At 33.8% G+C, this 42,082-nt stretch carries 40 protein-coding genes and 2 pseudogenes; 28 read left to right on the forward strand and 14 right to left on the reverse strand.

Annotated elements, in window-relative coordinates; genetic code table 11:
* The 3 genes and pseudogenes from Q0992_RS09195 to Q0992_RS09205 form a co-directional block, all read left to right on the forward strand.
* Positions 1-799: pseudogene (locus Q0992_RS09195) on the forward strand (hypothetical protein); the annotation flags it as partial.
* Positions 800-983: 184 nt separating this feature from the next.
* On the forward strand, positions 984-1,619 hold the full coding sequence (locus tag Q0992_RS09200; RefSeq protein WP_299522839.1) for a peroxiredoxin-like family protein: 636 nt from the start codon (positions 984-986) through the stop codon (positions 1,617-1,619).
* A gap of 35 nt (positions 1,620-1,654) precedes the next feature.
* Positions 1,655-2,341 carry a peptidoglycan DD-metalloendopeptidase family protein gene (locus Q0992_RS09205; RefSeq protein ID WP_299522842.1) on the forward strand — a complete coding sequence of 229 codons (687 nt, stop codon included), beginning with the start codon at positions 1,655-1,657 and terminating at the stop codon, positions 2,339-2,341.
* An 86-nt stretch (positions 2,342-2,427) separates the two neighbouring features.
* Here the strand turns inward: Q0992_RS09205 and Q0992_RS09210 are convergent, their stop codons facing one another.
* From Q0992_RS09210 to Q0992_RS09220, 3 genes are all read right to left on the reverse strand, one after another.
* Positions 2,428-2,712 carry a hypothetical protein gene (locus Q0992_RS09210; protein ID WP_367277954.1) on the reverse strand — a complete coding sequence of 95 codons (285 nt, stop codon included), beginning with the start codon at positions 2,710-2,712 and terminating at the stop codon, positions 2,428-2,430.
* Positions 2,713-2,935: 223 nt separating this feature from the next.
* Positions 2,936-3,544: a porin family protein gene (locus tag Q0992_RS09215; protein ID WP_299522845.1), complete on the reverse strand. Its 609-nt coding sequence runs from the start codon at positions 3,542-3,544 to the stop codon at positions 2,936-2,938.
* A gap of 65 nt (positions 3,545-3,609) precedes the next feature.
* Positions 3,610-4,158, reverse strand: coding sequence for a hypothetical protein (locus Q0992_RS09220; protein WP_299522848.1), 549 nt, complete (start codon positions 4,156-4,158; stop codon positions 3,610-3,612).
* A 215-nt stretch (positions 4,159-4,373) separates the two neighbouring features.
* On the opposite strand from Q0992_RS09220, the gene Q0992_RS09225 reads away from it, so the two are divergent.
* A complete protein-coding gene (locus tag Q0992_RS09225) occupies positions 4,374-4,796 on the forward strand; it encodes a DoxX family protein (protein WP_299522851.1) in 423 nt (140 codons plus the stop codon).
* Positions 4,797-4,831: 35 nt separating this feature from the next.
* On the opposite strand, the gene Q0992_RS09230 is transcribed toward Q0992_RS09225, so the two are convergent.
* The 11 genes from Q0992_RS09230 to Q0992_RS09280 form a co-directional block, all read right to left on the reverse strand.
* Positions 4,832-7,576: a T9SS type A sorting domain-containing protein gene (locus tag Q0992_RS09230; RefSeq protein WP_299522854.1), complete on the reverse strand. Its 2,745-nt coding sequence runs from the start codon at positions 7,574-7,576 to the stop codon at positions 4,832-4,834.
* Positions 7,577-7,724: 148 nt separating this feature from the next.
* On the reverse strand, positions 7,725-8,321 hold the full coding sequence (locus Q0992_RS09235; RefSeq protein WP_299522856.1) for a hypothetical protein: 597 nt from the start codon (positions 8,319-8,321) through the stop codon (positions 7,725-7,727).
* 46 nt (positions 8,322-8,367) lie between these two features.
* On the reverse strand, positions 8,368-8,946 hold the full coding sequence (locus Q0992_RS09240) for a hypothetical protein (RefSeq protein ID WP_299522859.1): 579 nt from the start codon (positions 8,944-8,946) through the stop codon (positions 8,368-8,370).
* Between the two features lie 66 nt (positions 8,947-9,012).
* Positions 9,013-9,555, reverse strand: a complete 543-nt coding sequence (locus Q0992_RS09245; protein ID WP_299522862.1) for a hypothetical protein — start codon at positions 9,553-9,555, stop codon at positions 9,013-9,015.
* A gap of 27 nt (positions 9,556-9,582) precedes the next feature.
* Entirely contained in the window at positions 9,583-10,233 is a 651-nt protein-coding gene (locus Q0992_RS09250; protein WP_299522865.1) for a hypothetical protein, read from the reverse strand.
* A gap of 206 nt (positions 10,234-10,439) precedes the next feature.
* Complete coding sequence (gene secA / locus Q0992_RS09255) at positions 10,440-13,796, reverse strand: preprotein translocase subunit SecA (protein WP_299522867.1); 3,357 nt, start codon at positions 13,794-13,796, stop codon at positions 10,440-10,442.
* Positions 13,797-13,988: 192 nt separating this feature from the next.
* Positions 13,989-14,210 (reverse strand): DUF2795 domain-containing protein, encoded by a 222-nt coding sequence (locus Q0992_RS09260; RefSeq protein WP_008272287.1) that lies wholly within the window; start codon positions 14,208-14,210, stop codon positions 13,989-13,991.
* Positions 14,211-14,463: 253 nt separating this feature from the next.
* Entirely contained in the window at positions 14,464-15,039 is a 576-nt protein-coding gene (locus Q0992_RS09265; protein WP_299522870.1) for a cob(I)yrinic acid a,c-diamide adenosyltransferase, read from the reverse strand.
* 104 nt (positions 15,040-15,143) lie between these two features.
* Positions 15,144-15,833, reverse strand: coding sequence for an ABC transporter ATP-binding protein (locus Q0992_RS09270; RefSeq protein WP_299522873.1), 690 nt, complete (start codon positions 15,831-15,833; stop codon positions 15,144-15,146).
* A 90-nt stretch (positions 15,834-15,923) separates the two neighbouring features.
* On the reverse strand, positions 15,924-16,694 hold the full coding sequence (locus tag Q0992_RS09275; RefSeq protein ID WP_299522876.1) for an O-methyltransferase: 771 nt from the start codon (positions 16,692-16,694) through the stop codon (positions 15,924-15,926).
* 3 nt (positions 16,695-16,697) lie between these two features.
* A complete protein-coding gene (locus Q0992_RS09280; protein ID WP_299522879.1) occupies positions 16,698-18,560 on the reverse strand; it encodes an ABC-F family ATP-binding cassette domain-containing protein in 1,863 nt (620 codons plus the stop codon).
* A 101-nt stretch (positions 18,561-18,661) separates the two neighbouring features.
* Between Q0992_RS09280 and Q0992_RS09285 the strand changes: the two genes are divergently transcribed.
* The 24 genes and pseudogenes from Q0992_RS09285 to Q0992_RS09400 form a co-directional block, all read left to right on the forward strand.
* Positions 18,662-19,465, forward strand: coding sequence for a polysaccharide biosynthesis/export family protein (locus tag Q0992_RS09285; RefSeq protein ID WP_299522882.1), 804 nt, complete (start codon positions 18,662-18,664; stop codon positions 19,463-19,465).
* Between the two features lie 3 nt (positions 19,466-19,468).
* Positions 19,469-21,952 (forward strand): polysaccharide biosynthesis tyrosine autokinase, encoded by a 2,484-nt coding sequence (locus Q0992_RS09290; RefSeq protein ID WP_299522885.1) that lies wholly within the window; start codon positions 19,469-19,471, stop codon positions 21,950-21,952.
* A gap of 20 nt (positions 21,953-21,972) precedes the next feature.
* Complete coding sequence (locus tag Q0992_RS09295) at positions 21,973-22,563, forward strand: sugar transferase (protein WP_299522888.1); 591 nt, start codon at positions 21,973-21,975, stop codon at positions 22,561-22,563.
* The gene (locus Q0992_RS09300; RefSeq protein ID WP_299522891.1) at positions 22,560-23,855 is read left to right on the forward strand and encodes a nucleotide sugar dehydrogenase; all 1,296 of its coding nucleotides are present in this window, start codon (positions 22,560-22,562) and stop codon (positions 23,853-23,855) included. The genes Q0992_RS09295 and Q0992_RS09300 overlap by 4 nt, the downstream gene beginning before the upstream one ends.
* Before the next feature lie 20 nt (positions 23,856-23,875).
* Positions 23,876-24,853, forward strand: a complete 978-nt coding sequence (locus tag Q0992_RS09305; RefSeq protein ID WP_299522943.1) for an SDR family oxidoreductase — start codon at positions 23,876-23,878, stop codon at positions 24,851-24,853.
* A 147-nt stretch (positions 24,854-25,000) separates the two neighbouring features.
* Entirely contained in the window at positions 25,001-25,870 is an 870-nt protein-coding gene (locus Q0992_RS09310; protein WP_299522946.1) for an ABC transporter permease, read from the forward strand.
* Positions 25,867-27,141 (forward strand): ABC transporter ATP-binding protein, encoded by a 1,275-nt coding sequence (locus Q0992_RS09315; protein ID WP_299522894.1) that lies wholly within the window; start codon positions 25,867-25,869, stop codon positions 27,139-27,141. The genes Q0992_RS09310 and Q0992_RS09315 overlap by 4 nt, the downstream gene beginning before the upstream one ends.
* Positions 27,142-27,147: 6 nt before the next feature.
* Positions 27,148-28,113 carry a sulfotransferase gene (locus Q0992_RS09320; protein ID WP_299522897.1) on the forward strand — a complete coding sequence of 322 codons (966 nt, stop codon included), beginning with the start codon at positions 27,148-27,150 and terminating at the stop codon, positions 28,111-28,113.
* Positions 28,113-28,541, forward strand: a complete 429-nt coding sequence (locus tag Q0992_RS09325) for a hypothetical protein (RefSeq protein ID WP_299522900.1) — start codon at positions 28,113-28,115, stop codon at positions 28,539-28,541. Before Q0992_RS09320 ends, Q0992_RS09325 begins: the two co-directional genes overlap by 1 nt.
* Positions 28,538-29,647, forward strand: a complete 1,110-nt coding sequence (locus Q0992_RS09330; RefSeq protein WP_299522903.1) for a DegT/DnrJ/EryC1/StrS aminotransferase family protein — start codon at positions 28,538-28,540, stop codon at positions 29,645-29,647. The genes Q0992_RS09325 and Q0992_RS09330 overlap by 4 nt, the downstream gene beginning before the upstream one ends.
* Positions 29,640-30,404: a class I SAM-dependent methyltransferase gene (locus Q0992_RS09335; protein WP_299522906.1), complete on the forward strand. Its 765-nt coding sequence runs from the start codon at positions 29,640-29,642 to the stop codon at positions 30,402-30,404. Before Q0992_RS09330 ends, Q0992_RS09335 begins: the two co-directional genes overlap by 8 nt.
* 1 nt (position 30,405) lies before the next feature.
* On the forward strand, positions 30,406-31,620 hold the full coding sequence (locus tag Q0992_RS09340) for a glycosyltransferase family 1 protein (RefSeq protein ID WP_299522909.1): 1,215 nt from the start codon (positions 30,406-30,408) through the stop codon (positions 31,618-31,620).
* A gap of 30 nt (positions 31,621-31,650) precedes the next feature.
* Positions 31,651-32,478 (forward strand): glycosyltransferase family 2 protein, encoded by an 828-nt coding sequence (locus tag Q0992_RS09345; protein WP_299522912.1) that lies wholly within the window; start codon positions 31,651-31,653, stop codon positions 32,476-32,478.
* Positions 32,478-33,230 (forward strand): glycosyltransferase family 32 protein, encoded by a 753-nt coding sequence (locus tag Q0992_RS09350; RefSeq protein WP_299522915.1) that lies wholly within the window; start codon positions 32,478-32,480, stop codon positions 33,228-33,230. Before Q0992_RS09345 ends, Q0992_RS09350 begins: the two co-directional genes overlap by 1 nt.
* Positions 33,227-34,456 (forward strand): glycosyltransferase, encoded by a 1,230-nt coding sequence (locus Q0992_RS09355; protein ID WP_299522918.1) that lies wholly within the window; start codon positions 33,227-33,229, stop codon positions 34,454-34,456. Before Q0992_RS09350 ends, Q0992_RS09355 begins: the two co-directional genes overlap by 4 nt.
* Positions 34,457-34,460: 4 nt before the next feature.
* On the forward strand, positions 34,461-35,243 hold the full coding sequence (locus tag Q0992_RS09360) for a glycosyltransferase family 2 protein (RefSeq protein ID WP_299522921.1): 783 nt from the start codon (positions 34,461-34,463) through the stop codon (positions 35,241-35,243).
* The gene (locus Q0992_RS09365; RefSeq protein ID WP_299522924.1) at positions 35,240-36,124 is read left to right on the forward strand and encodes a glycosyltransferase family 2 protein; all 885 of its coding nucleotides are present in this window, start codon (positions 35,240-35,242) and stop codon (positions 36,122-36,124) included. Before Q0992_RS09360 ends, Q0992_RS09365 begins: the two co-directional genes overlap by 4 nt.
* Positions 36,121-37,050, forward strand: coding sequence for an NAD-dependent epimerase/dehydratase family protein (locus tag Q0992_RS09370; protein WP_299522927.1), 930 nt, complete (start codon positions 36,121-36,123; stop codon positions 37,048-37,050). Before Q0992_RS09365 ends, Q0992_RS09370 begins: the two co-directional genes overlap by 4 nt.
* Before the next feature lie 10 nt (positions 37,051-37,060).
* Positions 37,061-37,783 carry a class I SAM-dependent methyltransferase gene (locus Q0992_RS09375; RefSeq protein WP_299522929.1) on the forward strand — a complete coding sequence of 241 codons (723 nt, stop codon included), beginning with the start codon at positions 37,061-37,063 and terminating at the stop codon, positions 37,781-37,783.
* Between the two features lie 12 nt (positions 37,784-37,795).
* On the forward strand, positions 37,796-38,812 hold the full coding sequence (locus Q0992_RS09380) for a glycosyltransferase family A protein (protein ID WP_299522932.1): 1,017 nt from the start codon (positions 37,796-37,798) through the stop codon (positions 38,810-38,812).
* A 2-nt stretch (positions 38,813-38,814) separates the two neighbouring features.
* Positions 38,815-39,933, forward strand: a complete 1,119-nt coding sequence (locus Q0992_RS09385) for a glycosyltransferase family 4 protein (protein ID WP_299522934.1) — start codon at positions 38,815-38,817, stop codon at positions 39,931-39,933.
* 5 nt (positions 39,934-39,938) lie between these two features.
* Complete coding sequence (locus Q0992_RS09390) at positions 39,939-40,883, forward strand: sulfotransferase (RefSeq protein ID WP_299522937.1); 945 nt, start codon at positions 39,939-39,941, stop codon at positions 40,881-40,883.
* A complete protein-coding gene (locus Q0992_RS09395; RefSeq protein WP_299522940.1) occupies positions 40,876-41,790 on the forward strand; it encodes a PIG-L deacetylase family protein in 915 nt (304 codons plus the stop codon). The genes Q0992_RS09390 and Q0992_RS09395 overlap by 8 nt, the downstream gene beginning before the upstream one ends.
* A pseudogene (locus Q0992_RS09400) lies at positions 41,787-42,082 on the forward strand (acylneuraminate cytidylyltransferase family protein); the annotation flags it as partial. The gene Q0992_RS09395 and the pseudogene Q0992_RS09400, both read left to right, overlap by 4 nt.

Raw genomic sequence — 42,082 nt, forward strand, 5'->3', positions numbered from 1 at the left:
AGAAGCAGGTAAACTAGAAAGAGATGCCAGACGCTTAGAAATAATGGCAAAACGAGAAGCAAAAATGGCAGAGCGAGAAGCGAGAATGGTACAGCGTAATGCACGACGTGAAAGCGAAATTGAACAGCGCAGAGCCGAAATGGAACTTAGAAGAAAAGCAATGTCCGAGCGTCGTTGGTCTGACGAATTTGCCAGAGGCTATGAAGCTGGTAAAAATACTAAGGCTAAAAAAGTAATTAAGATTAAAATCCCTAAGAAAGCGAAACTTAAAACCAACATAAGACATGGTGAACTAAAATTATCTTCAGTGATCTATAACTTAAGCGGAGATATATCACATGCCTTTTTAGTAGCAGATAACATTGATGGAAGTGATACTTCCATCAATGTATCTTATTCGCCTGTGGTGATTAATACCTGGAATTTAGGAACACTTAATCTCAACTACGTAGATAAAGCACAGATTAAGAATGCCAACAATTTGGTGTTAAACGCTAAGTCGTCTAATATTAATATCGAGAAGTTGGAGGATACGGGAATCATAGATGGCAGTTTTGGTGATCTTACGATTTCTAATCTTTCAGAGTCCTTTAAGAATCTAAATTTGATTCTTGAAAATAGCGATGCACTAATTAATTTACCTCAAAATGTAAATTACAATATGTACTTTAAAGGTGAGCGTTCTAAGTTCAACAATAAGTCAACATCCCAAAAAACCATTAGAAATTATCCTGAAGGACAAAGTTCTAACAAGAATATTATTGTAAATGCTAAATATAGCAGCGTTGTTATGAATTAATCCCTTTAAATATGTTTTTTATTTAAAGGGTACTTTCTTTATTTTTCTTTCCGTTTTCCATCAAAATAGATTCTTATTTTAATGGAAATTTTATTTTTAAGCTAATTTTAACTCTAAGCATTTGTTAATCCTGTAAGGTTTAAAGGTCACGCTAGACCTACAAACTTTAACTTAATTAACAATTATGAATCTTACAGAACAATTGCAGGCTTATGCTAACCAAAGCAAATCCAAATTACCGCAAACATCATTAGAGACCATGCAGTCCGCTATAGATGATTTAGTAGCATCATCAATTTTGGACTCCGCTTTAAGAACTGGAAATAAGGTGCCAGAAATTAGTTTGCCAAACGCAACAGGTAGTACCATAAATTTAAATGACATATTAGAAAATAACAGGGTGGTACTTACGTTTTATAGAGGAGGATGGTGTCCTTATTGTAATTTAGAATTAAGAGCTTTTCAAGAGGTATTGCCACAAATAGAAGCTAAAGGAGCTAAACTAATTGCAATTAGCCCAGAAACACCAGATAACTCATTAACCACTTCGGAGAAGAACAACTTGTCTTTCGAAGTACTTTCTGACCGTAATAATTTAGTAGCTAAATCTTTAGGTTTGGTATTTCAGTTGCCAAGATCCCTTCAAGAATTGTATAAAACGTTCGGAATTGACCTCGATCAAAATCAAGATAATACAGAGCAAGAATTACCAATTGCGGCAACTTATATTATTGAACAGGATGGTACGATTTCTTACGACTATTTAGAAGAAGATTATAAATTAAGAGCTGATCCTTCCGAAGTTTTGACTGCGCTTTAAGCAGATTTTATATTTTTATTACAAAATTGTGATATATGTCACTCTCAAATTTTGAACAGCTTTTGCAATCTTATAAGGGACACCCATTAATTGCATCTTCAATACCTTATAATGATTATGTGTCGCTAGATTTATCAGTTGATAATCCAGAATTAAACAGCGTTGATGTGTCCAGCTCTAAAGACTTAGAAATTTTTATTTGGAATCATATCTCCAAATACGATGCTAAGGTAGCCTTTGGTGGCTATTTAGAACAACGAGGTATTTACAATCGTAGTGATTATTTTAATCAAGAAAATCCTGAAGAAGAACGGAATATACATCTAGGTTTAGATATATGGATTGATGCCGAAACACCTATTTATATACCTATGGATGGTGTAATACATAGCTTTAAGAACAACACCAATTTTGGAGATTATGGGCCAACCATTATTTTAAAACATAACATACAAGATTTCGGATTTTATACACTTTATGGCCACTTAAGTCTAAAATCTATTGATGGTTTAGAAGTTGGTATAGAAGTAGAGAAGGGACAGCAAATAGCGACTTTAGGAACAGCAGAAGTCAATGGTGATTATCCACCACACTTACATTTTCAGATTATAAAGGATATTCAAGGTTATGAAGGTGATTATCCAGGTGTAAGCAATCAACTTGATTTAGAATTTTATAAAACGAATTGTCCAGATCCTAAACTACTCATAGATTTAGTTTAAAAGCTTTTTAAAATCATCAATAGCAAACGCTTTGTTGTAATCGGCTTCGCCAATGGTACCACCGTTCGGGGAGTCGTAGTCCATGGTTATTTTCCATGCACTTTCAATCTTCTTAAACAATACATGAAATTGCCCGTAATAGGCCTGTTCTTTATCCGTGCCTTTATTGCGACGAGTTTATAAATACCGCGTTCGCTAGCCATAGTAGCACTGTATACGCGTTCGAAAAAGCGTAGTGAAATATCACTGGTTTGGCCTGTAGCTTTATTGCGCTCAAAACCCACTTTGTAATTATCGATGTATGTATCGTAGTCTAAAATACGTCTACCACCAGAAACACGAACTAGGTCTTTAGAATGAATTTCTGCCATTAATGTATAATCAAGAGTTTTAAAAGCCTTATAAAATTTAGCTCAAGTCGTATTAATGTCTTGAAAATCCTCTTTAGTTTGCGAATAGGTGATACTCAAAGAGGAGAGAGTTAAAAAGGTGATGATAAGAATATTTTTTATTATGCCATGATTAAATAAGCCTTTTAAGGTAAAAAAATCCTGATGAGAACCATCAGGATTTTTCAGATTAATAGCAAGTAGGTTATTTGGGTATGGTATAAAGGATATTTACTTGAAATGCATTTTGTCTTAAATTACCGGCATCTACGTCCTCATCATTAATATTAGTAAGATCGAACACAAATCTTAAACCAGCGGCAAGCCCTGGTACCAATGTATCTAGTTGGTATATTGCGCCTATAGCCGCACCAAGAGTTCCGGATTTATAAAACTCGCTAATATCTTCAAATCCATCACCACTGCCATCGATTTTTTGTTCTACGGACAAAAGAAAATTGTATTGTAGTCCACCTTCAACAACAAAATTGTCAACGACATCGTATTGCAATAGCACAGGAATACTAAGGTTACTTATTTTTATTTCTCCTGTGGTATCACCATTTCCAAAATCCCATTCGTTACCACCAGTGCTAAAGTTAATTTCGGGTTGAATAGCAAATTTTTCATCAAATCTGTAATTGACAAAACCACCAACATGGAATCCTATACGAGAAGAGGTAGAATAACTGTCGCTCTCAAAACTAATACCAGCAATATTTAGACCTGCTTTAGCTCCATAGTTTAAGTCTTGAGCGTTGATTGAGAAAGTAATACATAAGATAAAAGCTAAGCTTAATGTGAATTTTTTCATGATTATAGGTATTGGTTATACCTTATAATCGAAAAGTGCTTAAAATGTCATCAAAAAATAAAACATCAATCGTTAATATCAGGTAAAATATAATTACCATCATAACTTCCAGAGATAATCTGACCGTCGTTTCTTGTAAAGGTAAAGGTGAATTGTATATTAAACTGTGTGAAATTAGTAATGGTTACAGAACCCAATTGTGCATAAACATCAGATTCTGAGTCACTGTCGGAAAGCAATACATTACCATGGTTAAATTCACTATCTATGACAGAGCTGTTAATTGAAACATCATAATCATCGATTTGGTTATATGTCGTATTCTGAATACTTACATCATCAAAATCGAAATACACAAAGTTAATGTCTGTTAAGTCAGAGTTTCCTGCTAGTTCGGCTGCAGATTTATTAAATATGCTAATGCCTATTTCGCTCGACTCATTCGTTGATGTATTCTCATCATTGATTATGGCCATTGTTAAATTATAGGTCTCTCCATTAAAAGTGAATTGATTGTTGTTTTCATTTGGAATGGAACTGGTGTCATCAGAAGAACAAGCTATAACAATTATGGCTAGGAAAAGTCCTAAAGCTTGGGGCAGTTTGAGTGTCATAACAAATTAAATATAAGTAGGTTAAAGTGTAAATATAGTAAATATTTTGCCTAGTGAAGCATCTTGAGTATAGAAATTTTGGTGATGACCTCAGTCAGAAAAATAACACAAATAAATGATTTTCAAGTATTTAAACAGAAGGTAAAGTTGAAAATCCTGTCATTTCTCGTTAAAATTAAGTATCTTATAAAGGTTAAATCAATCTCTTACGTATTATGGGTTATATCAAATCACTCAATAAGTGGGCCAATGCGCACACTTATTATCCGCTCGATATGCTACGCATTGCCCTTGGTATATTTTTGTTTTATAAGGGTGTCTATTTTATGTCTAACCTCAATTTGTTAATCGATCTCATAGAGCCTGTTAAATCCGTTGCAGGTGATGTGTTGTTGGTACATTATATCGCACCTGCGCATTTTGTAGGTGGGTTTTTAATTGTTTTTGGACTGTTAACGCGTTGGGCCATCATAGCACAATTACCCATTTTAATTGGTGCAGTCATCATCAATTTTGTGGGCGAGATGAACACAGGGAATCTTATACTATCCTTATCGGTTTTGGTCATCTGTATTTTCTTTTTGTTCTATGGTTCTGGGAAGCATTCGGTAGATAAGTATCTGAAGATGCAGCAATAATAAAAAGCGATATAATGTAGCTTTATTAAATCTAATTAGTTCTTTACGATTTTTGTATTAAAGACTTCATTTGATGTAGTCAAAATACTTAGCAAATATATACCAGGTTGAAAGTTTTTAATATTGATTTTATCTTTATTAAAAACCTCTAATTTTTTGCCTGATAAATCATAAAGGCTGGTATTAGCGATAGACTTTCCGATAATCTCAACATTTAAAAAGTCAGATGTTGGGTTAGGATATATGTTAACTACAGAAGTTAAATCGTTAGGCCCAAAACCTTCTATTCCTAATATTTCATTGAAATTTCCATAATTATGAATAGTTCCTATAGACCAACTATACTCGTTAAACGTAGATATTCTATTGCCAGTTGCACCAACTAAAATGAAATTATTTTGATTATCAAATTTTGAGTACCAACGGTGCAGGGCACCATTCTGTAAAAAATAATGCTTGATTATACTACCATTTTCGTCTATTACCCTAATATTCCCATTGTTGGAACCTAGCAATATGTAATCATCGTATGTCATTAAATAGATGTTGTTTGCATTAATAGTATCACCATCGGAAACTAAGTTTAGATTATTGTCTAAAACAAGACTTTCATTATTATCCAAGAACAGGAAAATATTACTATTATTAAATTCTTTCAATCCACGTATATCATCAACGGTGTTATAATACGAGTAGTTATTTGCTAAACTTAACTTATTAATTCTTCTTTCAGGGGGATTTCTCGTGGCAAAATATAATGTACCTGAGCTATCAATAAAATAAGGAAAAATACCATAATTATTTGATAGATTTCTTGTCCATTGTTTTATGCCATTTTTGTATAAATAAATGAAATCAGGTGTGTTATTGCTGATACTTCGAAAGGTATAGAAATAGTAATCATTACCAATCGTAAAAAAGTCTAAAAATTCCTCATGACCAATTTCAATTTCATTGATTAAATTTCCAGTGGTTCTATCAAGTAAATAAAATGTACTAGCATCCTCGTATAAAAAGTAGTTCCAGCCAATTAAGATATAGTCTTCATTAGCATGAAATTTGCTTCCAACAAAAGTATCATTAATATACTCTAATATCCCGTTTGGTGAAACTTTATATAAACTATAACCAAGACCATAATGATTACCTGGTCGAGGAAGATTTAAGTATAAATTATTGTTATTATCTATGAAGAAGTCGATATCTTTACCACCATGGTTTACTAAGTTAAATATTGGGTCGGGTATGGTCAGTTCCCATAATTTTGTCAGATTAGAATCATACTTAATGATTCTTTTGTTCAAAGGTGGATCGGCACCACCTATACCTAAAAATTCAGGGCCCATTTTTTCTGTGACCAAAACAAGATAATTATTTTCATTATCTATTATGACACGTTGCTGAAACGCTTTAGAAGTTCCAATTCCAGAATAGGTGTAAGACTGAGTCACTTGTGAGGAATTAAGCTTATTTACTTTTATATCTAACTGCGTGAAGTAGTCCGAATTTGGAAACATCCTGTCATATGATGTACCTATTACAGATATGTTTTGGTCGTCTATTTTTGAAAAATCGATGAGTTCGAAATCATTAGAAGTATTAAATGAGGCAAGTTGGTTAAAATCTTCAGAAAATAATCTAATATTAGAATTGCTTGTAGTTATAAAAAACGATTCATCACTATTTTTCTTAAATCCTGTAGCTATAATGTTTTCTGAATGTGGTTGCAGTTGTAATGTGTTATTTTCATCAATTGAAGCAAAATTCAAAACGTTAGTTGAGCTGTTATTAACAATGAGAATATTTTTGTTGTTAACACTATCAATAAATGAACCTACGAGGGATAGCTCCTGTGTATTAGAGGAGGTTAGAGAATAAACTAGATTATTATTGATATCAATCTTTGTAAGATTAATTTGACCAGAATAACTATTGTCCGACGTATTATAACAATTTAAGTAGCAGTTACCATTATCGTCCACAAGGATATTTAAATTTTCTGATAAAACAACATTATTATAATAATTTTGAAACTCAGCACTGGGAACTAACAAACTTGTTATACTATTAGAATTACTAACCTTATGATAAAAGAAAGATGAATTATAATTAGAATCATATTCCCTAGTTAAAAAATAAAACTCACCATTTTTAATGGTACCCACTAAACCATCGTTAGGAATTATATGATTAAAAGACTCTATGATATTTCCTTGATTATCAATAGTTAAAAATATAAATTCATTAATATTGGTTGTGTCATATTCTCTCGGATCATATACTAAATCAATATGGCCGTTGTTTTTTAATGCGGCGTCCATGTATGCAAAGTCCCTATAGTCATTGCCATATATCCCACCCAGAGTTATGTTATACAATATGTTACCACTTTCATCAAATTTTATAACAAAAATTAAGCCATTAGAATAGGATTGATTAAAAGAACTCCTACCAATTATATACAATTGATTGCTCGAGTTAAGGAATGATTTAATCGGTACATCATAAGACAAATTAGTCGGTTGAGAAACTACTTTTTGCCATAGCACATTATAGTTTTCGTCTAATTTGGTTGTTATGATATCTGTAAAAGTAGTGTCCTTTTCAGTTGTACCAACAATCAAAGTATTATTATTTGAGTCAATATGAGAAAAATAGGAAATATCTCTGTTCGTATGGTGGTTTAAACCAAATGACTTTCCATTAATTGGTGCTAAAGCTTCCTGTGATAAAACTTGTAATGAATAGATTAGAATAGTTGACAGGAGTATCTTCTTCATAATGTAAGATTTTACACATAAATATAAAATATTCTTTGCTGAAATACAAAAGTTAACTATTTATCCACATTCAACCTAAATAACTTTATGTTTCCACTAAATCCAAATATTCTTGTAGATTTTCTTTGGTGGTTTGGTTTTGCAAGGTCTATCTTCTTAAAAATTCAGTTTCACTCCTTGATTTCAATCTATTTACTAAGGCTAGGCAAACTATCCCGACTATAATAATATATCCTAGGACAACTTTGATAACACCCAAATTAGCGATTGCAATAATTAAAGTTAGAATTCCTCTGCCCATAATCTCATACTCAGTTCCATTTTCAATTTTAACCGCAAAGTATAAAGACGCAATAAATAACAAGGTGGTAAACAAAAGTGCAAAAAACTGTGCTTTTGCATATTTAAGAGCACTAGGCAACCCAGAACTGTATTTAAATTTTGACATATCCTGTCTTAAGAAATCAAAGACTTCTTTTTTTATATTACTGTCTTTTATGACTAACTCATCTTCAGAGCCGCTTCCATAAAAAATCTTTATATAATCTTTGCCTTTTTGATTTTCAATTTGCTTGATGTAAGCATAAGGTATGCTAAATAAATTTTTTAAAAAGTCGAGATTGGTAGTATGCTCATTTAACTTTTGAAGTTCTTCTTGCTTTGGATTTCCCTTATATATACATTGATCTTTTATAAAAATCAGCTTGTTAGATTTAGATTGGCTTAGCTTCCAGAATTTTTGCATATCATTTATAGTCGAACTATTTGTAATCTAATTTTGAAGATTAGATTTAGTTCTTTTTTGCCTCCCTGTATTTTGCATATTTTTCGTAAATCACTTTTTTCTTTTCTTTACCAGGTGCAGGAAAGGCGTGAATGCAATTGGAGTTTTCATACGCCTTGTCAAAAAATTCACCACCTTTCTCTAAATCATCCATATTAAAATAAAATATTCCTGTTTGCCAGAGAATTTGGCAATGAGCCATAGTAAGATATAGTTTTTGTTCTTCAGTATTGTCTTTGTTTTCGATCCGACCTTCAATTTCTGTCTTGCCCGAGGTGAGCAGTTTTATGGCGAAATCTAGATCAATACTGTCATTATAATAGTCACTCATAAAATAAAGTGCAAACCAAAAATAATTATTTACATGTTCGTAGTCCGTTCTTTTTAAATAATCCAAAAGTATTTTCTGAAAAAGGTCACTATTATTATGTTTAAGATATAACTCTTCTAGCGCTCTAGCTTTTTTCTTACCAGAACTTTCACCAACTTCTGCTTTTAAGTTCTCTATAGATTTAAAATCATCTACTGTTAGTTCTTGGGCGTTAACCATCGTACTAAAGCAGAATAAAAGTATTATGATTTTCATTCTCATTGTTTATTTTAATTCAGATAATAAAGGTCTAATTTACAAAAGAAAAGCAGTATTTGTGATTTATTCGCATTCCTTTTGAACCATTTTATGTTTCCACTGAATCCAGTACTCTTGTAAACCTTCTTTGGTGGTTTTTAGGCTGCTAATGTTGAGTTGATGCCCTTTCATTAAAGCACCTTTAAGTTGCTTTTTCCGTTCTGCTAGGGCAGGAGCGTGGTTCCAACCACCAACATGGTCAAAGGCGGTATAACCCTCACATTTTTCACTGACCTTTTTAAACGGAATTTTTAAATAATAAACCACAGTGCCAGAACCCATACCTTCAGTAGTCATTTCTATATTGTTAAAATCGACTTTGTTGTATTTGCCTGTTCTATAAAGGTCTTTAAGTTGGTGACCAACTTTTACCGACATGGTATTAGAAAACTGATGGGCTATATCACTACCATTCACAAATTCAGGCCCTTGGTAAGTACCTTTGCAGTTATTGTCTGTGCAAATGATTTCGTTATTTTGAATGAGATTAGTGGCTACATCTTTTTTTGTGTTGGATAAAGAGACTACCAATAGACTCATTGTAAATAACAAATAGTAGTTTTTCATGAAATAGAATAGATATTCTAAGCAGCATTAATTATTCTCATTTATAGGCGAAATCATAATATGCGCCCTATGTGTCCCTGGGTTCATAATCCAAGGGTGATTAGCAGCTATAGGAACTTCGGGTAAACCTGTAGATTCTGCGGTTGCCCAGGGCATGTACACGACGTAGCGGAGTATAGCATCAGCGACTTCGGACGTTTCAGGATTATAAATGGTTTTGTCACCATAGTAAATATGTAAAGTCGCTCCAGTAGGAATTTGAAGTTCACCAGACTTCATCTCTGCTTCCCTAATAGCAAAAACCTCTCTTGCAGACTTGCCTTCTTTCCGAAGTGCTCGTCCTCGAGCCATAAAAGGTTCCAAATCTTTATGGTAACAGGCCGCATTAAACCCATCCTTTTTTGGGTCATCAGCGAGTACAATAAACTGATTGTCACCTTCACGGAGGGTGACAAAATCACCAGCCATGTTAAAACCGATAACTTTACAATTGGCCCTGCTTTCTTTGGGCACAGCCATTAATGCGGTAGCAATTAAAGCCTCATCTGAAGCTATATCTTTATACGAATCATAAGTTTTTTCGGCTACAGATTCTACTAAAGTCTCGTTTGAAGATTCTGCGTCTTCAATTTTTGTTTTGTCCGATGTATTACAGGATGCTAAAATTCCTGCAAGCATACATATTTTGATAAGTCGGTGCATAAATAAATGGAAATGTTATAGTAATGTGTACCCATTAAAAATACAAAAAATCCTAATGGTTATATCAGGATTTTCTTGTTTATATTGCCCGCTTCTCGATACATCGCAGCGCTTAGTCTGGAGCACTCGAAGTGACCACTGGTTTTCTGTTTACAGATTCCTGCCTGTGCAGGAATGACAAATTAATCATTCACCAAGACCCATTCGCCTTTATCAATCAACGGAATGGCTTGCTTGTATTTTACTTCTTTGCTTTCGCCGCTCATCACATGCTTAATCGTCACACGTTCGTTACGTCCAATTTTCGGCTGCTCTCTTACAATGGTTTCTACCACTTGAGGTTTGCGTGAAGCGCTTTGTCCTGCTGCGCGACTTTGTGCTGCACGCTCATCCATATTTGGAATTTCTTCTTTTTGGGTTTCAAGCTTTTCTTGCTTACGACGCTTCGCTTCTTGAATAGTATTAGCAGTTTCCTGAGGAATTTCCCCTTTAAATAAGAAGGAAATCACGTCTTTATTCACTTGGTCAATCATACTTTTAAAGAGTTCAAACGATTCAAACTTATAAATCAATAATGGATCTTTTTGCTCATGCACCGCTAACTGAACCGACTGCTTCAATTCGTCCATTTTACGCAAGTGCGTTTTCCACGCATCATCAACAATGGCTAAGGTGATATTCTTTTCAAAATCATTAATCAATTGCGTACCCTTCGTTTCATAAGCTTTTTCTAAATCGGTAACTACTTGTAGGTTCTTTACGCCATCCGTAAATGGCACTACAATACGCTTAAAACGATCGCGTTGCGTGTTATACACATTTTCAATCACTGGATATGCCAAGTCTGCTGCACGTTGCATCTTTTCGCGATAGTGCTTAAAGGCTTCCTTATAAATCAATCCAGCAATCTCTTGTTCTCCCATTTTAGCAAATTCTTCTTCAGAAATTGGCGAGGCCATAGAGAAGTAACGGATCAGCTCGAACTCAAAATTCTTATAATCGTTAGCTGCTTTGTTATTCATGGCGACACCTTCTGAGGTATCAAAAATCATATTGGCCAAATCCACACGAAGACGTTCACCATGAAGCGCGTTGCGACGACGTTTGTAAACCACCTCACGCTGGGCGTTCATCACATCATCATACTCTAACAGACGCTTACGCACTCCGAAGTTGTTTTCTTCCACTTTTTTCTGTGCACGTTCAATAGACTTTGATATCATAGAATGCTGAATCACTTCGCCTTCCTTAAGCCCCATACGGTCCATCATCTTAGCGATACGCTCAGAACCAAATAAACGCATTAGGTTATCTTCTAAGGACACATAGAACTGTGAACTTCCTGGATCTCCTTGACGACCAGCTCTACCTCGCAACTGTCGATCCACACGACGCGAATCGTGACGTTCGGTACCAACAATAGCTAAACCACCAGCTTCCTTAACTTCGTCACTAAGTTTAATATCAGTACCACGACCAGCCATGTTGGTTGCAATAGTCACCTGACCTGAATTACCTGCTTGTGCTACAATATCTGCTTCTTTTTTGTGCTGTTTTGCATTTAGGACATTATGTGGAATCTTACGAATGCTCAACATCTTTCCTAACAACTCGGAAATTTCAACATTGGTAGTGCCGATCAATACTGGTCGCCCAGCATTGGATAGGTCAACAACTTCGTCAATCACAGCATTGTATTTTTCGCGCTTGGTTTTGTATACTAAATCATCCCTGTCATCTCTAGCAATCGGTCGGTTGGTAGGAATTTCTACCACATCCAACTTATAGATTTCCCAGAATTCTCCTGCTTCGGTGACTGCGGTACCTGTCATACCAGACAATTTGCGGTACATTCTAAAGTAATTCTGCAACGTTACCGTCGCAAAGGTTTGTGTAGCAGCTTCGATTTTTACATTTTCCTTGGCTTCAATCGCTTGGTGTAATCCATCCGAGTAACGACGACCATCCATAATACGACCGGTTTGCTCATCAACGATCATTACCTTGTTATCCATCACCACATACTGTACATCCTTTTCAAAAAGGGCATAAGCTTTCAATAATTGATTGAGTGTATGGATACGTTCGGACTTAATGCCGAAGTCCCTAAATAGTTCTTCCTTTAGAACAGCTTCTTCTTCGGGTTCTAAACCTTTTTCTTCAATTTTCGCAATTTCAGTACCCATTTCTGGCATCACGAAGAAATTAGGGTCGTCTTTACCAGACAGATAATCAACACCTTTATCTGTCAATTCTATTTGATTATTTTTTTCATCGATAACATAATAAAGTTCTGCATCTACTTTTGGCATTTCTCTGTTGTTATCTTGCATGTAGAAGTTTTCGGTTTTTTGAAGTAATTGTTTTACACCTTCTTCACTCAAAAACTTAATTAAGGCTTTATTCTTTGGAATTCCTCTATAAACTCTTAATAATTGGAAACCACCTTCTTTGGTGTCTCCTGCTGCGATTAACTTCTTGGCTTCTGCTAAAACACCAACTAAATGCTTACGTTGAACGGCTTCAATTTGCTCAATCTTTGGTTTTAGCATATCAAATTCATGTTCATCGCCTTTTGGAATAGGACCAGAGATAATCAATGGTGTACGTGCATCGTCAATTAAAACGGAATCCACCTCATCCACAATGGCAAAGTGGTGAGGACGCTGTACTAAATCTTCTGGCGAATGCGCCATATTATCACGTAGATAATCGAAACCAAATTCATTATTGGTTCCGTAAGTGATATCCGCATTGTAAGCTTTACGACGTGCATCTGAATTTGGTGTGTGGTGATCTATACAATCCACACTTAAACCGTGAAATTCAAATATTGGAGCCATCCATGCACTATCACGTTTAGCTAGATAATCGTTAACTGTTACTAAGTGAACACCTTTTCCTGCTAAGGCGTTCAAATAAACGGGTAATGTTGCTACAAGGGTTTTACCTTCACCAGTTTGCATCTCTGCAATTTTTCCTTGGTGCATGGCAATACCACCAATTAATTGTACATCATAGTGGATCATGTCCCAAGTAATGGGCTTACCTGCCGCATCCCAAGAGTTAGACCAAATGGCCTGGTCACCGTCTAAGGTAACGTACTCTTTTGCCCCAGAGACTTCCCTGTCAAAGGTATTGGCCACTACTGAAATCTCAGTATTATGCACAAAGCGTTTTGCTGTTTCTTTAACGACAGCAAAAGCTTCTGGAAGAATATCATTTAGGACGTCTTCCGTTAGCTCGTATATTTCATCTTCAATTTTATCGGCTTGAACGTAAATCTCTTCGCGTTCGTCAATATCTTCGGTAACTTCAGCTTTGGCCAATAACTCGTTTTGCCTTTCGAGCAATGGTTTTCTAGCCTCGGCAATCTTGTCTTTAAATTCAACTGTTTTTGCTCTAAGTTCATCATGTGACAAGGCTTCAAGTGCCTCTTCAAAGCTTTTGATTTGGTTGACAACTGGTTGTATAGCACTGACGTCTTGTTTGGATTTATCTCCAACAAACACTTTTAGTACTTTATCTAATATACCCATTTTATGTTTTATATTTTATGCTGTCATTTCGAGCGTAGTCGAGAAATCTCAACTTATTTGTAAATCAGACATCTCGACTGCGCTCGATGTGACAGTGATTGTAAATTTTGTCTTTCGGATAAGTTGTCCGAAAATAAAAAAAGTCTCTCAGTTAAGATAACGCAAGAGACTTTTTTGTGATAATATTATATGTTAATATTCGTCCTCATTCCAGAGGTAATCTTCGTCAGTTGGATAGTCTGGCCAAATCTCTTCGATAGAGTCATACGAATCTCCTTCATCTTCTATGGCCTGTAAGTTTTCTACCACTTCTAGAGGCGCTCCTGTTCTAATTGCATAATCTATGAGTTCGTCTTTTGTTGCTGGCCAAGGTGCATCACTTAAATACGATGCCAATTCTAATGTCCAATACATTTGCGTGTGTTTTTAATTTTTTGCAAAAATAATTTTTTAGCTGAATAATTCAAGAAAAAACTAAATTATTTAGTTCGTAAGCTAAAATTATTAATTTATCGTCTCACTGAACATTTAATTTATGCATTTTTGATTCATTCAAAAAAGGCATTCATAAATGTTTAATCATTAATAAAAAGAACGTGCATTATTCAACTTTTTAAGCCAAAATATTTATTGCTTGATTAGGGCCTAAATACTGAATCAACAAAGACTACGATTGTTTTTGAGGAATCCACTTTATTTCTTCAGCTCGCAAATCATGTGACAACTTCCGTGCCAATACGAACAGGTAGTCTGAAAGGCGATTGATATACATTAAGGTTTCGGGCTGAAAAGGCTCTAATTCATTAAGGTGAGACGCCAAACGTTCAGCTCTACGACATACGGTACGTGCTATGTGACAGAATGACACAGTTTGATGCCCTCCTGGTAACACAAAATGGGTCATAGGCGGTAAGCTGGCCTCCATGTTATCCATTTCCTTTTCTAAACGTTCAATATCTTTACTGGATATTTTTGGAATATTTAATCGGGCTTTACCACTTTTTAGAATCGCTTTTTCTGGGTCGGTTGCTAGAATCGCTCCAACGGTAAACAACCGATCTTGAATATGCATTAAGGTATTCTTGTAAAGTGGGTCAATATTCTGGTCGCGTATAAGTCCAATATGCGAGTTAAGCTCGTCAATGGTACCGTAACTTTCTATTCTTATGTGGTGTTTGGGTACGCGTGTACCACCAAATAAAGCGGTAGTGCCTTTATCGCCTGTTTTTGTATATACTTTCATGTGACAAAGTTAAGGAATAAGGCTTGAAGTTGGAAGCTAGAATTTTGAAGTTGACCTAATAATTCCTAACCACTAATTCCTATCTGCTAAATACTATTTACTAGCTACTTATTATAAGTGTCACTCTCAATCATACCATCCATTAAGCGTATGACACGATGTGCATGTGCTGCAATATCTTCTTCGTGTGTTACCATAATGACGGTATTCCCCTTAGAATGAATTTCATCGAATAACTGCATGATTTCCAGGGAGGTTTTGGAATCTAAGTTTCCTGTAGGTTCATCCGCTAAGATGATTGATGGCTTATTGACCAAGGCACGACCAACAGCTACACGTTGCCTTTGACCACCTGATAACTGATTGGGTTTATGATCCATACGGTCTGCTAAACCAACATCAGTCAGTACTTCAGAAGCACGATTTGCTCTGGCTTTCTTGGATTGCCCTGCATATACCATAGGTAATGCCACATTTTCTAGAGCTGTGGTTCTCGGCAACAAGTTAAAGGTTTGAAAAACGAACCCGATTTCTGTATTCCTTATATCAGCTAATTCGTCATCCGACATTTGGCTTACGTCTTTGCCATTGAGGCGATAGATGCCTGCTGTAGGTGTATCTAAGCAACCTAATAGGTTCATTAATGTTGATTTACCTGAACCGGAAGGTCCCATAATGGCCACATATTCGCCACGTTTAATATCTAAATCGATACCTTTTAGTACATGAACAATTTCTTGTCCTAACTTAAAATCTCTAATGATACCTCTAATCTCAATGACGTTATCGCTCATAAGTGAATAGTGTTGGTTGCTTTTATGCTTCGCAAGATAAAAGAATTTAAAAATCAGTTTCCCCAATAAGACGTTAAAGTTGCAAGCTTGTTACAGTCTAATTTTAAAATGTTGTTTGGCCTGTTCTTTTCTAAAAAACACAAAACCCAAATGGAATGTGTCTACCGTTACGGTCACGGCTTCATGTGCTTTAATTAATTCCCAAGCTTCGGTCATGCCTTTTGACCAATAAATGTCATCAAAAATGAAGACAGAATAGTTATGTGCTTTGGGCAATAGGGCTTCAAAATATTGAAGCGTAGCATTTTTGTTATGGTGGCCGTCAAAGTAAATACAATCAAATTTTTCTTCTTTTAGATTCGGTATGACAGCCGCAAACTCTCCATTTAAAAAGTTGATATTTTCTACTTTAAGTTTGTTAAACTTTGATTTTGTGTATTCTAAAGTATTTAAGCAGCCTTCAATAGTAGTAATTTTAGAAAACTTATTGGCAAGTGCGAAGGCGTAGCTGCCCATACCTAATGAGCTGCCCAATTCTAGTATTGTATTAAAATTAAAATATTGAGTTACTCTGTACAGTAGTTTAGTTTCTTTTAAAGAGCTACTTGAGGCCTTTACCATTTGACGTACTTTTCGTGTTTTTGAATCTAAGGTTTTGGAGCCTTCTCCTAAATCTACAATTTGCAGGGTGTCGTTTGATGATTTCAGTCTATTACGATAAGTTTTAAAATCATTATATGCCGTGTACTTGACTTTATTGTAAAGGCATTTCGTAACAAAGTTATATACAAAAGGGGAGTGCACTCCATGCTGATTGGTTGAATTAAACAGGAATTCTATGTATGCTATGATTTGATACATAAATTACTCTTCCAACTTTTCGGCCAATTCAAACCAACGTAATTCTTTTTCTTCGATGGTATCGATAATACCTTGAAGCTCTTCTGAAAGTTGATTAATTTCGTCTTGTGATAATTCTGGATTATTGAACTTGGCTTCCAAGGCTTTTTTATCGAGCTCTAATGCACGAATCTTAGATTCTAAATTCTTATACTCCTTTTGCTCATTATAAGATAGTTTTTGAGCTTCGTTTTGTTTTATGGCTTTGGTATTGTCAGTTTTTTCAGATGGTTCAATTGATTTAGGTTGGCTGTTATCATAAGCTCTAAAGTCGGAATAATTTCCAGGGAAATCATCTACCACAGCATTGCCTCTAAACACAAATAAATGATCTACAATTTTATCCATAAAATAACGATCGTGAGACACGACCAAAAGTACTCCAGGAAAATCCATCAAGAAGCTTTCGAGTACATTTAAGGTAACTATGTCCAAATCATTTGTGGGCTCATCTAAGATTAAAATATTAGGATTTTGAATTAAAACAGTGCACAAATACAGGCGTTTTTGTTCTCCTCCGCTTAGCTTTTCAACAAAATCATATTGCTTTTTTCTATCGAATAAAAAGCGTTCTAGCAGTTGTTGTGCACTTATTTGTCGTCCCTTAGCTAACGGAATATAATCGCCATAAGCCCTTATAACATCAATAACTTTTTGATTTGGTTTCGCAGAAATTCCACCTTGGGTATAGTACCCTATTTTTACGGTTTCACCTATAACGATTTTACCACCATCGGGTTGAAGACTTCCGGATAATAAATTTAAAAAGGTAGATTTTCCTGTGCCATTTTTACCGATGATGCCAATGCGTTCCCCTTTTTTGAAAGTGTAATCAAAACCATTCAATATTTTTTTGTCTTTAAAAGCCTTTGACACATTATGAAACTCTATAATTTTACTCCCAAGACGTTCCATGTTAATTTCTAGCTGAACCTCATGGTCTTTGCGTCGTTGATGCGCCTTTTTCTTTATTTCAAAAAAATCGTCGATTCTACTTTTGGATTTTGTAGTTCGCGCTTTGGGTTGACGTCGCATCCAATCGAGTTCTTTTTTAAACAATTGCTTGGCTTTTGCAACTTCCGAGGCCTCGTTTTCTATTCGGGCTTCTTTCTTCTCTAGATAATACGAGTAATTGCCTTTGTAGTTGTAAAGTTGGCCGTGATCCAACTCTATGATTTCATTACAAACACGTTCTAAAAAATAGCGATCGTGTGTTACCATAAATAGCGTTTGCTGTGTTTTGGTAAAATAATCCTCTAACCACTCAATCATTTCTAGGTCGAGATGATTGGTAGGCTCATCTAAGATTAAAATATCGGGTTGACTTAGTAGAGCTTGAGCTAGTGCCAATCGCTTTTTTTGCCCACCCGAGAGAGTGCTTACTTTCATGGATAAATCCTCTAGCTTCAATTGCGATAAAGTTTGCTGGTATTGCGTTTCGAATTCCCAAGCATTGTTTCTATCCATCTCATCAAAAGCTAATTGGTATGCTTCTGAGTCTTCAGGGTTTTTTAAAGCTCTTTCATAGGTTTCTATGGTGCCTAAAATTGGAATATCTGAAGCGAGAATGGTTTCCTCAATTGTCAGTTTTTGATTGAGATTTGGTTCTTGGTCTAAAAAGGCAAGTCTAAGTCCTTTTCTAATGACAATTTGGCCTTCATCTGGAGTATCTTTTCCGGATAAAATATTTAGAATAGATGTCTTGCCACTTCCGTTTTTTGCCACAAAAGCAATCTTTTGGTCTTTATGGATGCTAAAGGACAAATTTTGGAAGAGCACTAACTCACCGTAAGACTTCGAAATATTTTCTACGTTTAGGTAATTCACGCTAATTTTTTTACAAAGAACGAAATAAACCAAAAAGAAACCTAATAGTTTTGTTATTGCTGTTGATACATTATATTTGTCTGTAAACATCTATTTCATCTATGCGAAGCATCAGGCTTTTGATTATTGTTCTGGGTTGTATTTTTATTTCATCATGTATTCCTCATAAAGACACCGTTTATTTGCAAAACAAGGACAATGCGACTACAGATACCATTCCGTATAATCTAACTGAGGTCCAGAAACCCTATCGTGTTCAAATCGATGATATATTGAATATTAGAATCAAGGTTTTGGACCAGGATAATGTTCAAATTTTTAATCCGATTAGTCAAGAAGGAACGCTTAATGCCAGTAGTGCGGAGCGTGCTTATTTTGATGGTTTTACGATAGATATGCACGGCAATATAAGAATACCGACTTTAGGTCGTTTTAATGTATTAGGATATACGGCAGAGGAAATTGAAAAGATGATAGAACGGAAATTATTAGAGGAACAGTTTAAGGAAACTGCTAACATTTTTGTTACCGTAAAACTCGCAGGATTGCGATATACAGCCAATGGCGAAATAGGAAATCCAGGAACGGTAACGTTGTTTAAAGAACGCGTTAATATTTTTGAAGCTATTGCAAATGCTGGCGAAATACCAATCACAGGTGATAAAAAAGATGTTTTGATTATACGGCAATACCCACAGGGTCAAAAAATTCATCATTTGGATTTGACGGATGTTAATGTAATGAGATCCCCATATTATTATATACAGCCTAACGATATGATATATGTAAAGCCTCTTAAGCAAAAATCAATTGGTACAGGGGAGACAGCAGTATCTAGTTTAACCACAATAGCCACTATTGTATCTATTGCTGCGACAACCATTTTGCTTTTTACTAGATTGTAGAATATGGATTACAAAGACTTTGAAGATTACGATTATCAGGAATCTGATAACGTTGGTTTTGATTTTAAAGGGTTTCTGTTTAAGGCGCTTAGCCTATGGAGGTTAGTATTGTTATGCATTGGTGTTGCTTTGATTGTTGCTTATTTCATTAATGTTAGAAAAGAAAATATTTATAGGCTAGATTCTCTAATTACCGTAAATAATGACCAAAATCCTTTTTTCACTGCCAATACAAGTATTTCTTTTAATTGGGGAGGAGTTTCAGGAAAAGTTGGGAGTATTTTAACTGAGATAAAGACTAGAACTCATAACGAGATTGTAATTGATTCTTTAGAATACTATAAGCAATATTTAGAAGAAGGTAAATACCATTTAATTGATATATACAAGAAAGCACCATTTGAAGTAATAACTAATAAAGCCAAGCCACAAGCTTTAGGAATTCCCATTGGAATAAGAATAATAGATCAATCATCTTTTGAGTTGTTTTATGAATTTGAAACAGATAAAGTTACAGGGCAATTTTACGATTCTAAAGAAAAGTTATCTATTGCAGTTAGTATTGGAAAATTCAGTAAAGTTTACAAGTTTGGCGATAGTGTTAATGAACCTTTTTTTAATGGAGTTATTAATTTAAAACCAAGAGCAAATATTCCGGTAGGTAAAATTTTTTATGTGAGGTATTTGAATTTTGATACTGTAGTCGATTCCTATAAAAACAGAATCAAAATTGAGCCTACTTCTAGAGATGCATCATCAGTTCTCAGATTGTCTCTAATCGGCAAGAACAAATCAAAAATTGTGGATTTCCTCAATGCAACTTCTGCAATATTTAGTAAAACGGAGCTGGAGCGAAAAAATCTTTATGCAACTAATACCATTAAGTTTATTGATAGTAGCCTTGGTGCTGTTAATGATGATTTGAAAGCAGTTACAGATGAAATGAATGATTTCAGAAAGGCAAATAAGGTTTTTAATGTAGAAGAAGAGATAAGTCAGAAATCGGAGCAACTCAAAGAGTACGATAAAGAGAAACTAATTGAGCAGTCTAAACTAAATTATCTTAATACTTTAGAAGATTACTTAAGAACAAAAACGGACTACAGTCAAATAGCAGCTCCGTCATCTGTGGGCATTGAAGAAGCTAATATACTATCTAGCGTTAGTAGAATTATTGCTCTATCAGTGGAACGCCGTAATTTGGAATATTCCACTAGAGAAGGGTCTATAATCTTTGATGAACTTGATAGAAGAATTGATACCGAAAAGAGTGTGTTATTAGAAGCTATTGGGGTGACTAAGCAGACCATTGGTATACAATTAAATACAATTAGTAGAAAGGTTGCTAATTTAGAATCTGAACTTATTGGTTTACCCAAAGACCAGCAAGAGTTTTTGAAGATTCAGAGAAAATTGGATTTAAGTCGTGAGGCTTATGATATATACCAAGCAAAACGCGGTGAAGCGGCCATTGTAAAAGCGGCAAATGTATCAGATATTACGGTAATAGATGAAGCAAAGGATATTGGTGATGCACCTATTGGACCTAAAAAATCATTAAATTATATGTTGGCCTTAATGATTGGCTTTTTCTCACCGATGCTTTTAATATTTATCATTTACCTACTAGACAGTACAATTCATGGATCGGATGAAATCACCAAGATGTCTAAGATTCCCATTTTGGGCTTAATCGGAAAATACCGTTATAAAAATAACCTTGTTGCTTATGAAAAACCAAAATCGGCTGTAGCAGAATCCTTTCGGGCAATTAGGTCCAGTCTACAATTTATTTTTAAGAATAGACCTCCCGAGACTAGAGCCAATACCTTGATGGTCACTTCTTCCGTAAGTGGCGAGGGTAAAACATTTACCTCAATTAACATTGCTACTGTTTATAGTATATCTGGTAAGAAAACAATTCTAATAGGGCTAGATTTGCGTAAACCAAAAATTTTCGACGACTTTAATATTACCAATGAAAAAGGCGTAGTGAACTATCTTATAGGTGATAGTACACTAGATGAGATTATTACTCACACTCATATTGATAATTTAGATTTAATCACTTCAGGACCAATACCACCTAATCCATCAGAACTACTGATGGGAGATAAATTAAAAGCATTAATCGCTACTTTAAAGGATCAATATGATATCATAATTCTAGATACTCCACCTTTGGGACTAGTTACAGATGCATTAGAGCTAGTGCAATATGTGGATGCTACGATTTTTATGATACGTTTAGATTACACTAAAAAGGGTATGCTACAGCTCGTAAATGCAAAGTATAAGTCTGGTGAATTAAAGAACATTAGCTTTGTGCTTAATTTCTACAGACATAAGAATAACCACAATTATGGTTACGGTTATGGCTATGGCTACGGTTATGGCTATGGCTATGGTACTTATGGTAGTGCCTATCATGAAAGGGATAAACGTTCATTTTTTGGAAGAGTCAAAAACTTCTTAAAGCGTTTATAATTAGCTTTAAATTTTAAACTTTGATTACCAAAACACAACTTAAAGTAAAACGAATTTTGGATGTAACTTTAGTTTTTGTGTTATTACCATTTTTCGCCATCCCAATTATAGTTTTAGTCATTATTGCAACGCTTGATACTAAGCAATATGGTGTGTTTTCTCAATTACGTGTTGGACAGAACGGCCAATTGTTCAAAATTTATAAGATAAGGACTTTAAAAGAAGAAGAGCACCTATTAGGGCATTTATATAGAAGTGCAACAACATTCGGTAAATACCTTAGGAGAACAAAATTAGATGAACTTCCTCAACTTTATAATGTACTCATAGGTGATATGAGTTTTATTGGCCCTAGACCTGATATTCAAGGTTTTGCAGATGAATTAGAGGGTGAAGATCGTATAATTTTAATCGTAAAGCCAGGGATTACAGGTGAGGCTACTTTAAAGTATAAGGATGAAGAACGTGTATTAGAACGGCAAAAAGATCCTGAACATTACAATAGAACGATTATTTGGGCAGATAAAGTGAAAATCAATAAAAACTATGTTAGGAATTATAGTTTTTATTTAGATTTGAGGCTCATTATAAAATCTACTTTAAATAAATGACACATTCTGAAGACAAAATTGCAATCATAGGATTAGGTTATGTCGGTTTGCCCCTCGCAGTTGAATTTGCTAAACAGTTTTTTGTTATTGGTTTCGATATCAATAAACAGCGAATCAGTGAGTTAAATTCTGGTGTTGACAAAACATTGGAAGTTGATAATAATAATCTTAAATCTGTACTGACTACAGATTTAAACGCAGATAAAGGTTTATTCATAACAGATAATGTTGATGCACTAGCCGTGGCCAATATTTATATTGTTACTGTTCCGACTCCAACGGATGAACTTAAGCGGCCAGTTTTCACACCGCTAATCAAAGCAAGCGAAACTGTGGGTAAAGTTCTTAAAAGTAATGATGTAGTTATATACGAATCAACAGTATATCCTGGTGCCACAGAAGATATATGTATTCCAGTTTTAGAGAGGGTATCTGGCCTTACTTTTAATACGGATTTTTATGCAGGTTATTCACCAGAGCGAATAAATCCAGGAGATAAAAAGCACACCGTTACAAAAATATTAAAGGTTACTTCGGGTTCTACACCAGAGATAGCCGAGAAAATAGATCAACTTTATAAACGAGTAATTACAGCCGGCACCCATTTAGCACCTTCTATTAAGGTAGCCGAAGCAGCTAAAGTCATTGAAAATTCACAACGCGATATTAATATCGCTTTTGTTAATGAATTATCTAAGATTTTTAGACTGTTAGAGATTGACACTAAAGCGGTATTAGAAGCCGCTGGGACAAAATGGAATTTCTTAAAATTTTCACCAGGTTTAGTTGGAGGACACTGTATAGGTGTTGACCCTTATTACCTAGCTCAAAAAGCTATAGAATCCGGTTATAACCCAGAAATTATTTTAGCAGGACGTAAAATGAATGATAGTATGGGTGGCTATGTCGCAACAGAAACCGTAAAAATGATGATTAATAGAGGTGCTACAATCAAAGGCTCTAATGCACTTGTATTAGGAATAACCTTCAAGGAAAACTGTCCAGATATTAGAAATTCCAGGGTCATTGATATTATTGAGGAGTTACAATCTTACCATGTTAGCGTGGATGTATTTGATCCATGGGCTTCTAAAGAAGAAGTGAAACACGAGTATGGACTGGATTTAATATCATCTCCCGATGATTTAAAGTCAAATTATGATGCCATTATCTTAGCTGTATCACATAAAGAATTTTTAGACGTTTCGATTGATAATTTAAAATCTGATAACTGTGTGGTTTTTGATGTTAAGTCATTATTGCCACAAGATGTTGTAGATGCTCGCCTTTAACTTATCCTCAAATTAAAATGATGTACTCAAATCAATACCATAAAGAAGACTTGTCAAAGCTAAGTTTCCTAATTACTGGTGGCGGTGGCTTTATAGGCTCTAATATTGTTGAATATTTGTTAAAGTATGGTGCTAAAAAAGTTAGGGTATTGGACAATTTCTCTAATGGGTATCGCGAAAATTTAACAGAGTTTATGGATAATCCCAATTTTGAATTGGTAGAAGGTGATATAAGGGATTTAGGGACTTGTAAAGACGCAATGGCGGATGTTGACTATGTGTCACATCAGGCGGCTTTAGGTTCTGTGCCAAGGTCGATAAATGATCCAGCAACTTCAAATGAAGTCAATATTTCTGGTTTCTTAAATATGATGATTGCATTAAAGGATAGTCCAACCGTAAAACGGATGGTTTATGCGGCATCAAGCTCTACCTATGGTGATAGTAAAGCATTGCCAAAAGTAGAAGATAACATTGGTAAGCCATTATCTCCTTATGCCGTCACAAAATATGTCAATGAATTGTATGCCGATGTTTTTGGAAAGACGTATGGCACTGATGTTATTGGTTTGCGTTATTTTAATGTATTCGGACCTAAGCAAAGTCCAAATGGTGCTTATGCTGCTGTTATTCCTTTATTTATGCAGGCATTGAAGGATAATAAACCGTCTAAGATAAATGGAGATGGTGAGCAGACAAGGGACTTTACGTTTGTAGATAATGCTGTGCAAGCCAATATAAGAGGTTTTTTTGCACCAAAAGAAGCAAGTAATGAAGTGTTTAATGTAGCTTGTGGTGAGCGTATATCTGTCAACTATTTATGGGATTCTTTAAGAATTGCTGCGAATTCTGATTTAAAAGCGCTTTACGGACCTCCTCGACAAGGTGATGTTAGAGATTCACTAGCAGATATTTCCAAGGCCCAAAACCTTTTGGGTTATAATCCTCAATTTACGGTTAAGGAAGGATTGAAAATTACCTGGGATTACTTTAACTAATAAAGATTCATATAACAATATTCAGAGGCATCTTCAAAAGAGGTGCCTTATTACTTAATACATTGTTAAAATTAATTGAATAAGTCAACTTTTGAAGTTGTATTTCTGTTGTTTCATTTCTTATATTCGTTCGGTTAAACTTAATCAATTGTGAAAACTGCTGACGATAATTGGCTCTATGTAATTTCTCATAAAAGAAAGTTGATAGAATTGAATTTTACTGAGATTTGGCGTTATAAAGATTTACTTTTTCTTTTTGTAAAACGCGATATTATAACAGCTTATAAGCAGACCATACTAGGGCCATTATGGTATATTATTCAGCCCTTATTTACTTCAGTTATTTTTACGCTCATATTCAATAATTTAGGTCAAATAAAAACAGGGGATATTAATCCGTTTTTATTTAATTTAACTGGGATTACACTGTGGAATTATTTTAAGCAATGTCTCACAGGGACTTCAAGTACCTTCACTAAAAATCAAAATATTTTTGGTAAAGTTTATTTTCCAAGAGTGATTATGCCAATGGCAGTGACGATTTCAAATTTGGTTAAGTTTGGTATTCAATTATTAGTTTTAATTGGCTTTTACATCTATTATTTACTAAGAGGAGATACACTTGTGTTAGAACCACAATATTTATTGCTATTTCCAATCTATGTTTTAATGATGGCACTTTTTAGTCTAGGCCTAGGAATGTTATTGTCTGCAATGACCACAAAATATAGAGACTTAACAGTCTTGGTAAGTTTTGGGGTGCAATTACTAATGTATTTATCTGCGGTACCTTATCCGCTCGAAGAAGCCAGAGCAAAATTTCCGCCTATGGTGGCTAACCTAGTCGAGCTAAATCCCTTATCACAAATTATTGAAGGATTTAGATTTATGGTGTTGAACGTTGGACAATTTGAAATGGATAAACTCCTATATTCTTTTATCATTTGTATTCTTTTATTTTTATTTGGTTTGATTGTATTTAACAAGACTGAGCAATCATTTATTGATACGGTATGACAAGATCTAATGTTATATTAAAAGTTGAAAACCTGAGTAAACAATATAGACTTGGGCTTATTGGTACAGGAACAATTAGTCATGATCTTAATCGTTGGTGGTATAAGATGAGAGGTAAAGAAGATCCTTATCTAAAAATTGGAGAGTCTAATGATAGATCATCAGAAGGGAGTTCTGATTATGTTTGGGCTTTGAGAGATATAAATTTTGAAGTTAATAGAGGTGAGGTATTAGGTATTATTGGGAAAAATGGGGCAGGGAAATCAACCTTACTAAAAATATTATCAAGAGTAACAGGGCCAACACTGGGAGTTATTAAATCCAACGGACGTATTGCCTCTTTATTGGAAGTTGGGACTGGTTTTCATCCAGAGATGACAGGTCGAGAAAATATTTATCTCAATGGTGCAATTTTAGGAATGACCAAGTCCGAGATTGTTGGCAAAATTGACGAAATAATTGATTTCTCAGGTTGCCAAAGATATATTGATACTCCAGTTAAACGTTACAGTAGTGGTATGACCGTGAGGTTGGCCTTTGCGGTTGCGGCACATTTAGAACCTGATATTTTGGTTATTGATGAGGTATTAGCCGTTGGTGATGCTGAGTTTCAAAAAAAGGCCATAGGAAAAATGCAAGATATATCAAAAGGGGAAGGAAGGACAGTACTGTTTGTCAGTCATAATATGGCTAGTATAAAAGCACTTTGTACAAAGGCTATTGTGCTAGAGCATGGTGAGGTAGCATTTAATGGTCAAGTAGAAGACGCTTTGGATTATTATTTAAATAATACAATGAAATCTTCGGAGGCAATTTACATAAATCCTCAGCCTAACGAAGATTCCGACATATTAGAAGTAAAAGTTCTCAAAAAGAATGAATTAGCAGACACCTTTGGTTTTAACGAAAGTGTTAGTATTGATTTTAAAATTAAAGTTTCTGAAGAGGATCTTGCAGCAAAATTAGGATTTAAGGCTATAGACCAATTTGAGCGGGTTATATTTACATCCAATACATTAATGTCTGATGTTGGTATAACTAAAGAAGGAACATATACTATCAAGGTAATTATTCCGAGTTCAGTGTTAATGCCTAATAAGTATAGAGTTGTAATTGGGTTTCATATTCACAAGAAAAAACTAATCCGAAAATTAGATCAATCCATACAATTCAAAATTGAAGAAACCGGCTCTGGATTTGAGAATTATCAAAAAGATGATATGGGTTGTGTGCTTTTAGATTGTAACTGGGAATCGCAAAATAACGGTTAGGTATTTATGACAGATGCATCATTAATTTTTATAATCTCACAACCAAGGTCGGGCTCGTCGCTATTGCAACAGTTATTATTAAATAGCAATAACATTGTTTCTTCACCTGAGCCATGGCAAATGCTATCGTTAATCTATACTTATAAAGAAAATACCATTACATCAGCATATAATCCAAATTACGCTGTAATAAATTTCACAAGATATCTAGAAGAAAAAAAGGATGGTCTCGAAAGTTATAAAAAGCGTGTAAAGGCATTAGCCTTAAATTTATATAAAGACAGGATTGAAAATCATCAGTACTTTTTAGATAAAACACCAAGATATTATCATGTGATACAAGAGCTGTATGAACTGTTTCCTAAGGCAAAGTTTATTTTTTTGGTAAGAAATCCTTTGGCTGTATTTGCATCCATATTAGATTATAATTTTAATGGTGATTATAAAGAATTATTAAAATCAGAAGATAGATTAGATGATCTTTTTTTAGCTCCAAAATTAATTGAAGAAGGCATAAAAAGAATAAAAAATAGTATCACAGTCAGCTATGAAGATTTAATACAAAATTCGGATGATACATTAAAAGCCATCAATACGTATTTAGCTCTAGAAACACCTTTACAAACAAACTATCAAGTAGAAGGAAAGTTTTCTAACTCTTGGCACGTAGATACTAAAAGTTTACATAAGCATTCAAAGCCAGTAAATAGTTATTTAGATTCTTGGAAGACGACACTAAATTCAAAACAAAAGAAAAAATTAAGTTTAGAGTATTTGCATAAGCTTAAAGAAGAAGGTTATTCGTATTATAATATAGAAGCTATAGAAAAAGAGCTAAGAGAACACACTCCAAGTAAAAGTAGTTTTATTAAAATACCAATGAATTTGCTCATTGCTAAAGACGAAAAATTAACTACTTTACAATTGATAAAAAAGCGAATGTTAATTAAACTGAATAATATAGGTTTATAATGATAGAAGAAATAAAAAATGGCGAAGCACTATTGGCAATCATAATCTCTTCAAAATTTGAAAAAGATGGCATAACCTTTTTTACACCTAATAGTTTTTCGCAACAGTTGGGTTATATGAAGCGCGAAAAAAACTACGTTATTGAACCTCATGTACATAATCCAGTAAGACGTGAGGTGGTTTGGACACAAGAAGTTTTGTTTATAAAATCAGGTAAAGTTAGGGTCGACTTTTATGATGATGCAAAAGCATACCTTTTGAGTAAAGTAATAGAAAAAGGAGATATTATTCTTCTGGCGTCAGGAGGACATGGTTTTGAAATGCTAGAGGAAAGCGAAATTATAGAAGTTAAGCAAGGTCCATATTCTGGTGATAAGGACAAGACTCTATTTAAACCAATCGACTCAGATCAAATACATATAGAATGATTCCTGTAAATATTCCACGTCTAAGCGGAAATGAGAAAAAATATCTAAACGAATGTATCGAAACAGGATGGATTTCATCTGAAGGATCGTTTGTGTCTAGATTCGAAGCTGAGTTTTCCAGCTATATTGGCCAAGATTATGGTATAGCAGTAAGTAATGGTTCGGCAGCATTAGATGTAGCAATAAAAGCTTTGGATTTAGAAAAAGGAAGCGAAGTTATATGTCCCACATTTACCATAATCTCACCAGTGCAAAGTATTGTAAATCAAGGGTTGGTTCCTGTATTAATTGATTCTAATCTAGATACATGGAATATGGAAGTAAATCAAATTGAAAACAAGATTACGTCCAAAACAAAAGCAATACTTGTAGTACACATTTATGGTTTGCCAGTAGAAATGGATGCCATACTTCAATTGGCAAAAACCTATAATTTAAAAGTGATTGAAGATGCCGCAGAAATGCATGGTCAGACATGTAATACTCAAAAGTGTGGTGCCTTTGGTGATATAAGCATTTTTAGCTTTTACCCTAATAAACATATAACCACAGGCGAAGGCGGAATGATACTTACCAGTGATGAAGCTTTGGCCGAGCGATGTAAAAAGCTCAGAAATCTTTGTTTTGAAAAAGAGAGACGATTTGTACATAATGAAATTGGTTGGAACTATAGGATGACTAATATGCAAGCGGCCCTAGGAGTGGCGCAATTAGAACAAATCGATGATATAATAGAGCGTAAGCGAGCTATTGGAAAACGCTATAACGACTTATTAAAAAACAAAATAAATCTTCAATTACCACTTGCTCAAACTGAATATTCTCAAAATATATATTGGGTCTATGGTCTACTAGCAAGGACTGAAGCGGAATGTAGTAGAATTCAAAAAGAACTGAATCAACTAAAGATTGGGACAAGACCATTTTTTTGGTGTATGCACGAGCAGCCAGTATTTAATAAAATGGGCTTATTTAAATCAGAACACCATCCTGTTGCCGAAAAAATGGCTAGGACCGGTTTTTATATCCCTTCAGGTTTAGGGTTAGCAAATGAAGAAATAGAAATTGTAGCGGATAGTTTGATTAAAATTGTGTCAAATGGATAGTTTTAATCTTTATGCAAAATATTACGACCTGTTATATAAGGATAAAGACTATGATAATGAAGTCTCGTATATAGAGCAATTATTAAAGCCCCATAATCTGCAGGGTAACATAAAAATATTAGAACTAGGTTGCGGCACCGGAAACCATGCACAAATCTTTTCTAAGAAAGGCTATGAAGTAGAAGGAGTTGATCTCTCTTCACAAATGATAGAAATTGCTAAAAATAAAAACAAAGGCGATAAAAACCTTAGTTTTTTTGAAGGAGACATTACTACCTATAAATCAAGCTCTAAAACAAAATTTGATGTTATAATTAGTCTTTTTCATGTTGTAAGTTATCAGGATACAAATCAGAAAATTCAAAATACATTTCAGACAGTACAGCATCATTTGAAGGAAGGAGGACTTTTTATTTTCGATTTTTGGTATGGTCCTGGAGTTTTAACCGATCCGCCAGTTGTTAAAGAAAAAAAGTTAGAGGATAAAACACTTTTAGTTCATAGAACCGCTACTCCGGTATCGGATGTAAATAAAAATACGGTAAATGTCTTATTTGATATTATAATTACGGATAAGGAAAACAATAAAAAAGAGTTGATAGAAGAAACCCATACCATGCGTTATTTTTTTATCCCAGAGCTTAAGTATATGCTAGATGAAAATGGGCTAGATACTGAAGCGTACTATCATTGGATGACGCTCAATAAACCTACCAAATCTTCGTGGAATGTTGTTGTAGTAGCAAAAAAGAGGTAGTATGAAAGTAGCGGTTTGGATTGATAATTCTATGATGCCAACTCTTGGAGGTGGGTTTTCGTATACTTCCAAATTGGTTAAACAAATCGATGAAAAAACATTTGATCCTCAATTAGAGATTTGCTTTATAGGTTCTGAAAAAATTGATTACCGATTAAACAAGTCCTATACGTGTATAAACATAATTGATGAAAAGTTATCGCTTAATCAAAAATTAATAATTGAATTTTCTAGAAAATTTAGAATTTTTAAAAAACTAAAGAATAAAATTCAGGCCAAAAATAGGAGGAGCACTTTACAGAGAATTCATAAGCAAGTAAAACAAGCCAATATAGATATAGTATATTATTTAGCACCAATGCAAAGATACATTCCAAAATTTCCATTTATATCAACTAATTGGGATTTGGGACATCTAACATTGCCACCATTTCCTGAAATTACCGAGAAAAATGAACTGCAGGTGCGTACTAAATGGTATAATAAAATATTACCAGAAGCCGATTACATCTTTACTGAGTCTGAAGCAGGAAAGAACGAATTAATAAACTTATTATCAATTCCTGAAAGGAAAATAAAAGTAGTGCCAATTTTTCCTGGGAATTTGGTTGAGATGAATGTTTTGGGGCCAGAGCAAAAAGAAATACTTAAAAAATTTAAGATAGAACAAAATAGTTATTATATCTATCCCGCTCAGTTTTGGAAACATAAGAATCATGAACGACTAGTATTTGCATTTGCTGAAGTATTTAAAGACAACCCTAATTTAAAACTTATTTTAAGTGGAAGTGATAAAGGTGAATTAGATTATATTCTGAATTGCATAGATACTTTGGGTATATCAGAGAACATTAAATATGTAGGATTTCTTTCTAACGAAGAGTTATATGTTTTGTATAATAATGCCCTAGCTTTAGTGTTCCCCTCGCTCTTAGGACCGACTAATATGCCGCCTTTAGAGGCAAGAGCAATAGGCTGTCCCATTTTATGTTCAGATTTTTTGGGACATAGAGAGCAACTTGGAGAAGGTGCTATTTATTTTAATCCAGAAGATATCAACTCTTTAACAGAAAGTATGAAAATTGTACTTGATGAAAATAAAAGAAATGACTTACTCAAACATGCAGAGGCAGAACTAAAGACTTCAAAGTTTAAAGTACATATTGCTGTTTCAAAAATAGAGGAATACGTACTTTCAATGAAAATGGAAGCATAAGGCGGATTAATTCAACAATAAAAAAATAGATTGAAAGAACTTACAATAATAACAGTTAATTATAACAATGCCTCAGGTTTGAGAGATACCATTATCAGTGTCAAAAATCAAAATATAGATACTATAGAGCATGTTGTGATTGACGGTGCTTCTTCGGATGGCAGTATATCGATTTTAGAAGAATATACTTCGCATGTAAAATATAAAACCGAACCAGATTCGGGTGTTTATGAGGCCATGAATAAAGGGATAAAACTAGCTGAAGGTAAGTTTTTGTTGTTTCTAAATAGTGGTGATGTATTGCATGATGATAATGTATTAACAAACGTGCTTCCAAAACTTAAATCAGAATATGCGATTTGCTATGGTAATCTGGTTTTTAAGTCAGAATCAGATAGGTTTGTACAGAAATATCCTGAGCGCTTAAGTTTTAGTTTTTTCTTAAAAGAGTCTTTGCCACATCCAGCAACATTTATACAGAAATCTTTATTTGATACGTTATTTTTTTATTCTGAGACTTTTAAAATAGTTTCGGACTGGGAGTTTTTTATATGTGCCATTTGCAAGGAAAATGTAGCTTACAAATATTTGGATGAGACAATTTCTATTTTTGGATTAGACGGTATGTCAAACCACCCATCAAACAAGAAAGTTATAGAAGCAGAAAGAAAACAAGTACTACAAAAACATTTTCCTGCATTTATAGAAGATTATAGTGATATTAACTTGTTAGAAACCAATAGATTTAAAGCATTAAGAGCATTAGAAAATACTGCTGTTGGTAGAAAGTTAAATTCTATTTGGCTAAGACTTATGTTGTTGGTTTATAAAGGAAAAACTCCAGAACAGCTTAAATAATGATACCTAAGATTATCCATTATTGCTGGTTTGGCGGTAAAGCAAAAACCGATGTAGCACTCAAGTGTATAGAAAGTTGGAAAACATATGCTCCCGATTTTGAAATAAAAGAATGGAATGAATACAACAGCAAGCCCTTTCAAAATAAATTTTATAAAGATGCCTTTAGAAAAAAAAGATTTGCCTTTGTTGCAGATACTGTAAGGGTTTCGGTATTGTATAAGTATGGAGGCATTTATATGGACTTAGATATGCTGTTGTTAAAGCCAATAGACCACCTTTTGAGCTATCAATTTTTCAGCGCTTATGAGGTGAAAAATAGAATCGCATTTGGTTTTTTTGGTGGTGTATCAGGTCATCGTTTTTTTAAAACTATGCATAAGTTTTATGAGAGCAATCATTTTAATCAGTTTTCATTGCCAGTAATCACTCATACATTTTCAGAAGCTATTCATCAAAATACATTGTATAGTGACGAATGTATTTTAGAGCCCGAGTATTTCTATCCGTTGACTTACGAAAATAGGTTGGAGGATTACAAATCCTTTTTAACATCAAAAAGTATTGCAGTACATTTATGGGATCACTCATGGTCGCAAAAGGTAGGAAAAGAATCCATTTGGATTCTCTTGAAAAATATACATATAGTGATGGTAGATTATTTGTTTTTTGGCTACCCTAAATCTTATTTAAAGCGATATGTAAGAGGATTTTCTAGAAAGATAGTAAATAAAATATTAGGCAGAAGTTGAGTTTAAAAGTGGTACATATTAACACATCACATAAAGGTGGAGCTGGTATAGCCACTTTGAGGTTGCATAATGCTTTACATAAAGCAAATATTAAGTCAGCATTTTTATCTAAAGGTTTGAGTATAGACTTTAAAAACGAAACTGTTGATGATACTTTTTTTGAGTATAAGCAACCAACATTAGTTAGAAGAATAATTAACAAAATAGCACCAGGTAAGACAACCAGTTTCATTAAAAAGTTCAATAAAATTAAATCAGATATCGACTGCGAGATTGTATCCTTGCCAATATCTAATTATAAGTTGCACAATCATCCATTTGTACTAGAGGCAGATATTGTTAACTTGCATTGGGTAGGTGATTTAATAGATTATCCAACGTTTTTTAAAAATGTATCTAAGCCCATAGTTTGGACCATGCACGATATGAACCCATTTAAAGGGATATTTCATTATGAAACCGATGCTTATAAAAATTCTAATTTTGCAGCTACGGAAGAAAAAATGTTTTCACTAAAGCGTAAACATTTACTTTGTATAGATAAGGGCGCATGCTTAAGCCCTTCTAAATGGTTACTAGACGAAGCCGCTAAAACCAATATGTTTTCAAGCTTTAAAATTCAAAACGTTATACCAAATTCAATAGAAATAAATTCACCAGAACATCATATTCAAAAAGAAAAATCTAGAAAGCTCTTGGGTTTAAATAATGATGACCATGTTTTATTATTTATATCTGGTTCATTAGACATTGAACGCAAGGGATTTGTTTTTTTACAGGAAGCCCTTGAGGATATGAAGTCCTCTTTAACTCTATTGACTGTAGGCCATGGGGAAGTGTCCATTAAAAATAATAATATTACATTGAAACCTTTAGGCTTTTTAAGTGATACCAGTAAAATTGCTGAAGCATATAATGCCGCGGATGCCGTTGTATTGCCAAGTATAGAAGACAATCTACCCAATACCATGTTAGAAGCATTGTCGTATGCTAGACCTGTAATTAGTTTTAAAGTTGGTGGTATACAAGAGCATATTAAGGAACCCATGAATGGTGTATTAGCAAAAACGATATCCTCTCAATCACTTAAACAGGCTATCGAAGATTTTATTAACAAAAAAGAAAGATTCGATCCAGAGAAAATAATAACATATGCTAAGCATCACTTTTCTTTTCAGAATCAAGCTTCAAAATACATTGAGCTTTATAAACAACTCCAAAATTAAGTAGATGGCTCATCCTAGGGTTTCAATCATAACAATCAACTTTAATAACCTCGAAGGTTTAAAGCAGACTATAGCTTCGGTGAAAGAGCAGACTTATCAGCACATAGAATATATTGTTATAGATGGTTTATCGGATGATGGAAGTAAAGCATTACTCGAAAAAGAAAGTGAACACTTTAATTATTGGGTGAGTGAAAAAGACAAAGGCGTTTTTAATGCTATGAATAAAGGTATTAAAAGAGCCACAGGAGACTTCTTATTATTTCTAAATTCAGGAGATATTTTTACGTCATCAGATGCGCTGGCAAGTTATATAGCGCACCCAAAATGTAATGGTGACATTGTTTATGGTGATTATAAATTTAAAGATGGTGGTAAGGTATACCCAGATACCTTAACTCCAGAGTTTTTTATGCGATCTTCCTTACCGCATCAAAGCACTTTAATAAAGAAAAGCGTCTTTGAAACTGTAGGATTTTATGATGAGAGTTATGCTATTATCGGCGATCGAGAACATTTCCTCAGAGCATTTTTAAACAATACCTTTAAATTTAGTCATGTACCTATAGCCTTAGCATTATTTGATTTAACCGGGTTGAGTAATAAATCAGATTTTAAAAGTCAAAAACAACAAGAAGATAAACGTATGTTTAAGCAGCATTTTGGCATGTTTTACGAAGACTATTTAGAGTTTTTTAAGCTGAAAAGACAACTTTATATTACAGAAGGAAAAACAGTGAAAGGAATGATAAGACGACTAATTAAAAAGATAAAACGCTTATTTTGAATCCCTTAGTTTCAGTTATAATCCCAACCTATAATCGTGTTGATTATTTAAAATTTACCATCGATAGTGTAATTAACCAAACATATCCCTATGTAGAAATTATAGTCGTTGATGACGGTTCTAGTAATAATCATACCGAAATCTTATGTAAAGACTATAGTCATGTAAATTATATTAAAATTGAAAATAGTGGTGGACCATGCAAACCCAGAAATATAGGTATTGACAAAGCTAATGGAAAATACTTAGCATTTTTGGATGATGACGATATTTGGTTGCCAAATAAATTAGAGCAGCAAGTCCGAGTACTTGAAGAAAACTCAGAATATGCTTTAACACATTGTTATTGCGATGTTATTGATTCTGATGGAGTACTAACTGGAGATACAGTAGGACGTCCTGGCAGTCCAGAAGTAAAACATGGAGACGTAAAATTGAAAATGATAGGTAATTGGACGTTGATGATGCCGACACCATTAGTGACAAAAACATTAGTTGACAGCGTAGGGTATTTTAATACAGATATGCCACAAACAGCAGCAGATGTTGAATTTTGGACGCGCTGTTCATTTAAAACCAAGTTTTACTATCAAGATGCAGCTTTAGTGCAATACAGAAAACATAATAACAATATGTCTAGCGATAAACGACCTTATGTAAACGTACCCCTGTATTTAAAGCAAATTATAGATAAAGAGTATAACACTGGTTCAATTACTAAAATAGAATATAAATTATTAAATACTCAGATCTGTAAATCCCAAGCAAAACATATTAAGATAAATATGTTAAGAACATTCATGAATTTAAGTAGGCTTAATCCGATTTGGATGATTAACTTACCCATTGTAAAAATCGTTATAAAACGTTTGTTAAAATGAGTGGTAACACCATACTAATTACTGGGGGTGCAGGTAATGTTGGAAGTGCCTTAGCAAATGCATTAGCCGACAACAAGGCGAATACCATTGTTATTATCGATAATATATCAACCGGGAGTCTAGGCAAGATTCCTAAAAAGGACAATGTGATTTTTATAAAAGCTGATGTTAATAACTATCAAGATGTCGTCGCCGTTTTTGGCAGATATGATTTTGAATATGTTTTTCATTATGCAGCTGTGGTAGGTGTACAACGTACCTTAGAAAACCCAATGGCCGTTCTTGAAGATATCGAAGGCATTAAAAATATACTTAACTTATCTAAGAATACTGGTGTGAAACGCGTGTTTTATTCTAGTTCATCAGAGGTCTATGGTGAACCATTTGAAATTCCACAGAACGAACATACCACACCTTTAAATTCGAGATTGCCCTATGCCATTGTTAAAAATGTAGGTGAAGCCTTTTTTAGATCTTATTATAATGAATTTGGATTGGAGTATACCATCTTTAGATTTTTTAATACCTATGGCCCTAATCAAAGTGATGATTTTGTAGTACCGAGGTTTTTAAGAGCAGCACTAGCTAATGAAAATCTTTTGATTTACGGTGATGGTAGCCAGACACGCTCATTTTGTTATGTAGAGGATAACATCGAGGCCTGTATAAAGGTAATGTATAATGACGAATATGTAAATGAAGTACTCAATATTGGAAGTGATAAGGAGATGACCATTTTAGATTTGGCACAGCGCATTATTGCCTTTACAAACTCCAAGTCAGAAATTGTGCATGTACCGGCATTGGAAGAAGGGGATATGGCACGCCGTTGCCCAGATATTACCAAAATGCGTAATTTATTGGGTAGAGAGTTATTACCACTAGAAGTAGGGTTGCAGAAGCTAATAGCGTTTTACACAAAATAATTTTGCCAAAATGTTTTTAAAAAAAGTAAAGACATTTATAAACTATAAAAGATACTTAGATAAAATACACAGAAGTAATGATGATGCTTACGCATTACAAATTATTTACAAGCTATTCCCAGAATTCACTTACTTGCCATTTACTCCCTTTGCCTTAAATCCTTACACAATAGTCCATATATTAAATGATATTTTATTAAATGATAGAAAACAAATTATTGAATTTGGTTCTGGGGTTTCAACCATTGTGATCTCTCAATTTATTAAAGTGAATAATCTAAATACTAAAATATTGAGTATTGATAATAATAAAGGCTGGCAAGAAATTATTAAAAAAGAAGTGAAAAAGTATTCGGGAGATGATAATCTTACTCTAATACATGCAGATATAGTGAAAAATTTAAACGCGGATTATATCGTAAGGAAAAACTATTCGTGGTACGATAATACTATAATTGCTGAAAAAGTAAAGACTTTAAAAGACATAGACTTAATTATAGTTGATGGCCCTGGGACAGAAGAATCAGCATATATTAGATATCCAGCGTTGTTAAGTGTAAAAAATAATTTGGCTAAGTCATTTTGTGTTTTTTTAGATGATACAAGGAGGGACGGTGAGAGAGAAATAATCAGTATGTGGAACAATCAATTTAATGGGGATTTAAAGTTTGAGAAAATGTATGCCACAATTTCTGTTGGAAAGAAGTACTCAACAAAACCATTAAGCCATTAGAGCAAAAATCATATGAGGATAGGAACTAATCCCGAAAAAGAAAATAACCAACTTACTTATGAGTCTTACCACAGGGTTGTGATTCCTGTTTATATTCCAAATTTGGAAGAAGACTACTTTAAAGACGGTCTGAAAATATTTGAGCTTTGTATAAAATCATTACTTAAAACGGTCCATTCCAAAACGCGGATATCATTAATTGATAACGGTTGTTGTAATGAGGCTTCAGATTATTTGCAACAGCTTTTCAATACTCACCCTGAAATAGATCAGTTATTAAAATCTAAAATAAACCTTGGTAAGGTAAACGCAATTTATTCAGCAGTTAAAAGCAATCTAGAACCCCTTATTACCATTTCTGATGCAGATGTTATGTTCTTGGATAATTGGCAAACGGAAGTGGAGCAAGTCTTTAGAAGTTTTCCGGAAGCAGGGATGGTATCGCCTGTGCCTAGCAGTATTGCTTATAGAGGAAAACATTTGAATAGTACTATTTATTATGCATTATTTAAAGGGAAATTAGATTTTAAAACGGTTGAAGATCGAAATGGATTAGAAAAATTTCAAGAAAGTGTAGGTAGAACAATGTATAATGAAAACCATTTAAGCAAATATTTGGTTGTCTCAAATCGTAGAGGTGAAGCTGTTATTGGCTGTGGACATTTTGTAGCAACGTTGAGAGCTCAAGTATTTGAAAAGAGCCCAAAAGGGCCGTCAAGGCTTAAAATAGTCGGTGGTAGTGAAAATAAATATATAGATATACCAAATGACCAGTCTGGATTCTTAAGGTTAGCTACAAAAAATAATTTAGCGTATCATTTAGGAAACAGTTATGAAGAATGGATGAACGATACAATGCGTCAGATTACTAGAAATGAGAAGGAAAGCTATTTAAGTACAGAAGAATTGAACAATGTGCAGAGCATCAATGGAATCAAGATAAGAATTGGCGCAATATTGCATAAAATTCTCTTTCGAAAATTCAAAAGACAGTATTTTCAAATTAAAGGAATTAAAGGCGATTACTAGTGTTGAAACATGTTTTAATATCACATAATTCTATACCAACAGCAACTATTGGTAGTTGGAAGCGAATGCTTACTGATTTGGAATCTTTAGACAAAACTATTTTCGATTATATCGTTTGTCCGTTAGAATCACCATCTATGATTACCAAAAAGCATATGCATGTTAATGGATATAGAAAATCCAGAGTTCTTAACAAGCTGTTTTCAAATTATAGATTTAAGAATTACACCAACGCCTTAAAATCTATAATTTCAATAGAAAAGCAATTATTAATTACCATTGTTGATAATGTTGGAATACTTCTTGCCGTCGATGCATTTTTAAAAAAAACAGATTTACGAAATCAGGTTCAAATAGTGTTTTTGCAACGTGGTTTTGATTATCAGCTTTCGATTAATAAAAAGGCATTATTTTATCAATCAATTGATTTATTAGTTGTACTTACTAAAGCATCTTATAAAAAGCAACTATCTGGTGTCCATGCTTTACCATGTAGGGTAGTTCAACTGTATAATGGTGTGTCCTCAGAAATGTTTTTTCCAATACCTAAGGAACAAAAAAAGTTACTCCTAGAAAAATATAAACTCGCTTCAAATACATATTACTTTTTATGGGTATCTCAAGATAGAAAGAAAAAAGGCTTACATATAATTCTGAATGCCTGGAAAACCCTTGTGAAGAAATACAATAACATTGAGCTTTTGGTCATCGGAACAAAAGCATATGATAGTATACCAAATGTGAGATATTTAGGAAAAATCCCTAACGATAAATTACCGGAATATTATCAGTTAACAGATTTTTATTTATTCTCAACACTATGTCATGAAGGTTTTGGTTTAAGTTTAGCCGAGGCACTAAAAAGTGGAGCTTATTGTTTGGTTTCCGATATAGATCCAATGCCTGAAATTCTGAGCGAAGGTAAATATGGCCAATTGGTAGGGATGCCAAATTCTGAAGAAAGTTGGGTTAATGCAATAGAAGGAGCTCTAAAAAAGTATCAAAGTAATAATAATGTAAATCCATATTTAAAAGATATTCCTTCTAAACTATATGATTTTAATAGGTGGTGTAAGGCTATTGCCGCGATTTACAAAAAAGAAAAAGGCATCAAGCTCTAATAAAAATGCAAAAAGATAAGGTCATTCCATACTTTGTAATTTGTGGTGAAAGACGCTCAGGAACAACAACGCTGTACAATGTTCTGGATCAACATCCTGAAGTTTCAATGTATAAGAAAAGGGATTTTAATTTTTTTATTGAGCCTCAATTATTTTCTAGACATGAAATTAAGGATGCCGAAATAGATAATTGGGAAGAACATGCATCATTCTCTAACTACACTAATCATTTTGAAAATTTAAATGGTAAAGTTGGGGTAAAAAATGCAGATCTTTTATGGTGGAAATCGTCACATTCCCGATTATCTAAATATGTACCCAATACAAAATTCATTATTATTCTAAGAGAACCAATTAGCAGAGCCATAAGTCAATATGTAAATGAATTGAGAAAAGGAAGGGAAACAAATAGTTTTGAAAAGGCGATTACACGAAAACCTAATGATTTGAATCATTGGGAAAAATTACATTTACAATACAAAGAACGCGGTTGTTATATTGATAGTTTAACTAATTTTGGTCATTATATTTCTAAGGAGAATATTAAAGTTGTAATACTCGAAGATTTAAAGACTAATTGGGCGACTGTTTTAAAGGATATCTGTAATTTTCTTCAGATAGATGAGTCATACATCCCAGATATCAAGAAGGGAAATGCTAACAAAGAGCCATATTATAGACGAAAAAAATTCGCTACAAAAGGTATATTTAAAAAGATATTTGATATTTGGGAAAGGGTTACGGAAGCTTTAATTGTGAGATTATCAAATGATAAGGATATAAGACAAAATCTAAGATATAGACTGAGATTTTTCTATCAAGAATCGTTTCGAAAACAGTTTACTATTGATATTAAACTGGAAAAAGAATTACAACGATATTATAAGTCATACAATACTGCATTAGAGGATATGCTAGGTAGAAAAATTGCGTATTGGAATTATGATTAGAAGACTATTAAATAAAATAGAGAGTATATATCAATATCGTTATTTTAGTAATGTAGAAGACGGAGCTTACAAGTTTTTGCTAAAAAATGTATATAAGTCGACAGATGTAGACTTTTTAGAAAATCTATGGCAGTTAGATTATTTTAGAAATGTACTTATACCAAAACCGATACCGTTAAATGGGATAAAAAAAGTTTTGGTTTTGGCACCCCATCAAGATGATGAAGCCATTGGTTGTGGGGGAACTTTACTGAAATTAAAGGATCTGAAGGTAGAAATCGAGATATGTTTTTTAACCAATGGGGCAGAATTATCAAATCTTAAGGACTCCGTTTATATAAGAGATAGAGAATCGAGTAAAATTTGTGAGGTATTAAACGCAAAAAAACATAACCTTGGTATTGATAATGTTAAACTAAACATATCTGATGACCACATTAATAAATTAGTTGGTTTGCTAAAGAATGATTGGGACTTAATATTTACGATTTGGCCAATTGATAATCCGCCAAAACACAGATTGTGCTCTTATATTTTAGGGCTAGCATTACATCAATCTAATTATAAAGGACAATTGGCATTATATACTGTACATACTGCCTTATTACCTAATGTTTATGTAGATATTTCTGATGAAATTGATAAAAAGCAAATGCTTATAGAGCTATACCAATCACAGTTAAAAAATCAAAACTATGCGCATTTATCAAAGGGATTAAGCGCTTGGAATAGTAAATATTTAGAGGTTTCTTCAAAAGCGAGATTCATTGAAACTTTTATGCAAATTCCTGCAATTGCCTACACTGATTTTCAAGAAGTTTATAGAAAATCGAATTTAAATAAGTTGTTTAAAGGACACGAAACCTGTATTAATAGTTTTAAAAAATTGAATAATTCTTTTCATTGAAGACTGTAGCCATCATACCAGCACGAGGAGGTTCCAAGCGTATACCAAATAAAAATATTATAGATTTAAATGGTAAGCCGCTTATTGCCTATTCGATAGAATATGCCTTATCGCACAAAGCGATTATCGATGATGTTTATGTTTCCACAGATAGTGCCGCCATAAAGAAAGTAGCCTTAAAATTTGGGGCAAAAATTATTAACAGACCCCAAGCCATAAGTGGAGATTATGAACCTTCAATTACTGTACTGCAGCACGCACTAACAGTTATGGAAGGGCCTATTGAATCTGT

The sequence above is a fragment of the Winogradskyella sp. genome, from assembly GCF_028289625.1.
Classification (GTDB): domain Bacteria; phylum Bacteroidota; class Bacteroidia; order Flavobacteriales; family Flavobacteriaceae; genus Winogradskyella.

What these genes read in the sequence shown, in the direction of transcription:
- Q0992_RS09200 (WP_299522839.1), top strand. Translation starts at nt 984, where the DNA reads ATGAATCTTACAGAACAATTGCAGGCTTATGCTAACCAAAGCAAATCC.
- Q0992_RS09205 (WP_299522842.1), top strand. Translation starts at nt 1,655, where the DNA reads ATGTCACTCTCAAATTTTGAACAGCTTTTGCAATCTTATAAGGGACAC.
- Q0992_RS09210 (WP_367277954.1), bottom strand. Translation starts at nt 2,712, where the DNA reads ATGGCAGAAATTCATTCTAAAGACCTAGTTCGTGTTTCTGGTGGTAGA.
- Q0992_RS09215 (WP_299522845.1), bottom strand. Translation starts at nt 3,544, where the DNA reads ATGAAAAAATTCACATTAAGCTTAGCTTTTATCTTATGTATTACTTTC.
- Q0992_RS09220 (WP_299522848.1), bottom strand. Translation starts at nt 4,158, where the DNA reads ATGACACTCAAACTGCCCCAAGCTTTAGGACTTTTCCTAGCCATAATT.
- Q0992_RS09225 (WP_299522851.1), top strand. Translation starts at nt 4,374, where the DNA reads ATGGGTTATATCAAATCACTCAATAAGTGGGCCAATGCGCACACTTAT.
- Q0992_RS09230 (WP_299522854.1), bottom strand. Translation starts at nt 7,576, where the DNA reads ATGAAGAAGATACTCCTGTCAACTATTCTAATCTATTCATTACAAGTT.
- Q0992_RS09235 (WP_299522856.1), bottom strand. Translation starts at nt 8,321, where the DNA reads ATGCAAAAATTCTGGAAGCTAAGCCAATCTAAATCTAACAAGCTGATT.
- Q0992_RS09240 (WP_299522859.1), bottom strand. Translation starts at nt 8,946, where the DNA reads ATGAAAATCATAATACTTTTATTCTGCTTTAGTACGATGGTTAACGCC.
- Q0992_RS09245 (WP_299522862.1), bottom strand. Translation starts at nt 9,555, where the DNA reads ATGAAAAACTACTATTTGTTATTTACAATGAGTCTATTGGTAGTCTCT.
- Q0992_RS09250 (WP_299522865.1), bottom strand. Translation starts at nt 10,233, where the DNA reads ATGCTTGCAGGAATTTTAGCATCCTGTAATACATCGGACAAAACAAAA.
- secA (WP_299522867.1), bottom strand. Translation starts at nt 13,796, where the DNA reads ATGGGTATATTAGATAAAGTACTAAAAGTGTTTGTTGGAGATAAATCC.
- Q0992_RS09260 (WP_008272287.1), bottom strand. Translation starts at nt 14,210, where the DNA reads ATGTATTGGACATTAGAATTGGCATCGTATTTAAGTGATGCACCTTGG.
- Q0992_RS09265 (WP_299522870.1), bottom strand. Translation starts at nt 15,039, where the DNA reads ATGAAAGTATATACAAAAACAGGCGATAAAGGCACTACCGCTTTATTT.
- Q0992_RS09270 (WP_299522873.1), bottom strand. Translation starts at nt 15,833, where the DNA reads ATGAGCGATAACGTCATTGAGATTAGAGGTATCATTAGAGATTTTAAG.
- Q0992_RS09275 (WP_299522876.1), bottom strand. Translation starts at nt 16,694, where the DNA reads ATGTATCAAATCATAGCATACATAGAATTCCTGTTTAATTCAACCAAT.
- Q0992_RS09285 (WP_299522882.1), top strand. Translation starts at nt 18,662, where the DNA reads ATGCGAAGCATCAGGCTTTTGATTATTGTTCTGGGTTGTATTTTTATT.
- Q0992_RS09290 (WP_299522885.1), top strand. Translation starts at nt 19,469, where the DNA reads ATGGATTACAAAGACTTTGAAGATTACGATTATCAGGAATCTGATAAC.
- Q0992_RS09300 (WP_299522891.1), top strand. Translation starts at nt 22,560, where the DNA reads ATGACACATTCTGAAGACAAAATTGCAATCATAGGATTAGGTTATGTC.
- Q0992_RS09305 (WP_299522943.1), top strand. Translation starts at nt 23,876, where the DNA reads ATGTACTCAAATCAATACCATAAAGAAGACTTGTCAAAGCTAAGTTTC.
- Q0992_RS09315 (WP_299522894.1), top strand. Translation starts at nt 25,867, where the DNA reads ATGACAAGATCTAATGTTATATTAAAAGTTGAAAACCTGAGTAAACAA.
- Q0992_RS09320 (WP_299522897.1), top strand. Translation starts at nt 27,148, where the DNA reads ATGACAGATGCATCATTAATTTTTATAATCTCACAACCAAGGTCGGGC.
- Q0992_RS09325 (WP_299522900.1), top strand. Translation starts at nt 28,113, where the DNA reads ATGATAGAAGAAATAAAAAATGGCGAAGCACTATTGGCAATCATAATC.
- Q0992_RS09330 (WP_299522903.1), top strand. Translation starts at nt 28,538, where the DNA reads ATGATTCCTGTAAATATTCCACGTCTAAGCGGAAATGAGAAAAAATAT.
- Q0992_RS09335 (WP_299522906.1), top strand. Translation starts at nt 29,640, where the DNA reads ATGGATAGTTTTAATCTTTATGCAAAATATTACGACCTGTTATATAAG.
- Q0992_RS09340 (WP_299522909.1), top strand. Translation starts at nt 30,406, where the DNA reads ATGAAAGTAGCGGTTTGGATTGATAATTCTATGATGCCAACTCTTGGA.
- Q0992_RS09350 (WP_299522915.1), top strand. Translation starts at nt 32,478, where the DNA reads ATGATACCTAAGATTATCCATTATTGCTGGTTTGGCGGTAAAGCAAAA.
- Q0992_RS09360 (WP_299522921.1), top strand. Translation starts at nt 34,461, where the DNA reads ATGGCTCATCCTAGGGTTTCAATCATAACAATCAACTTTAATAACCTC.
- Q0992_RS09370 (WP_299522927.1), top strand. Translation starts at nt 36,121, where the DNA reads ATGAGTGGTAACACCATACTAATTACTGGGGGTGCAGGTAATGTTGGA.
- Q0992_RS09375 (WP_299522929.1), top strand. Translation starts at nt 37,061, where the DNA reads ATGTTTTTAAAAAAAGTAAAGACATTTATAAACTATAAAAGATACTTA.
- Q0992_RS09380 (WP_299522932.1), top strand. Translation starts at nt 37,796, where the DNA reads ATGAGGATAGGAACTAATCCCGAAAAAGAAAATAACCAACTTACTTAT.
- Q0992_RS09390 (WP_299522937.1), top strand. Translation starts at nt 39,939, where the DNA reads ATGCAAAAAGATAAGGTCATTCCATACTTTGTAATTTGTGGTGAAAGA.
- Q0992_RS09395 (WP_299522940.1), top strand. Translation starts at nt 40,876, where the DNA reads ATGATTAGAAGACTATTAAATAAAATAGAGAGTATATATCAATATCGT.